We start from the raw sequence: 57,671 nt of genomic DNA, 5'->3' as shown, positions 1-57,671 counted from the left end.
CCGCACACTGTCGAATTTATCCAGGTTTTGCAGCGCTTCCAGCAGGTATTCGGCTTTCTTTTGGGTGATTTTCTGGGAGAAATTCACGTTGGTCCAGAACTTGGCCAGTATATCGTCGTGGGTCATGGGGTTGCGCTGCGGGTCGCCTTTCACGTCCGTCACGTTTTCCGTCAGTTTCCGGCCGTCTTTAAGCAGCAGAGTCATCCTGGCTTTTTCAAACTCCACGTCCGCGGCGTGTATCAACCTGATTTTCCTGATGAACTCCGGAATCTGCGGGTTGCGTATCGCTGTCTCGGTGAAGTGCTCCGGCTTGACCGCGCCGAATATGAGCGCCGTCGCCACCACGTATTCGTAGCTGAAAGCGGCGTTGCCGTGCGGGAATGTCCCTATTTTGAAGGGGTGCCCGCAAATATGGTCGATGCCCCCCTGGGCGAGCTCCAGGTGGACCGACTCTATGTCCTCGGCGATGAGGTTGTACTTGCGCTTGAGCGCCAGCGCCGCGTCGATGGCGGCATGGGGTATGCGGCAGCAGGGATAGGGCTTTATCGTGCTGTCGTAATAGTATTGCACGCCCAGGTCGGCGGTCAGCGCCTCCGGTTTCTGGCAGCCTTCGGTGAACATCTGGTAGTACCCGAATTTGCTCAATAGCGCGTCCTCCGGCCCGGTCCAGCCGGCTTTAGCGAGCTGCGCGGACAGGATGCCCGACCGCCCGGACAGCCCCTGCGGCAGCTTGAAGGCCATCGTGCCGTCCCAGATTATCTGAAAGGTGCCGCCCACCTGGTTGAGCACGATGCCCATGGCGTTTCTCAATTGCGTTTTATCCAGCTTGAGCAGCCTCCCGGCGATGGCCGCCGCCGCGAAGGCGTTGACCGTGCCGGTGCCGTCCCAGCCTAAAGAAAAGCCGAAGCCGGAAGCCGCCAGCAGGCGTGCCGCGATATCGTCCCCCACCAGCAATGCTTCAATCATTTCCTTGCCGGTGGCGTTCACCGCTTCCGCCATGGCCAGCGCCGTGGGTACGGTGGTGCCGCTGGTGTGCCCCGGGCAGCTCACGCCGTCCACCATCGGGCTTACCGGCTCGAAGTCGAACGAGCGCGCCATGGCGCAGTTGATTAGCGCCGCTTCCCCGGCCGGTACCCTGCCCCCGTGTACGAGTATGGTGGCTTCCTTTTTGCCGCCGTTTTCCAGCAGCAGCCCGGCCAGCTCTTGATTGCCGGTATCCGCGGCGCCGCCTATCAGGCAGCCCAGCGTGTCTATAATGCGGTACTTGGTGGCTTCCAGCAGGGCGGCATCGAAGCTTTCAAAGCGCGTGTCCAGCGCATTGGCCGCCATTCTTTCGATGGCGGTAGGTTCCCCGGTCGTGTTCATCTTAACACCTCCTGGTGCCGTTATTTGCCTAAAACCACCGGGCTTTTTCCGGGCGTGGCGAACTTTTTAACCGACGCCTCGTTCAGTTCCACGCCCAGGCCCGGGCCGTCCGGCGCGTACAGAAAGCCGTTTTCATACCGCGGGGGCTTTATCGCGAGGTCGTTCGGCAGCGGCGCGCTCACCGTGTCGTACACGTTGAAGAGGTTCAGCGGGCCGATTGCTTCCTGCTCTATCTTGCCCATCCAGGCCGTGGCCGCCAGGAAATGCGCTTCCGCCGCCGAGCCCAGCCCGGAGTTTATCATGCAGCCGCACATTACCGGCAGGTTGGCCGCCTGGGCTATCGCCACCCACTTTCTGGATTTCAGAATGCCGCCGGCCTTGGGCACTTTCAGGAATAGCCCGTCCGCGGCGTCCTTTTCTATTATTTTAATCAGGTCGTTCAGCTCGGCGGCGGACTCGTCCGGGAAGATAGGCACATCCACCTTGCGGCGCAGCCGCGCCAGGCCGTCTACGTCCCACCACGGCACCGGCTGCTCGGCCACGAAAATATCGTACTTGGCTATCCGCTTCAAGACGTACAGCGCCTGGTGGTACAGCCAGCCGCCGTTGGCGTCGATCATCACCTTTATTTTATTCCCCACCGCCTCCCTTAATGCGCCCACCATCTCGATGTCCTCGTCCGGCGTGCGGGCGCCTACCTTGAGCTTCAGTCCCTTGAAACCGGCTTTCACCAGCGCCTTGCCTTCTGCCCCCACCGCCTCCGCCGAGCCGGAGGACATCACGAAAGCCAGCGCTATCTTTTCGTTGGAGAGCCCGCCCAGCAGCTTGTAGACGGGTACGCCCAGCGCCTTGCCCATCAGGTCGTGCAAAGCGTAATCGACGACCGCTTTCGACTGGTTATTGGCGCGGGCGGCTTTGTCCATCTTCGCCACGATAGTCTCGATATTGAACGGGTCCTCCCCCAGCAGTATCTGCGGCCCGTAGATGTGCGTAATATTGTACAGGATGGAGTCCTGGCTTTCCCCCATGTACCACAGCGAGGTGTCCCCGGTCTCCGCTATCCCGGTGACGCCCTCATCCGTGTGTATTTTCAGTACCACGGCGTCCGCCTGCTTGGCCGGCCCGCCGGACATGACGATAGGCTTGGCGAAGGGGATGGAAACGGGAATGCATTCTATTCTGGTGATTTTCATAAAATATCCTCCGGTTGAACGTAATAATAATTAATATCGATTTTATTTAACACTTTACGCTGCCGTAAGTCAAACGGGGAATGTGCTATAATGGCGGGCTGTCCGCCGCCTTTACGAATAATACCGGCTTTACGCCAATCCATCGGCGCTCCCGGTTGGCTTTCCGTGAGACTAAAGTCATTTTGACGCACGGCATCCGCGGGCTATACTTTTAACATGAGCGGTAAATGTCCCGGCCAGGATATGCGCAACCTGCGGGCGGCGCTGTATAAATGCCCCGGCTGCGGCGCGGAGGTGGAGATGTTCTCCGACGAGCTGCGCATTAAGTGTAAAAAGTGCGGCGCGTACGTCTATAAAGAGCAGACGCCTTCCTGCATCGAGTGGTGCTCATCGGCGCGCCAGTGCCTCGGCGAGGAAAGGTGGCAGGCGCTGCGCGGCGGGCGCTAGACACCCTTACAAAGGAGAATTATGACTACAAAATCGGGTCAAACCCGGCCCAAAACGGATAAAAAAGTAATAGACAGCAGTGCCAGGTGCATTACCTGTAATAAGACCTGCAGCATGTCCGGCATGTGCATGAAACCCTGGCCGGAGTTCACGGCTAAACGCCGGGAGGAAGCTGCCGATGACCGCCCGGACGCTGCGTAAAATAGTAAAAATTGACGAGGATAAATGCAACGGCTGCGGCGCCTGCATTATCTCCTGCGCTGAGGGCGCCCTGAAAATAGTGGACGGCAAGGCGAAGCTGGTCAGCGAAAAATACTGCGACGGCCTGGGCAACTGCCTTAGCTGCCCGCAGGGCGCTATCACTATCGAGGAGAGACCGGCCGAAGAGTTTGACGGAACCGCGGTGGAAGAGCATTTGCAGACTGAACAAACGACGGCAAAACCGCCCCGCAACTGTCCCTCGGCTAATGTCAGTCAATTTACAGCACCGACTTCACTTAAGTCCGCGCCTGAGACTGCTGCCCGTGCCCCATCACGACTCCGCCACTGGCCGGTGCAGCTTACTCTCGTTAGCCCCACCGCCCCCTTCCTGAAAGATGCGGACGTGCTGCTGGCGGCGGACTGCGTGCCTTTTACCTATGCCGGTTTCCACCAGGACTTCCTGGGAGAAAACACCGCGCTCCTGGTGGCCTGCCCCAAGCTGGATAACTTCCCGGCGCACCAGGCCAAACTAACGGAAATACTCGAGCAGTCCGGCCTGAAAAGCCTGACCGTGGTTCATATGGAAGTACCCTGCTGCTCCGGGCTGGTACACCTGGCCAAGCAGGCCATTCTCGCCAGCGGCAACGTGTTGTCGTTCCGGGAAATTACCATCAGCATCCGCGGGGAGCGGAAGGCAGATAGCTGATATTACGCTGTCCAGAAACCATCCCGACACAAACCGGTATCCAGGTATCGAGGGTTTGTGCAATTTACGTCTAGATAGTTCAATACTGTCTGACTGGATTCCGTTTTGCAACGGAATGGTTAGTATTTTGCAGAGGCAAAGAATGGTGCTTGTATCCCAAATTATAAGGGACACGGGAAATAGCCTTTTTCCACGGCTAAACTGAGACTAGTTTCTTGCCCAGTTCGTAAGCGGCGGCCAGATGGTCAGGATGGTCCTTGATCTCCGCCTTTTTATCCACGCCCCGGATTAAAAGCTCTTCTTTATAGTCGGCGTTGATTGCCTGGAAAAAGTATTTAATCGTCAGTCTCGGCCCGTCGAAAAGCTTTTCCCCCCGCGTCGCCCCCACCCCGATGAACGCGCCTCTTTTCGTGGGTATAGCCAGGTTTTTCAGCACGTATTTCCGCGCCCACAGCGCCTGGCAGCGGCTGATAAGCGTTAAAAGCTGCGGGCTCACCGTGTAAAAAAATATGGGTGACGCCACGATGACGGCTTCCGCGTCCAGCAGCTTGCCGTATAAAGCGGTCATATCGTCGCGGAGCGGGCAGGTGCCGTCCTCCAGGCAGTGGTAGATTTCCTTACATGGCGTTATTTTCAGCCTGTCGGCGGCTATTTTTTCCGTCTCCGCCCCGCCGCTCGCCGCCCCCTTGAGGGCTTCATCCAGCAGCAGGTCGGTATTGCCGCCCATCCGCGGGCTGCCCATGATTCCCAGTACTTTCAAGATGTCCTCCGCTTAATGGGTATCGCACCACAGTTTGCCGTCCATGGCGAAGTTCTGCGGCTTCATTTCCACGATTTCTATATTGACCGCGGAAGACGGGCAGCCTATATTCTTCACAATGGCTTTGGTGACGTCTTCGGCCATGCCGCGTTTCTGCTCGGCCGTTCTGCCTTCGATGACTTTAATCGTTACCAGCGGCATTTCAGGTTCTCCTTATTGTGTATTGAGTTATTGCGGGTTGGCCGGAGGGGCTGGAGGGGCGGCCGGAGGATTTGCCGGAGGCGCGGCCGGCGGATTGGAAGAGCCCGTTGCGCCGGAGGCTATTTTCTCCGCGTAAACCCCGGCGATGGGCAGCTTGTACATCTTTCCCTGATACGCCTGGTACATCAGGAATACCCAGAGAATAAGAGCGAGTACTCCGATTATCCAACTGACAACCGGTACCCAGATAAAAATCAGGTCGACTACGGTTACGGCACCGAAGACGATAATCGACTGCACGGCATGGAATTTGACGAATTTCCTGTTAGGTTCCAGGATGAGGAACACTATCCCCGTTACCCATCCCAGCACATAGCATAAAAGCCCGGCCACATTTTCTTGAAGGCCCGTTCCCTGGGAATTCTGCTGCGACATAGCTATCTCCTCCGATGCCCCTTTTTTATTCAGAATATACCAGCGCCCGGACGCTGTCAAGAAAACATATAGCTGGGGGGAGACGGTGGGGCGGGGAGGAAGCTTGAGGGGTTACGTGATGCGCCGGATTTTCAGGACAAACGCCAGCAGGATGGCCAGCGTCAAAATGATTATCCCCAATAGCCCCCCCACGAAGTAAATCAGCCACATGGGCAGGTCGGCCAGCTGGAGGGTGGCGGCGGCGGGCGCCGGCGGCGGCGCGGTAGTTGGCGGGGGCGGGTTTTCCGGGACGGACAGGGCGAGTATGGCGTCATGGATGGCTGCTGGCGTGGGCTCCGGCTGGGGAGAGGCGGTCGGGGTAGGTATAGCGTTGGCATCCGGTACCGCGATAGTGGTGAATACCCCCACCGCGCTCCAGGCGCTGGCGGTGCCGGAGGCGGTCGCCCTCACTTTCCAGTAATAGGTTGTTTCCCCGTCGAGGCTGACATCGGACTGCCAGGCGTTGGCGGGCAGGGCATAATCGCCTATTTTCACGATGGCCGGGTGGCTGAAATCGGCGTCGGTGGCTACCAGCAGGTCGTAGGCTTCCGCGCCCACCACCGCCGTCCACTGGAAAACCGGCTTCAGGGGTACTTCTTTAGCCCCGACGGCCGGGGTCTCCGGATTAAGCGTGACGATTTCCGTATCCAGGCTGGTGGTGAATGATTGCTTTGCCGACCAGGGGCTGTGCACCGGGGAGCTAACGCGGACGCGCCAGTAATAGGTGGTGGCGGGCTCCAGGGCGGGTAAACGCGCGGTACCGGAGGATGTGGTGCCGCTAAAACCGGCGGGGAGCGCTGAAAAATCGCTATCGTCGCTGCACTGCCATTCGTAACCGGCGGCGCCGCCCATCGTCTGCCACTCCAGAGTCACGTTTTTCACGGCGTGGCCGGTCAGGCTGCCGGTGCTGGCGGCGGCGTTCGGCGGAGAGAACGGAATTACCGGCGAGAACAGCCTTTCGTCATACATCAACAGCTGGCAGTTGGCGGTGTCTATCGTCCACAAAAGGCGGTCGCTTTGCCACAGTCCGTAAAGCGCAGCGCCAGCGTCGAGCCCGTCGTTCATTGTCTCGAAGGCGGGGGAGGAAGATGAACGGGGACTGAGACAGCGTTCCACACCGCCGTTGATGTCGTCGTTGGCGGCGTAGAGTATGCCGTCGCCGGAGATTGATAGACGGCTGATGATGGCTCCGGCCGGCAGTACCGTGTCGATGCTCGTCCAGGCGGTGCTCTGCCCCACGGTAAAGCGGTAAATGCCCGAGCCGATGGCGTCACTGGCCGCGTAGACGGTGTGGTTGGCCGCAAAATCCGGGTCGAAAGCCACGGTTACCTTGCCGTCCAGCGGTGGCGCGGCGGCATAGAGGGGCAGCGGCTGAAATGAAGCCCCGCCGTCGGTGGAAAGGTACACCCCGCCGTTGGCATCGCCGACCAGCACCGTGCCGTCGGAGGCAAACTCCGGCGAAAGCGCCATCGAGTACGGATAGACCGCGCCTATCGGTGTTATCCGGGAGTAGAAAAACCCCCCGTTGTCCGTGCGGTAAATCACTCCGTGGACGCCATCATAGCTGCCCAGGAAAAACGTATTTTCATTTACTATCGCCCAGGCGTTTACCGGGAAAGTGGCGCCGGTGGCCGGGTCGTGCGTAAGCTGGTAACGGAAACTCTGTCCGTCGTCGTCGGATATCCAGATAGCTGTACCGCGGCTTGTCTCTCCCTGGAGCAACACGGTATGTCCGTCCACCCCGTATTGAGGGGGGAGGCTGACCAGGCTGAGCAGCTCAACGCCGGGATATGTGCCGGATAATATTCTTTCCCAGCTATTGCCGCCGTTACGGCTGCGCCAGAGGTCGCTCGTCACGTTGAAACTGATCATGAAGAGCGTGCTGTCACGGCCGTAATCCGGGGACGGCGCCAGGTCCACGATGGTGGAAATGATGGTATCTATAAAGCTCACCTGGTTCCAGGTGACGCCCAGGTCATCGCTGACGGATAATGCGCTGCCGGCGCCGCTGGTGGCGGCGTATATCCGGCCAGTGCTGCCGTAGTCCGGCGCGAAGAGCACTTCCGTAGCGCCGCCGCCGGTCGGTTCTTTAGCATTTATGGTCCATTTCAAGCCGCCGTCCGTGCTGGTGTACGTTTGGGAGCTGTCCGCGGCGCCGGCCGTTAAAAACGTGGCATCGGCGGACTTATACACCGCCAGGCCGGTGATATCCAGGTCACTTATACCATAAGCGCCGCCGGTATTGAGGTCGGTGGCCGGTGAAGCGCCGGGCGTATCGGCGTAGGCGATTTTATAGACGTCTCCCGCTCCGGTGCCGGTAGCAATGCCGATATAGACGGTGCGGCCGGCCGCAGTTGCCAGGGCATTAAAGTCGCCGGGAAAAGCTATTATCGCCCGCGTGGCCGCCACGGAGGTGGGGATGCCGGAGTTATCTTTGTCCAGCCTGGCGCGGCCGATATAGGTATTCCAGCCGGAGTTGCCTATTTTGTTCATCACGTAGGTGTCTGTCTCATCGGTCGCCACCACCGTCATATGCCGGTCGAGAGCATAGTTGGGGGAGAAAGCCGCGGCAAAAACATCGTAAGCGCCGATACCGCCGTCCACCCAGCCGGTATAAGGGTCGGTTTCGTCCAGGGTGTAAATCCCGCCGAACCCCCCGCCGTCCGCGTCCGCGGTACCCACGGCTACGATGTTGCCGTTCAGCCAGGTAACGCAGAGGCAGGTGATGGCTATATTTCCGCCGCCGGCCCCTCCGGGTGACGCCTGCATCTGGAGAAAAGTCCTGCCGCCGTCGGTGGAGCGGTACACCTGGGAAGACGTGGCGTAATAGACCGTGGCGGAGTCGCGGGGGGAAACCGCGATGCACGTTATCGCGTCCGTGACCTGTCCGGCAGACGACCATTTAAGGCCGCCGTCGGTCGATTTGTAAAGTGAATAGGGGAGTCCCTGACCGTAAGCGTAAAGCGTGCCGTCCGCCGCCGCCGTCAGGTGCTGCAGGTCGGAGCCGCTGGCCAGCACCCAGTTCCCTGCCGCCCCGCCCGCTGGCATATTTACCTTTTCCCACGCCTGTGTTGCCGCGGCGGCGGATATGTGCTGACCGGGGGAGACGGCGCTGTAGCCCAGCAGGAGGAGGATTAGGAGGAGGATAGAAAAAGAGGTCAGGTGGGCAATATGTTTATTCTGCGCATTTGCCACATGGCGAATTCTACTATTGAATCCCGCTAATGTCAATAGATTTCCTGATATTGGTTATTTGAACATGCCCGTCTTTGGAGTATATACTTTAATCTGGGATACATTAACCGGAAGGTAATTATGGCCAGAGATAACCATGAAATTGATGACGGTATAGGTTACGCCGGGTACCGGGAAGCCTTTGACATTATCGGGTCGAATGTAGCGCCGGGCAGGGTGGAACAGCTGCCGCTGACCTTAAGCGTGGGGAGGATAGCCGCCGCGGATATCATCGCGGCTATAAGCTATCCCACCGTTGATATCACGCTTAAAGACGGCTTCGCCGTTGTCTCTAAGGATGTGGACGAAGCTTCGGACCGCTGCCCGGTACGTTTGCGGGTAACCGGCTCGGTGTTCGCCGGGAGTAAACATGACGGCGCGGTAAAAAGCGGCACCGCCGTTAAGGTGTGTTCCGGCGCGCCGATACCGCGCGGCGCGGATGCCGTGGTCTCCGGCGAGTTTTGTGAAGAAGTCCCCCCGGATACGGTGCTGGTCAGGGCCGATGCCGGTAAAGGGCGCAATATACTTTTTGCCGGCGGGGAGGTAAAGGAAGGGAACACCATCGTCCGCCGCGGAGAGCGGCTTTTGCCCGGTTTCCTGGGGCTGGCGGCGGCGGCGGGCATCAATAAAGTCAGCGCTTATACCCGACCCCGCATCGCGGTGGTAGGGGTGGGGGATGAGGTCATCGCCCCCGGCGGAAATATCCAGGCCGGTCAGCTGTACGCCAGCAACCTGGTCACTATGGAAGCCTGGCTGACTTCTTTCGGGATTCCCTGCGCCGCTTCCGTGGTCCGGGACGATGCGGCCGCCATCAAGCAGGAGCTGTCAAAGCTTTTGCACCACTACGATGCTATTTTGACCAGCGGCGGGGCCTGGGGGAGTGAAAAAGACCTGGTCATCGGCTGTCTGGACAAGCTGGGCTGGCAGGAGCTTTTTCACCATGTGCGCATGGGGCCGGGCAAAGGTATCGCCTTCGGCCTCTGGGAGGGCACGCCCGTCTTTTGCCTCCCCGGCGGTCCGGCCAGCAATGAGATGGCCTTTTTACAGCTCGCCCTGCCCGGTATTCTACGCATGGCCGGGGATAACAGCCACCCGCTGCGGACGGTATCCGCCGAGCTTTTAGAGGATGTGCCGGGCCGTCACCCGGCCTGGACGGAATTTAAAGACGCGGTGCTTACCCGTGAAGATCCGGGCCGTTACCGCGTCCGTCTTTATAAAAACCGCAGCCGCTTGCAGGCCATCGCCAGCGCCAACAGCCTTATCTGCGTTCCGGAGGGCACGGACTCTCTGCACCGCGGGGAAATTGTGCCGGTGCAGGTCCTGGCGCCGCGGCTGGATGAAATCTAGGCTTTCTTTTCGTACGACCCCCTCTGATACGGCTTCCTCATAGCGGCACCTGATATATTCCGGTCTGTTCATTTCACCAAAAGAGAGAGCCCCGACTTATTAGGTCGGGGCTCTCGTCTTTATTTACAGGTTGTCCGTAACGCTAGACTAGACAGTCCGTCTGGTCCTGACGATAAGGACGATGACCGCGAGCACCAGCACCGCGCCGATGATGATGATAGCCCAGATGTACGAAGGATTGATCTGCTTCGTAATTTCAGTAGTGGTAGGAGTGGGCAAAATCACGGTAGGCGTGGGCAGGATGATCGTGTCGGGAGGATTCGGTTCAACCGTTACCGCCGGAGGCGGGGTGGTGGGAGCAGCCATGGTGGTGAACGCCTGAACTTCACTCCAGGAGGTGAAGGAGGTCGCGCTGATAGCCCTGACCTTCCAGTAGTAGGGAGTGCCGTAGTCCAGCGCGGTGGCCAGTTCGTAGGAGGTGTCAGTGCCCAGAGCATTGGCTCCGGTGGCATCGACTACGAGGTCGGTCATCGCATAGTCTTTGGCGAGCTGGAACTCGTACCCGGTAGCTCCGGTTACAATCTGCCACAGGAACACGGGTTTTACGGGGGCGTTGATGCCGCCGTTAGCCGTAACCTGAGCGACGATAACCGGGGAGTTCGGGGTAGGAGCGTCAACCAGCTGAGTCTGGAAGCTGTACATCTGTGACCACGGGCCCAGGACAGGAGCGATAACGCGGACCTGGTAGTAGATCATGGAACCGGCAGGTACGCCGGCCAGGACGAAGCCGTTAGTCGGGAACGGAACGAAAACTACGCCCGCGGCTCCGGTGCCCAGGAAGTCTTCCCTGGTGTTCCAGCGCAGTTCGTAGTTCAACGCGCCGGTGACCGGGGTGATGATGACTGAAGGAGCGGGAGCAAGCAGGACATCACCGACTGCCGGGGTTACGATGGCCGGGACTGCCGTGCTCAGGGTATCGGTGTAGGTAAGGATAGTGTTAGTAGCGGTATCGATGCTGTAAAGAATGTTGGAGCCGGCCGCGTAAGACAGGGTTGAAAGGGTGGAGAGAAGGGCAAGCCCGTCGTAAGAGGTAACCTGTTCATAGGTCGGTCCCAGCAATGCGCTACCGGTGGTCGGGGCCAGGATGCGGACAACGCCGCCGGCGGTCTCGTCTACGAGAGGCGTGACAGGATTATCCACAGCCGCGGGTTGCATATCCGTTGCATACAGTACGCCGTCAGGAGTGACCAGGATTTCACCGGCGAAAGTAGCGGGGATAATGGCCAGGTCTACCCAGCCCAGTGCGGGCGCGGAGTTATCCCAGCGCGCCACGGTGGCGGAGCCGACAATGGAATCAGCATAGACAACGCTGTTGGTGGCATAGCTGGCATCAAAGGCGACATTAACGGCGCCGGTAGCCAGGGCAGGGCCGCCTATGCCCAACCAGTTGATGCCGTCGGTGCTCAGGTAGGCAACACCGTTGGACATGCCGGCAAGCACGTCGCCGGAAGCGACGTCATACTTGAGTTGAACTGCGGAGCCGGTGGCGCCCGTCAGTGCCTGGGCTGTCCACCAGAAACCGTTGTTGCTGGTCTTGTAAACCGTGCCTACGGCGCAGCTCGCGGCATACATGGAGTAAGCATCGACGACCACGAGGTCATTGACGCCTACCGCGCTAAGAGCGGTATCAAACCAGTGCTGTGTCCAGGTAGCGCCGGAATCAGAAGACATTAGTAGATTAGGCGCGCCGGCAGTAGCGCCTTTCTCAAAGATGTACATGGTATGGTCGGTCGCGAAGGCCGGGGAAAGGCGTACGCCCGCCGGGTTGGCAGCGGTAGAGCCAACGAGAACTTCGATGCGTACCCAGGTGGCGCCGCCGTCAACGGTCTTCCAGAGGCTGTTGTTAGTGGCTGCTCTCTGGGTAACCATGTACCACTCGGTGGCGCTGGCAGCCTGGAAATCTACAACGGTGGTTATGGTGGTGTCGATGTAACCAACCTGCACGAAGTTAGCGCCGCTGTTCATGGAAACGTTGAAGGCGCTTTCAGCGCCGGTGGTTCCCACGTAAACGGTAGCTCCGTTAACCGCCACATAAGCGTTTAAGGCACCGGTGAGAACACCACCGGGGATCCAGGTGAGGATGGCCGCGGTCGGGGTGGTGGTGTACTTGAAGGTGGCTGTGGCAGTCGCACCGGCATAAAGGGCGCCGGAAGCGGTATTGCCGGAATAGGCCAGGTTGTTGATTGATACTTTGGGAGCAGCGTAGCCCAACGCAACAGGAGTAGTAGTAGTGCTGCCCGGGGTCAGATACACGCGATAAACATCATCGTTGGTAGCCGTGCCGCTGTTGGTGCTAAAGTACAGATACCGTGTCGCCGCATTGGCGGCATTGAAATCGGTAGGCAGAACCAGGGATGACGAAGCAATGTCGGTGCCGGCCAACCCCATATCGGTAGGTGCAACTGCAAGGGTAGCCGGGTAGTAGGAAGGCGCGTCCCAGTCATTCGTGAAGACTTTAACATGCACGAACGTGCCGGCGGCGGTCGAGCTGACCGCGATGATAGCCTGGTCAATCGGGAAGCTGGGGGAATAGGCTACCGAGGTGACGTCCTCGGAGAGCGGAATAGCTACTGTGCCCACGGGAGACCAGGTGTAGGTGGGGGAGCCTATCCAGCTATAAACGCCATAAGCGGGATAGGTAGCGGAAGTGGTATGAGCCAGACCGACGATAATTCCGCCAACGCCCGCGTTAAACGTCGGGTCGAGGGCAATGGATGTGCCAATTACGCCAGCGACGGCGGTAACCGGTGTGCCGAGCGCCCCGAAGAGAGAACCGCTATTGGTGGACTGGAATACACGAACGTTGGTGGCGTTGTTGACCACGGCATAAACATAATGATCGGTAGCATATGCCGGGGAAATCGCCAGGGCGGTGATCGTGTCACCGGCAATCAGGCCGGTGGTAGCGGGGACCCAGGTGCGTCCGCCGTTTACTGACTTGAGGATGATGTCCGGGTTCGCCAGCTGATCGACGATAAAGATATCGCCGTTCGAGGCGACTTTGATGATGCTGACATCAGTGGTGCCAGCGAGGGTTACCTGGTTAGGATTGACAATGGCATTGTCCGGCATAACGCCGGCGGCGCCCCATGCCAGAGTAGCTGCATTCGCTGCAGGGATAGTCCCTCCAACGAACAGCGTGGAGAGCAGAATGACTATTAAGCCCACTCCCCAGAATTTTTTAATTGTTTTTTTCATCGACTTTTAATTTTCTCCTTAGTGATTTGCTTTCAGTTATCCTGAATATGTTATATCCCTGCATACAGGCATGCCAAGCTTTTTTATTGTTTGCAGAGATACCTTAGCTTAAAAGCAGAAATCAGAGCATTCCGGCTCTAAGCCCCTGGCGGGACATCGTCATCGCATCACCTCCCTTCAAAGCACACATGCGCGTACCTCTTTCAAGGTACACATCATATTTACTATAACACAAATTAACATTTTGTCAACCCCCGTACGGGGCAATTAACATAATTATGCGCTATCCGGCGAATAGTTAAATCCGCATCAAAGGACTCAAACAACGTCTCACCTTATATAACGGCATTTACAGCAACAGGTTAGCAGGAAAATGTTAAACAATTATTTTTTGGGTGGGGAAAAGGGGCGGTCTATGAATCCTGCCCGGCTATCAGCCGCCCGGGCAAATCTTTAGCGGTGACGCTCTCCTGCCGCGCGTCCGCCATGTGCCGCAGCGTCACCGTCCCCGCCTTTACCTCGTCCTCCCCGATGATGGCCGCGTAAAGCGCCCCCAGGGCGTTGGCCTGACGCAATTGCGCCTTGAGGCTTTTACCGCCCGCCGCCGTCACCGCGCTGACGCCCCGCCGCCGCAGCTCCGCCGTAAGCTTTAACGCCTCATCCCGGGCCGGGTCGCCCAGGCAGGCGATGAATATCTGCAAAGGAGCAGGGGAGGGTACGCTGATGTTTTGCTTTTTCAGGTTAAGGATAATCCGCTCGATGCCGGTGGCAAACCCGATCGCCGGGGTGGGATTGCCCCCCAGCTCCTCGATAAGCCCGTCATACCTTCCGCCGCCGCCTATCGTGCTCTGGCCGCCCTCGTCCTGCGGCTGCACCTCGAAGACGGTGCGGGTGTAGTAGTCCAGCCCCCGCACCAGCCGGTGGTTGATATTAAAAGGGATGTCCAGCAGCCCCAGGTATTTTTGCAGTTTGCCAAAATGGTCGGCGCAGGCGGGGCAAAGCTTATCGTTGCTGCGCGGGGCGTTTTCCGCGATGCCCTGGCAGGACTCCTGTTTGCAGTCGAGCAGACGCAGCGGGTTTTTATCCAGCCGGTTCTTGCAGTCGTTGCACAGCCTGTCATTGTACTGCCGGTAGTAGTCTTTAAGCGATTCGAGGTACTGCGGGCGGCATTCCTTGCAGCCGATGCTGTTAAGCTGGAGGGAGATGTTCTCCAGCCCCAGCCTTTTATAAAACCGCCACGCCATGTCGATAACTTCGGCGTCGATGGCCGGGTCATCCTCGCCTATCGCCTCGCACCCGAACTGGTGGTGCTCGCGCAGCCGCCCGGCCTGCGGCCTGTCATAGCGGAAGATGGGGCAGATGTAGTAAAGCTTTACCGGACGGGGCAGGTTGGCCAGGCCGTGCTGGACATAGGCCCGGCATACCGGCGCCGTCCCTTCCGGACGGAGGGTCATGCTTTTCCCGCCTTTATCGTCGAAGGTGTACATCTCCTTATCCACGATGTCCGTTCCTTCGCCCACGCTTCTCGTAAAAAGCGCGGTATCTTCAAAGGTGGGGGTATCGATGCGCTGGTACCCGTAAAGCCGGGTAATATCCTGGATGGCTTTTTCCACGTAGCGCCAGTAAGCCTGCTCTTCCGGCAGGATATCGGCGGTGCCCCGCGCTGACTGGTATGATTTATCCGTCATTTTTAGTAGCTCTCTTTTTCCCATCTGTCATTCCCGGTTCAAGCCTGAGAATGATGTTATTTATTATAACTTTTCTTGGCGCCGGAGTACAGTATCGGCCAAAGACAGGGAATACACCGCCGGGACCTTTCTCTATAAACGGTTAAGTAGTAAGATATTCAGGACTGACGGAGTCGGCACTAAAAGGAGGGCACCGGGCTATGGCTGAAAGTAAATATGATAAATATTTTGTGAAAGAGCCCATTGTTACCCGGGGCGGGTTTTTCCCGGTGGTGGTGGCCAACGGCGCTAAAGAATTCGAGGGGGCGGAGTTTTCTTTAAGGGTGCACTATATCACCGGGCCGGGTGTGTTGGTCAAAGAACCCCACTCCCACGACTTCGAGCAGTTCTATTTCTTCTTCGGGGCGGACTTGGCTAACATCAAAGAGTTCCGGGCGGAGGTGGAGTTTTCCCTGGGGGAGGAGGTGGAAAAGCACCTTATTACCGTCCCCACCACCGTCCATGTCCCCGCCGGGATGGTACACGGCCCCATGGACTTTAAAAAGGTGTTAAAGCCCATCATCTTTATAGACGCCCTGCTTTCCGCCCAGTATGCCACCAGATAGCTTCCCCGCCCGCCTCTCCCCTTTTACACTCCGTACCTTTTGGGATATACTGGAAAGATATCCCTTTCAATATATAAATAGAGGTAAGTTAATCTCGGAAAAAGGGTACGGAGCGGCGGTTGATGGAATTTGCCAGGCTTCTGGAAAAAGCTAAAGAATATCTTCCGGCGGAAAAATTGCCCCTGCTGGAAGAAGCCTATAAATTTGCCTCGGAGAAGCACCAGGGGCAGGTGCGGCTTTCCGGCGGGCCCTTCATGGAGCACCCCCTCCAGACCGCTTATATTCTGGCGGAGCTTCAATTAGATGCCAGCGCCCTGGCGGCGGCGCTGCTGCATGATATTCCGGAGGACACCGGCCTGCCTATGGCGGATATAGAGGCCAAGTTCGGCCCGGAAGTGGCCCGGCTGGTTGACGGCGTTACCAAGCTGGGTAAAGTATCGCTTTCCACCACCGGGACGGCGGCCAGCGCCACCCAGGCGGAAAACCTGCGCAAAATGCTGGTGGCTATGGCCGAGGACCTGCGGGTGGTCTTTATCAAGCTGGCGGACCGCCTCCACAACATGCGTACCATGGATGCCCTGCCCAAGGACCGGCAGCTTAAAAACGCCCAGGAGACGCTGGACATTTTCGCCCCCCTGGCGCACCGCCTGGGAATTTGGGAGCTTAAGTGGCAGCTGGAAGACCTTTCCTTCCGCTATCTCCAGCCGCAGGACTACCAGCGCATCGCCCGGCTGGTTGATTTACGCCGGACGGAGCGGGAAAAGTTCATCGCCCGGGCTATCGAGCTTTTAAAGGAAGAGTTTGCCAGGCACGGTCTGGCGGCGGATATATCCGGTCGACCCAAGCATATTTACAGCATCTACCAGAAAATAGAAAAGTATGAGGCCCTGGGCAAGCATTTCGACGATATATATGACCTGCTCGCGGTGCGGGTTATCGTGGAGAGCAATCCGGAGTGTTACAGCGCTATGGGTATTATCCACAATCTCTGGCATCCCCTCCCCGATACTTTTGACGATTATATTTCCAATCCCAAGCCCAACGGCTACCAGGCCCTGCATACCGCGGTGATGTGTCTCGGCACTACCCCGCTGGAAATCCAGATACGCACCCGGGAGATGCACCACGTGGCGGAATACGGCGTGGCCTCTCACTGGCGCTATAAAAAAGGCGACACGAAGGATGTGAAGTTCGAGGACCGGGTAGCCTGGCTGCGCCAGCTTATCGAATGGCACCGGGAGCTGAGCGGCGCCGAGGAGTTCCTGGAATCCGTCAAGACGGATATTTTCATCGACCAGGTTTTTGTCTATACCCCCAAGGGGGAAATCAAGGACCTGCCGCGCGGCGCCACCCCGCTGGACTTTGCCTTCCGCCTGCACACGGACCTGGGCAACCGCTGCGTGGGCGCTAAAATAAACGGCAAGCTGGTGCCCCTGAGCTATCAGCTAAAAAACGGCGATGTGGTGGAAATCGTCTCCGCCAAGGCCGCCCGCGGCCCGAGCCTTGACTGGCTTAATCCCAACCTGGGGTTTGTCCATACTTCTCACGCCCGCACCAAGATAAGGCAGTGGTTCAATAAAAGGGAAAAGACGGAAAGCATCGAGCGCGGCCGGCAGATACTGGATAAAGAGCTCCGCCGCCTCGGCATCCAGACGGAGCGCCAGGCCCTGGCCGCTCTCTTTAATTACTCCAACCTGGATGATTTTATGGCGGCGGTGGGCAACGGCAATATCTCCTCCCACCAGATTGTCCTGAAACTGGCCGCGCAGGAGGAAAAAGCCAAGCAGGTGGCGGAACCTGTCGCCATCCCCAAAACCGCCCCCTCGGCCGTGCAGGTGCTGGGCGTGGGCGACCTTATGACCAGCCTGGCCCAGTGCTGCCACCCCGTCCCCGGCGATAAGATTATCGGCTACATCACCCGGAACAGCGGGGTCACCGTCCACCGCGAGGACTGCCCCAATGTTGTTAATGAAGATGAAAAAGAGCGGCTGATTCCGGTAGAATGGGGTCAGACGGATTTGCTTTACCCGGTGAAAATCCAGGTGGACGCCTGGGACCGGGTGGGCCTGATGCGGGACATCAGCACCGTCCTGGCGGAGGAGAGGGTCAACATCGCCTCGATGAACCTGGCCAACAGCATCGGGCAGCGGGTGACCATCTTTTTAACCCTGGAGACCAAGGGTCTGGCGCATTTAAGCCAGATTATGAAAAAGATAGACGGCGTTAAGGGTGTGGTGAATATCGGCCGCATCGGTGATGAGCCGTCGAAGCAGAATATCGCCGATTCCCCGGCTTCCGTGAGGAAGCCCGAGGATGTCGGCTCGAGTAAAAATTAAGTGGAGGTAACTCTTGGGAAGTAAATCGGCACAGAAGGCAGCACGGGCTGCCGGCAGAAGACAGGAACGCAGCAAAGCCATCCGCAGCCAGGTGAAAACGGATATCGCCAAAGCGGAAAAACTCATCGCCGAAGGCAATATGGATACGGCCAAACAAGCGGTAGCCAAAGCCGTCAGCGCTCTGGATAAAGCGGCGGAGAAAAAAGTGCTGCCCGGCAACAACTCGTCGCGGCGCAAGTCCAGGCTGCTGAAAAAACTGAATATAGCCGGCACGCAGCCTAAAGTAAAAGCGACCCCGGAAAAAGCTGCCTGATAAACTGAATAGCCTGACGGAGACGTACCGGCGCTTTATTGAGGCGCCCGGTGCGTCCGTCTACTTATAGGAAAGTTCCGTTGAGACCGCTCGTGGTGAGGTTACAATTTGCCCCTGGATTGGTGAATGATAACCATGCCCCTCGACAAGCTCGGGGTGAGCGGTATTAATATTTGTGCTAATGCCGCTCGTGGTGAGATTATAGCTTGGCCCCCGGAGTTTACCACGAGCGGTTTATCTGTTTCGTTTAGTCTGAGGAAGGGATGGGTTTGGCTTCCTGCGGTTTCATCTCTGCACCGCAGCAGGTAAGCTCGCCCGCGCCGGCTTTAGTGCAAAGTGCTTCCGTGCCGCATTTGGCACAGCGGTATCTTTTTCCCAGTTGGCTTGCCATTGTTCGTACCTCCTGCAAAAGGGGTTTTACTGTTTGATTTCCATGGGCTGGCCGCAGCAGGTGATGGTGCCGACGCCCCCCTTGGTGATAATCATCTCGGCGCCGCACTTGGTGCAGCGATATCTCTTGCCTACAGTATTTGCCATGTTTATCACCTCTTTTTCCAGATTGTCCTTACTAATTATAAGCCTGAATCCGGATTATTGTCAAAGCTGGAGAGAAAAAACGTTGAGTCCCTGGCACAAAATGGGTTAATGATTGATATTGTCAACCGGCGGTGTTACAATTTTGATACGTAAAGTCTATGTTTTCTCTGGAGGTTAAGCATAAAACGTCTGGAGTTCACCGCTCACGCGGAAAGAATGCTGGTTGAACGGGATATCCAGAAAAAGTGGGTTGCCGAGGTAGTTGCCAATCCGTTAAAGCAGGAGCGCCGTACCGACGGCACAATCCACTACCTGGGTCAGGTTCCAGCGCGCCAGGGACGCGTAATGCGAGTGATAGCCCGCCGGGAAAAGGAAGCTTTGCGCGTTATTACGACTTTCTTTGACCGGAGAGAAAAGAGGGGAATATGAGAATAAAAATAGACGAGGAAAATGATGCCCTGTATTTTCGTCTGGATGAGAGTCCTGTAATTGAGTCCGAAGAAATCCAGCCGGGCATAATCCTGGATTATGATAGTAAAGGTCAAGCTGTAGGAATAGAGATTTTGGGCGTTAAAAAACGTATCCCGGCCGGTGAACTTAAGAAACTACAATTTGAAACGGTATAAGGTAAAAATAAGGATTTCCTTCATAACCCTGGATTATCCTCGCGGACTTTACCCCCCGGCTCGGCCTCCCGATCTCTATTTGGGAAAGGAGCTCAAATGCCGGAGTTTGCTCAAATCCCCGCCCCCTGACCCCAAGTGACTTATGGCTTTGCGCTTTATGCTTCCCACTCCATCTCCCCCATCTCGAACACCGGCCCGTCCTGGCACACCTGCTTCAATCCTTTTTTCGTCTTAATAGTGCAGCCGTAGCACACGCCCGTCCCGCAGCCCATCATTATTTCTAAAGAAAGCTGCACGTTTTTATTTTTCAGCTCCGGTATCTTCGCCATCGTCCGGTACATCGGCATTGGGCCGCAGGCAAATACCTGGTCGACGCCTTTGAGGTAATGGGGGATGAGTTGGGTGGCCAGCCCCTTGAACCCCTCGGAGCCGTCCTCCGTGGCGTTGAGGCACTGGAAGCTGGCGGGCAGCATCCCTTTGTTGTAGGCGCTTTGCGGGGGATTCAGCGGCACCAGACAGTCCGCCGACCTCGCCCCGGTAATGACCGTTACCTTTTTCCCCTCCCCGGCGGCGGCCTCCGCCAGGAAACGCAGCGGCGCTATGCCCATGCCCCCCGCCACCAGCAGCAGGTTCCGGGAACGTGGGTCTACCGTATAGCCATTGCCCAGCGGCCCGAAGATATCCAGCGTATCTCCTTTTTTAAGCTGTGACAGCCATAAAGTGCCTTTACCCGCCACCTGTACCAGCAGCGCTATTTCTCCGCCCCCCGCCGTGTGGAGGGAAATGGGGCGGGGCAGTATCGTCTCTTTACCGCAGCGCACCATCACGAACTGCCCCGGCCTGGCCTCTTCAGCGATTTCCGGGGCGGCGAGCCGGAACAGGTATATCTGCGGCAGCGTTTCCAGGGCGGATAGAATTTTGGCTTTAAGCTGTATCATGAAAATTTTAATGTATCCCTCTCCAACTCTCCCTTTTTCCCATTTCCTATGTTGTCATTCTGGCGCAGCCGTGTCCCGTATGGCAATCGGGGGCCAGAATCCATTGTTACTTTCTAAATGTTGCTCGTTCATTGCTGGATTCCAGCCTTCGCTGGAATGACAACTTTAATTAAACCTTATTGTAACATGATACCAGTCTAATGGCTTGTCCCTCTTTCCTAAAGAGGGATTAAGGGAGTTTTTTACCGCCCCTTTTCCCCTCCCTGCCCAGTTTCCCACCTTCATAAGAGCCTGCCCCGTACTGCGGGACCAAGGGAGAATTACGCCCCCGCCTTCTTATTCCTGTAGTCCGGCAAAGGCTGTACCGTAAACGTCTGCGCCGCCGGTGATATGGCTTCCGTGGCCGCCCTCAGGGTGTCCAGTGAGGTAAAGCAGGGGATGCGTTTTTCCGCGGCGGCGCGGCGGATGTAAAAACCGTCCCGGAAAGGCGCATGCCCCCCGGTGGTGGTATTGACTACCCCGCTGACGGTGCCGTCGTTAATGATGTCGATGATATTGGGGTGCCCCTCGTCCAGTTTCTTGCTGGTCATTTTCACCGGCATCCCGGCGGCCTGTATCATGGCGGCGGTGCCCTCGGTGGCGTAAAATTTGTTTCCCGCCGCCGCCAGCTGCCGGATGATGGGCAGCGCTTCCGCCTTGTCGCGGTCGGCTATGCTGAAGAGGATGCCGCTCTGCGGCAGTATCGCCAGGCCGGATGCCTGCACGGCTTTAGCCAGGGCCGCTTCGAAGGTATAGTCGATGCCCATGACTTCGCCGGTGGACTTCATTTCCGGGCCGAGGTGGGTATCCACGCCGGCCAGCTTGGACATGGAAAAGACCGGGGCTTTCACCGCCACCAGGTTTTTCACCGGCCACAGCCCGCTGCTGTAGCCCTGCTCTTTCAGGCTCTTGCCCAGCATCACGCGGGTGGCCACTTTGACCATGGGCACGCCGGTGACCTTGGAGATGAAAGGCACGGTGCGGCTGGCCCGCGGGTTGACCTCGATGATGTACACGGACGATTCCTTGCCGTCCTTGCCCGGCATGATGACGAACTGGATATTCATGAGGCCTATTATTTTCAGTCCCAGCCCGATGCGCACCGCATAGCTTACCATGGTGCTTATTTCTTTCTTGGTCAGGTTGACGCCGGGGTACACCGCCATGGAGTCGCCGCTGTGCACGCCGGCGCGCTCGATGTGCTCCATCATGCCGGGTATGAGTACCGTCTCGCCGTCGCCGATGGCGTCCACCTCCGCCTCTTTCCCCTGGAGGTATTTATCTATCAGTACCGGGTGGCCGGTGTCCAGCTCCATGGCCAGTCCCATATAGCGTACCAGCTCCGTGGCGTTGTAAACGATTTCCATGGCCCGCCCGCCCAGGACGTAGCTGGGGCGCACCAGCACCGGGTAGCCGATAATCTCCGCCACCTTGAGCCCCTCGTCCAGGGAGGTGACCCCGGCGCCCGGTGGCTGGGGGATGGCGAGTTCTTCCAGAAAATGCTCGAAGCGTTTGCGGTCGCTGGCCAGGTCTATGGCGTCCGCGCTGGAGCCGATAATGGGCATGCCGGCGCGGGAGAGGGGCTGCGAAAGGTTGACGGCCGTCTGCCCGCCGAACTGCACGATGCAGGGCGGCGGCGTGGTATAGCTGGCATGGCGGTTGTTGCCGCTCTCGTTTTCTAAAATGTCCCTTACGCTTTCCTCGTCCAGGGCTTCGAAGTAAAGCCTGTCCGAGGTATCGAAGTCGGTGGATACCGTCTCCGGATTGGAGTTTATCATAATGCTTTTATAGCCGGCCTCCTGGAGCGCCCGGGCGGAATGTACCGAGCAGTAGTCGAACTCGATGCCCTGCCCGATGCGTATCGGCCCGCTGCCGATGACCACCGCTTTATTGACGTCCTCCGCCAGCGCCTCGTTTTCCTGCTCGTAGGTGGAGTAGAAGTAGGGGGTGGCGGCGTCGAACTCGGCGGCGCAGGTGTCCACCATTTTATAGACCGGGCGGATATGCCAGGTGTTGCGCAGCTGCCTTACCTGCTCCGTGAGCTTATCGCCCAGTGTGCCTATCTGCTCGTCGGAAAACCCGAGGCGCTTGGCCTGCCACATCAGCTCCGGCGTTAAATCTTCCGCCAGCAGGGTCTTTTCCGTGTTGACGATGTTTTGCAGCTTGTCCAGGAACCAGCGGTCTATTTTGGTGTAGTCCGCTATTTCCTGCGGGGTGATGCCCCGCCTTAAGGCTGCCATGATGCCCCACAGCCGCAGGTCGTTGGCGGGCACGAGCGGGTAGGTCTTGACGTCCTGGCCGCGCTCCCACTTGGGGTCTTCCCAGAGGAGGCTCTTTTTGCCGAACTCCAGGGAGCGGACGGCTTTTTGCAGCGCCGCCTCGAAGGTGCGGTCAATGGCCATGACCTCCCCGGTGGCTTTCATCTGCGTCCCGATAACGCGGTCGCCGGTGGCGAACTTGTCGAAGGGCCAGCGCGGTATTTTCACCACGCAGTAGTCTAAAGCAGGCTCGAACGACGCCATGGTCTTGCCGGTGACGGCGTTCTGTATCTGGTCCAGCGTCTTGCCGGCGGCAATCTTGGCGGCCACCCGCGCGATGGGATAGCCGGTGGCTTTGGAAGCCAGGGCGGAGCTGCGGCTGACCCTCGGGTTGACTTCTATGACATAATACTTTTCGCTTTTGGGGTCCAGGGCGAGCTGCACGTTGCAGCCGCCTTCTATCTTTAAGGCGCGGATGATGTTCAGACTGGCGCTCCGCAGCATCTGGTACTCGTTATCGGTCAAAGTCTGGCTGGGCGCCACCACGATGCTGTCCCCGGTGTGCACCCCCATCGGGTCGAAGTTCTCCATGTTGCACACGGTGATGCAGTTATCGGCGGCGTCCCGCATGACCTCGTACTCTATTTCCTTCCAGCCCCCCACCCACTGCTCCAGCAGTATTTGATGGATGGGACTGGACTGCAGCCCCACCGCCGCTTTCTCGTCCAGCTCTTTAGCGGTATAGGCCACCCCGCCCCCCGTCCCCCCCAGCGTGAAGGAAGGGCGGATAATCAGCGGCAGACCCAGCTCCTTGCCGGCTTTCCGGGCTTCCGCCAGGGTGTTGACGCTGGCGCTTTCCAGCATCGGCTCCCCGATGCTCTCCATCAATTTCTTGAACAGCTCGCGGTTGGACGCCTGGCGGATGGTATTTATGGGGGTGCCCAGGCTGCGCACGTTGTATTTTTCCAGCACGCCCGCCTCGGCCAGCTCATGGGCTAAAGTGAGGCCGGTCTGCCCGCCCAGGGTGGGTAAAAGCCCGTCCGGTCGCTCTTTTTCGATAATGCGGGTGATTACCTCCACGGTCAGCGGCTCGATATATACCACATCGGCGATGTCCTCATCGGTCATGATGGTGGCGGGGTTGGAGTTCACCAGCACGGAGATAACGCCCTCCTCCCGCATGGCTTTGCACGCCTGCGTGCCGGCGTAGTCGAACTCCGCCGCCTGCCCGATGATGATGGGCCCGCTGCCGATGATTAATACTTTAGAAGGTTTATAGGTCAAGATGCGACTCCTTTACGTTGTTGTCATTCTGACGGGGGTCAGAATCCACCCCTTATCCCCACCTGGATTCCAGCTTTCGCTGGAATGACAAGTTTGTTGCCCGATGATTATAGTCCCACTCCCAATTATTAAGACTTTAGAAGGTTTATAGGTCAAGACGCGACTCCTTATTCATTGTTGTCATTCTGACGAAGGTCAGAATCCACCCCTTATCCCCGCCCCGCCATGTTCATGTTTCGTTCAATCCAAAAGGTTATGGCGTTATTCCCTTTCTCCGTCTCCCACTTTGAAAAAGTCCCGATTCACCCTGTTCATGCGGGATTCCGCATGAGGGACGAATCGGAAGGGGATTAAGGGGGATTTCTGCCAGGTTTTTCCACAACCTTGCTATTTCTCCTCCCCCTTTCCCCGACTCCCACTTTTTAAAAGGGAGATTTTTTTCTCCCACCTATTTCACCCGGGTAAAGTACCGGGTCAGTATGTCCCCGGTCAGCGTCAGGTCAGTCTTGGTCACAGTGTACTCCCAGGTGCCCTTGGCGAACAGCGCCTGAAGCAGTCCCGTCACGCCGGAGACGTTGACCTTGACAACGGTATCGCTCAAGACCTCGTAAGTGCCGGTAATCAGCTTGTCGTTGATATCCACAACCAGGTTACCGTCCTTCGTAAACTCGATATAGTTACTGGCATCATCATTGGACTGCCATTTACCCACGAGAGAAGGCTTACTGCTGCCGCAACCCGCCACCGCCAGGATTACCAGCGCCGCCAGGCATACAACGCATACCAGCTTCCAGATTGTATTCATTTTTTTCCTTTCCTATTCTCCCTTAACGCTTTTCTTCTTCTCCCGACCCTTCACCTTCGCCTCGTAAAGCCCCATTATCAGCTCCCGCATCTTTTCTTCCACGTCCGCGTCCGCCGCCGCGCCGTTCATCAGCTGTTCCAGCTGCGGCTCGATGGTTGCCATCTCCTGGGAGTCGATGGTGGGCAGCTCGCAGGACTTCTCCAGCGCCACTTTCAGCAGCCAGGCCCTTTTTTCCTGTTTCTCCCAGTATTCTTTCTCCTTGGTCCTCTTGTTCAGCACCGCCAGCAGCGCGATGACCAGTATCGCCAGGAGTATGCACGCGATAGTCAAGTAAACCATGAGTTACCTCAACTTTCTTATGGCCGGCTTTGCTCCGGCCTTCTTCTCTTTTCGCTCTTTCCCCGTTTAGAGTTTAGGGTTTGGTGCTCAGGACTTTCCTTGTTTGATGTTCTCCACGAACTGCCGGAACAGGTAAACGTTGTCAAGAGGCCCGGGCGATGCCTCGGAATGGTACTGCACGGCGAAGATGGGCAACTCTTTATGCCGCAGGCCTTCCACCGTGCCGTCGTTCAGGTTGATATGCGTTACCTCCAGGTCTTGGCCGATGGTGGAGGGGTCGGCGGCGTAGCCGTGGTTCTGGGCGGTGATGTGGATGCGCCCGCTGGCCAGGTCTCTGACCGGGTGGTTGCCGCCGCGGTGCCCGAACTTCAGCTTGAAGTGCTTCCCGCCGAAGGCCCGGTTAATCATCTGGTTGCCCAGGCAGATGCCCATCATCGGCTTCTTACCGATGAGCTTTTTCACCGTGTTCATCAGGTAGTCCAGCTTGTCCGGGTCGCCGGGGCCGGGGGAAAGCAGTATGCCGTCCGGCTCAAGGGCGAGGATTTCTTCCGCCGACGCCGTGCAGGGGACTACCGTGCTGCGGCAGCCGTGATGCGCCAGCAGTCTTAAAATGTTGTATTTCAGCCCGCAGTCCAGGGCGACCACATGATAGGGCAGGTCGTTGCCGTTATCGCCCCACCCGTAGGGCTTTTCCGTGGTCACCTCCCGGACGAAGTCGATGTCCCCGTAGTCGGGCGCGTTCCGGATGGCCGCTAAAGCCTCGGCCGGCGTTTTGGTGGACGTTATCATGCCCATCATCACCCCCGCCGAGCGTAGCCGCCGCGTGATGGCGCGGGTATCCAGTCCCCATATCCCCGGTATGCCGCCCGCCGCCAGGTAAGCGTGGACGGTATTATTATTAAGGTAATGACTGGGTAAATCGCACTTTTCCCGCACCGCGAAGCCCCGCACCTGGATGCGTCTTGACTCCCCGTCTTCCGCGTTGGTGCCATAGTTCCCGATGAGCGGGTAGGTGGGCATTAAAATCTGGCCGGCGTAGGACGGGTCCGTGAGCATTTCCTGGTAGCCCGCCATGCTGGTGTTAAAGACCGCCTCGCCGACTGCGTCCGTCGCCGCCCCGAAGGAGTACCCCTCGTAGGTAGAGCCGTCCGCCAGGACTAGTATTGCCGGTTTAGCCATGATTTACTCTCGTTTCTATCCTTTTTCCGTTAGTTCCCATTCTCTCTCCCCTCCGTGGGAGAGAGTTAGAGTGAGCAGGTAATGTTTCGTTTCATCCCCACCCTTTTTCAGCTATTCTTCTGTAAAGTCCGGTAATCATATACCTGTTCCTCAAATCCGATGTGCTTCCAGAACGCTATCGCCGCCGGGTTGCTGTCCAGCACGAACACCCGGTATTTATTTATGACCTGCTCCTTCAGCCCGTTGATGCACCTGTCTACCAGCTCTCTGGCGATGCCCTGTTTCCGGTATTCCTCTTTCACCGCCAGGTGGTGGATATAGCCCCTCCGGCCATCATGACTGCATTTGACTGTGCCTATGATTTCATCTCCGTTTAATACCACGTAGTTGGTGTCCGGATTTCTTTTTAAGTAAACCGCCATGCTTTCATAGCTGTCATCATCGCTGAGCCAGACGCCGGGCATATCCTTCCAGAACTCCAGCAAATCCGCGTGCCTGTCCAGTTTCATCAGCTCCACTTTATACTTCAAATCTCTCCCTGATGCGTAAAGACTCGTCCAGGTAAACCGGGTTGCCCATGTAAATAGTCCCCATGACCTTGCCCTTCAGCGTCCGCCCCGCCAGGGGCGTATTCTTGCCTTTAGACGCGAACTGGTCCGTGTCCACCGTCCACTCCTTGTGCAGGTCGAAGATGCAGATGTCCGCCGGCGCGCCGGTCTCCAGCGTGCCCAGCTTCTGGTAGCCCAGGACGTGCGCCGGCCCCATGGTCAGCGCCGCTATCATGTTGTTCAGGGTCAGCTCGCTCTGGAAAATCAGGCCGCACAGCGCCCCCAGCGCCGTTTCCAGTCCGCTGATGCCGAAGGCCGCCTGGCTGAAAACGCAGGCTTTATCCGCCTTGGTATGCGGGGCGTGGTCTGTCGCCACGATGTCTATCACACCGTCGTTCAAGGCCCGCAGCAGGGCTATCGTATCCCGCTTGGTGCGCAGGGGAGGGTTAACCTTGGCCAGGGAGCCGTACTTTAAAACGTCTTCCTCGGTCAGGGTGAGGTGGTGGGGTGTGACCTCGGCGGTAACGTGGATGCCCTCTTCCTTGGCGTTGCGGATTAAATCCGCCGATGTTTCCGTGCTCACGTGGGCGATGTGGATATGTCCGCCGGTCTCTTTGGCCAGCTCGATGTCCCGCTTGACGATAAGCTCCTCCGCGGAAGCCGGTATGCCGCGCAGCCCCATCTCCAGCGATACCACCCCCTCGTTGACCTGTCCGCCCTCGGTGAGGGATATGTTTTCACAGTGGTCGATGATAGGCCGCTGGAAGTCGCGGCTGTACTCCAGCGCCCGGCGCAGGATTTCTTTATTGCTCACCGGGGAGCCGTCATCGCTGAAAGCCACCGCGCCGTTCATCTCCATTTCACTAAAGTCCGCCAGGTCTTCGCCTTTGCGTCCCAATGTCACGCAGCCGATGGGGAAAACCCGCACGATGCCCTCCCGCGCCGCGATAGTCCGCACGTAGTTGAGCATGTCGGCGCTGTCCAGCGGGGGAGTGGTGTTGGGCATGCAGCACAGGGTGGTAAAGCCGCCCCGCGCCGCCGCCGCCGTCCCCGTGGCTATAGTTTCCTTAGCCTCCCCGCCCGGCTGCCGCAGGTGACAGTGTAAATCTATGAAGCCGGGGCAGACAATCAGGCCCCCCGCGTCCAGCACGTAATAGTCCTCCTGCGGCGGGTTGCCCTCCCCCAGCCAGGCTATTTTCCCCTCCTTCACCAGGACATTAGCGGTCTTGTCAATATCCTGGGCCGGGTCTATTACCCGCCCTTCCCGGATGAGTAGTGAGTCTGCCATTGTTCCGTTACTCCGTTTATCAAAATTAGTCTTTTGCCGCTCATGGTGAGCCTGCCTGCCCTTCATAGCTTCAGCGTAGGAGGGTCGAACCATAGCGGGATATTACCTCACCCTTCGACGAGCTCAGGGTGAGCGGTGTTTTTAATGTCTTACCGGTTCCCTCCCGCAAAGTGACTCGGCTTGAAGCCGTAGGACTGCGCTTCCTCCTCGGAGGCGAAGACAATCAGGTTCTCCGGGCGGATATCCTTGGCCCAGTGGCTGTCCGCGCTGTGGTACTTCTTCATCTCCTGGGTGTGCTCGTGCCAGTCCGTGCTGGCCACGTACTTGGGCTCGAAGCCGTGCTCGCAGTAAACGCAGCGCAGCGTCAGCGGCCGTTTGCTCACTATTTTGTACTGCGGCTTGAGGTACTTGGTCTCCGTCGACTGTATGGATACACACCTTGGGTTGGGGCATACCGGCGCCGGCTCCTGGCGGTAGAGGGGATAGGGTACCGGCGGCGGCGTTTCCACCTCCGGCACGGCCAGTTCCTTAACGCCCAGCAGGGCGGCCAGCAGCGCCATGCGCACCGGCACGCCGCGGGCGGCCTGCTTGAAGTACATGCTCCGCTCGTCCCCGTCGATATCGTAAGCCAGCTCGTCCACCCGGGGCAGCGGATGCATCACCAAAGTCTTGCGGAACGCCTTGCCTTCCAGCAGTTTTTTGTTCACCACCGGGTATTTGTGTTTGAGGTCCTCCCCCTGTTCCGTGGCCGTGAATCTTTCCTTTTGGGGTCGGGTAACGTACAGGGCGTCCACGCCGCCCTTGAGCTCCACCTGGACGCTGATATCCGGCATCATCGCCAGCTGGTGCGGGCTGTTGGGGGTGGTGTAAATAGCGTCGATGGGGAAGAGGTTTTCGCTGTTTTGCCGCGCGGATTCCTCCAGCCTTTCTACCTCCCCGCCGTATTCCGTCACCAGTTTTTCGATTACATGGCGCGGCACTTCCAGGCCGGGGGTGGGGCAAAAGAGTATGTCCGCCCCGAACCGCGCCAGCGCGAAAATCAGGGAGTGGGTGGTGCGCCCGTATTTCAAATCGCCCCAGAGGGCTATTTTCAGTCCTTTGATGTTCTGCCTTTCCTTGATGATGGTGTAAAGGTCGAGCAGCGTCTGGGTGGGGTGCTGGTGCCCGCCGTCCCCGGCGTTGATGACCGGTATGCCGGCGTAGTCCGCCACCACTTTAGCCGCCCCTTCCCAGGGGTGCCGTATGACGATGATATCCGCGTAGCTGCCTACTATCCTGGCCGTATCGGAGATGCTTTCCCCCTTGGCCAGGGAGCTGGCGCCCACGTCGGACGCGGTGATAACCGAGCCGCCCAGCCGGTGCATCGCCGCCTCGAAGGAGAGGCGGGTGCGGGTGCTCGGCTCGAAGAACAGCGAGGCCATGACTTTGCCGCGGCAGAGTCCGTACTGGTCTTTCATGTTGGCGGACATTTCACTGGCCAGGGAGAAAAGGGACAGGATTTCCCCGTTGGAGAGGTCATCTATGGTCACCAGGCTTCTGTTGGCCAGTGTCATGGCGTCTCCTCCTTTCCGGTACTATCGGGACTCGAGCTTTTCCGTCTGGGCTATGCCCGCTTTGCCGTTGGGCAGGCTGACGATAGCCACCTCGTCCCGGCCGTCGGTTTCCGTCAGGCGCACCTGGATGTCTTCGTGGCGGGCGCTGGGTATGTTCTTGCCTACGTAGTCCGCCCGGATGGGCATTTCCCGGTGCCCCCGGTCGATAAGTACCGCCAGCTGTATGGAGCGCGGCCGTCCCAGGTCTATCAGCGCGTCCATGGCGGCGCGGATGCTGCGCCCGGTGTAGAGCACGTCATCCACCAGTATGACCGACTTTCCGTTGATATCGGACGGTATGTCCGTATGCTTTAGGGAGGTGCCGGCTTCTGATGGTGACAGGTCGTCGCGGTAGAGGCTGAAGTCCAGCGACCCCATATTCAGGCTGGACTTCTCGTACATCTCGATGTTCTGTGCCAGCCGCCGCGCTAAAGGAACGCCCCGCGTATGCAGCCCCACCAGCAAAAGGTTTTCCACTACCGTGTTGCGCTCGATAATCTCGTGGGCTATCCGGGCGAGGGTGCGGCGGATGTCCTCCGCGTTCATGACAATTTTTTCAGGCATAAAAAAACCTCTTGCATTTACTCGCCCGCCGAAGCTTCAGCGTAGGCGGGGGCTAGCAAGAGGTGCGGATGTACAGGTACTCGTTTGACTCCCCTTGCCGGCCTCGCGGGACTGGCTTAAAGGTTCTCGGTTGGACTCCTTTGGTACTTTTGAAATATTATACCAGAAATACTAAAAAGTGGCAAGGGTGTGTAAGCGTCCATAACATATTGGACTTTTGCAGGGGAGAAGAAAACTATTGATAATGAAAATATACAATAAAAAAGTTGATTTTTCCCCTGAATAGTTGTTTATTAAGGTATGCCGCAAGACAAAAAGCTGCCCCGCATTAGAGGGAAACAACTGATTAAGCTGGCGCGGGCAGACGGCTGGATTATCAAACGGCGCGCCACGCACGGGGTGGCTTTAGCTAAAAAATTCAGCGACCGCTTCAGGGTAACGGTCATCCCGGACACGCGAGCGGAATTAGATGAGGGGATACTGGCGGCTATTATCGGGCCTAAGCAAATGGGGATAGGTAAACAGGGCTTGTTGGCATTAATTGAAAAATATGGATTGTAACCTAGGCGGCGGTTAGTTCCGGCACGGCCTGCACCAGCGGTTCCACGAATATATCTTTATTAAGCGGCAGGCACACGGTAATATCTTCCTGCGGTTTATCTTGATGCACTTGGATATCATGCTCTTTAAAGAAACGCTCGCGCTCCCCCACGTCATCCAACGTATTCAGATGCAGCAGCACGGCCTCTTTTATCCGCTGGTCGGCCTCCGGCAGTGAACGCCCGAAGGTAGCCGTGCCCAGTTCCTCGCACAAAGCCGTCCAGCGCTTTCCCTGCTTGTGGAATTTCAGTGTCAGGACCACATACCCTCTTGTTTTCACCAGTACCTCCCGCCGGATTGCCTCTTTTTTTATTCTATCATGTAGTGCGTATGCGGATAAAGGTGTACCATAATTGATACTATAAGCGTGGATGGATTGTCAAGCATTCTCTCAACTGTAGCTATCTCAGTATTTTAACTATTCCTAACAACGCATCCTTTTTGTTTTTCCTGTCCCTGAACTTATATAAATATTTCTCAAGTCGAGGAGAAACGCCCGGTGCTTTCGGATTTGTTAGTTTCGCTAGTTCTAATTTATTAGTGTCGTAAAATACCAGTAAATCTATACGCACCGGATAACCTCTGTCCTGCGGCGCGTTCTCATAAAAATCGTATATCGTATCCCCGAAAAGGGTGGGGTAAGTGTCCGTAGGCTCTATCACTATTCTGGAGTTTTTTATTTCAAAAGAACCGGCCTGGATATCATAGTCATAAACGGAGAACTGGTCGTGGCAGACGCCTTTCCTGTCCGGGTCGTATTTATCCGTGCCGGTTTCCATAATGATTGCAGCCAGCTTGTCCAGCGTCAGATTGGGGTGATCATCCATACCAATGGCACGGTAAATATATTTACGGTCGCTAAAGCTCCGTTCTATCGCCGCGTCCACTTTCCGCCCGATTGTCACATAATCGGGCTTTTTTTCAACCGTATATTCCGGCACGGTCACGGTTATCACCTTGACGCTCATTTAGAAACAATATAAGTTAACCGTGCCGGTTCGTCAATATAGCAATCTTTTTCCCCCTCCCTTGCTTCCCACCCCGTAATCCACTATAATTTTCTTTGGCACAGGGGTGTAGCTCAGTTGGTAGAGCAGCGGTCTCCAAAACCGCCGGTCGTGGGTTCGAGCCCTGCCACCCCTGCCAGTATTTTTTCTTTTGCCGAGGTGGTGGAATCTGGTAGACACGCCATCTTGAGGGGGTGGTGAGCGTAAGCTCGTCGGGGTTCAAATCCCCGCCTCGGCACCACTTTTTTCCCCCGCCCTTTATCCCGTCCCCCTTTATTGTTGAATGAATCGGTATAGTAATCTATACTAAAGATTGTAATGGCGGAACAAGCAAGACTAATTGATATCTATATCATGGGCAAGTACTACCAGGTGCCGGAAGGGCTTACCATCCTCACCGCCCTGGAGTACAGCGGCTACCGGGCCATACGCGGCTGCGGCTGCCGCGCCGGTTTCTGCGGCGCCTGCGCCACCATCTATAATTTCCGTAACGACCCCCAGCTGCGGTATGACCTCGCCTGCCAGAAGACCGTGGAACCGGACATGTGCCTGGTGCAGATTCCCTACTTCCCGGCGGTCAAGGCCGTCTATGACCTGGAGAAAATCCCCGCTGACGGCGATAATGTCAAAGCCCTCTACCCGGATATCGTCAAATGCTACGGGTGCAATACCTGCACCAAGACCTGCCCCCAGGAGCTGGAGGTGATGTGGTGGATGACGGACGCTTTAAGGGGGGATATTAAAGCCGTGGCGGACAAATCGTTCGATTGCCTGATGTGCGGCCTCTGCGCGGCGCGCTGTCCCCAGGGGCTTACCCCGTATTACGTCGCCCTTTTATGCCGCCGTCTCAACGGCCGATATCTAACCCCGCCCGCCGCCCACGTGGCCGGCCGCGTCGCGGAAATAGCCTCCGGTAAATATGATGCTGAAATAACGGCGCTGAAAACCGCCGGTGAACAAGAGCTCCGCCGCCGCTACAACGAGCGGGACATCGAGCCGGCGCTGGAGCAGTCCCGGGAATAGTATGTAAGATGTACCCAGCTTACCTTGAAGAAAACATCCATATCGTCGAGGACACACGCGTCCGGCGGCTCATTGAGAACCGGCCGCCCCTTGACGAGTCGGATAAAAAAGCCCTGCTGCGCAAGTACCACCCGGACAATATCAAGTCCAGCATGCGCAAGCTCAAGGTAGGCGTTAACCAGGGCGATAGCGCCCCCGTGGAGCTGGCCGACCTCCTGGAAGGCAACAGCCGCATCGACCCCAAGAAATTCGACCCTTCCAGCCCCAATTACAATGTGGACGTGCTGGTCATCGGCTGCGGCGGGGCGGGCGCCTCGGCGGCCCTGTTGGCCCACGAAGCCGGCGCCAGGGTCCTGGTCACCACCAAGCTGCGCCTCGGCGACGCCAATACCGTCGGCGCGCAGGCGGGCACTCAGGCCGCGGACAGGCCTGAAGATTCCCCCGCCATCCATTACCTGGACACTATGGGCGGCGGCCATTTTGAAAATATCCCGGACTTGGTGGAAGTGCTGGTGAAAGACGCCCCGGACGCTATCCGGTGGCTGGAAAAGCTGGGGGTGAACTGGGACAAAGCGCCGGATGGTTCCATGCACGAGCTTTCCGGCGGCGGCACCTCCCGGCGGCGCCTGCACTCCGCGCGTGATTACACCGGACTGGAAGAAATGCGCGTCCTGCGCGATGAAATCAGGAATAAAAAAATCAACTATCTGGAATATACCGCCGCCGTGGAGCTGATTCTGGACGATAAAGGCCAGATAGCCGGCGCCATCCTGCTCAACATGGAAACGGAAGAGCTGATTGTCGCCCGAGCCAGGGCGGTCATCCTGGCTACCGGCGGCAGCGGCCGCCTGCATATTCAGGACTTCCCCACCACCAACCACTACGGCGCTACCGCGGACGGGCTGGTGCTGGCTTACCGCGCCGGCGCCGGGCTTATTTTTATCGACTCCATGCAGTATCATCCCACCGGGGCGGTCTATCCCCTCCAGATTCTGGGGCAGCTCGTTACGGAAAAGGTCAGGACGCTGGGCGCCCAGCTGGTGAACAGCCGCGGCGAGCAGTTTATCATGCCCCTGGAGCCGCGTGATGTCGTCACCTCGGCCATTATCCGGGAGTGCCGGGAGCGGCAGCGCTGTATGAAGACCCCCAACGGCGATTCCGGCGTCTGGCTTGATTCCCCGATGATTGATGTTATCCGTGGCCCCGGCACCATCGCCCGCGAGCTCCCCGCCATGGTGCGCCAGTTCCGCCGCTTTAATATCGATATTACCCGCGAGCCTATCCTGGTCTATCCCACCCTGCATTACCAGAACGGCGGCATTAAGATAGATACGGAAGGGGCCACCAATGTGCCCGGACTCTTTGCCGCCGGCGAATGCAGCGGCGGGGTGCACGGCCGCAACCGCCTTATCGGCAACTCTACTTTGGAGCTGTTCGTCTTTGGCCGGCGAGCCGGCCTGGCCGCCGCCAGGTACGCTAAAGAGGTGAAAAGGGGCAGCCCCACCCTGGAGCACGTCCGCCGCTGGCAGGAAGAGCTTCAGCAGGCCGGCATCCGTGACCAGCGCCCCGTTTCCCCGCGTCTGCTGCCGGACTACACCCGGCGTACCGGCGGCTATACCAGCGCCGTGTTCCAGCCGTAGATTTATTTTCCCGGTGTAAGGGGGAAGTGCCATGCCGCTGCCCGTCCAGAGAGATATTAAAGAAATAGAAACCATACTGAATGAAGTCCTCAACACCCGCTGTCCCCCGGTGGGCCGCTGCCGCCTGCTTTCCAGCGGCTTCGGCACCGCTCACTCGCTCAATATCGCAGAAGCCATCGCCGGCCACAAGGAGTGCCTGGGCTGCGGCAACTGCGTGGATATCTGCCCCATGCTCTCCCGCGAGCCCGGACGCCGTGACAGGACCCATCAGCGCACTTCCATGGCGCTGGAAAGCATCGTCGGGGAGGACTGTGATTTGTGTGATGCCTGTATCCTCGCCTGCCCCCAGGTGGATACGACCATTAAGAATTACGTGGTCAATCACCGTTTGGTGGAGGTAATGTCCCGCCTGGAGCAGCGCATCAATGATGACAATGAGCCGGACATAGATTTATTTCTGGAAGAAGCCCTTGATAGTTAATGATATAATTGTCATTCCAGTGAAAGCTGGAATCCAGGGGTTGGGGGTGAAAGGGGATTATAAAAACCCCCTTAATCCCCCTTTACAAAAGGGGGAAAGAACGGTTAACAATTAAGATTAATGGTTCGCACGAGCAGCCTCTCCCTTTCGTAAAGTCGCAGATTCCGTGTGAGGGACGAATCGGAAGGGGACCAGAGGGGGTTTTTACAACCAATCATGGACTTCGAACTATCTGAAGAACTGAAAATGATACAGTCCCTCGCCCGGGACTTCGTGGAAGGGCAGCTCAAGCCTTTGGAAAGAGACCTGCTCGGCCGGGCGGCGGACCTTGCTGACGCCCGCGCTTACCTCCCGCCGGAACAGGAAGCCGCGCTGGTGAAAATGGCGCGGGAGCTGGGTCTCTGGGGCGTGGGCGTCCCGGAGGAGCTGGGCGGCGCCGGGCTGAGCGCTTTAGGCGTCTGCCTGGTGGAGGAAGAGCTGGCTAAAACTATCGTTCCCTTCCATTTCGGTGATATTACCCCCGTTCTTTTCGATTGTTCCCCGGAGCAGCGGGAAAAATATTTAACCCCCGCCCTCGCCGGTGAGATACACCCCTGCCTTGCCTTGGTGGAAGAAGGCGTTGCCGACCCCTCCCGCCTGACGGCGCGGGCGGTAAAAAGTGACGGGCACTATATCTTGAATGGCACCAAGCTCTCCTACTCCCGCCGCTATGACCGCTGCTTTGCCGTGGTCTTTGCCGCCGCGGAAAAAGGCATCACTTGCTTTATGGTGGAAAAAGACACTCCCGGCTTTAGTATCGGCGCTGTAGAAGAACGCTCCGGCTGGCTTTCGCAGCTAAAAGCGCCCCTGGCTTTGACTTTTCAGGACTGCCGCGTGCCGGAGTCCGACCGCCTCGGCGCGGAGGGACAGGCCTTTCACCTGGGTAAAAAATGGCTGCCGCCGCGCCGCATCGTCCGGGGCGCACGCTGTGTGGGTATTGCCTCCCGCCTCCTGGAAGAATCTTCCGTCCGCGCCCAGTCCACGGAAACGTTTGGTCAGTCCATTCAGGGCCGGCCCGGCGTTCAGGCGGCGCTGGCGGAAATCGCCGTGAATATCCACGCCGCCCGTTTGATGGTCTATGACGCCGCCGCCAAAGCTGACGCCGGCCAATCTATATTCAGGGAAGCCGCCATGGTGCGGCTGTTCACCACCCGCCTGGTGCGCGCCGCCGCTGACCAGGCGGCGCATATTTTTAACGGCCCGCCCTATATCGACGGACTGTCCGTGGAAAGGCTGTGCCGCCGCGCGCTGGATATCGGTCTGTCGGAAATAGCGCTGGACCGGCAGCGCCATATCGTCGCCGCGGACGTTCTCAAAGGATTGAAGGTCTAGCCGGCTTGGCCGGAGATAGGACACACTTGATATGAACGATTACGACTATATTGTGGTGGGGAGCGGTATCGGGGGTCTCTATACGGCTTTGCTGGCCCGCCAGCAGGGCACCGTCCTGGTCATTACCAAGGGCAGCATTGACGATTGTAATACCCGGTATGCCCAGGGGGGCATCGCCGCCGCTATTGGTAAGGACGATACGCCGGAACTGCACATTCAGGATACCCTTAACGCCGGCTGCGGCCTGTCCGATGAAGAAGCGGTGAATATCCTGGTGCGGGAGGCCCCGGCGCGCATCGCCGACCTCGTTGAGTACCGCGTGCCGTTCGATACTTTGGACGGGGAGATAGCCCTGACCATGGAGGCGGCGCACAGCATTCCCCGCATCCTCCATGCCGGCGGGGACGCCACCGGCGAGCACATTGAGGTGGCGCTGAGCCGCAAGGTACGGGACTCCCAGATTCAGGTGCTGGAAAACTTCCTCGCCACGGAGATACTGGTGGAGAAGGGCAAAGTAACCGGCATCCTGGCGCTGGACTGCCGCACCGGTACCTATGAGGAGTTCCGGTGCCGGTTTCTGATTCTGGCTACCGGCGGGGCCGGCCAGCTCTTTAAATATAATACCAATTCGGGCATCGCTACCGGGGACGGCGTCGCTCTGGCCTTTAACGCCGGCGCCGAGATTGCGGACATGGAGTTTTTCCAGTTCCACCCCACCGCCCTCCGCATGCCCGGCGTGCCTCCTTTCCTTATCTCGGAGGCGGTCCGCGGCGAAGGCGGCGTCCTGCGCAACGCGGAAGGCTACCGCTTTATGCCGGACTACCATGAAAAGGCGGATTTGGCGCCCCGGGACGTGGTCGCCCGCAGCATCGTCAGCGAGATGAAAAAGACCCGCGCCGACCGCGTTTTCCTGGATGTGACCCAGCTGCCCGCCCATACCATCACCACCCGCTTTCCCCATATTTACCGTTTTTGTCTCGACCGCGGCCTGGATATCACCCGCAACCAGGTGCCCGTTGCCCCCGCCGCCCACTATATGATTGGCGGCATACGCACCAATACCTGGGGGGAGACCAATATCTCCGGGCTCTTCGCCACCGGCGAGGCGGCCTGCACCGGCGTCCATGGCGCTAACCGCCTGGCCTCCAACTCCCTGCTGGAAGCCATCGTGTTCAGCCGCCGTATCATCGAGCGTACCCGGAATAAGGGCAAAGATAAGACCTCTGATTTGGCCAGGGTCAAGGACATACATACTCAGCTCGGCGAGCGTCCCGCGCCCAAAGGGCTGCCCGCCGCCAGCCTGGCGGTGTTGCAGCAGCTGCACTGGGATAAAGTGGGCATCGTCCGGGATAAGGAAGGGCTTAACCAGGCGGCCGGTATCCTGGCGGCCTGGCAGCGCGCTTTGCCCCGCCCCACCGACCAGCCATCCTACGAGCTGGGTAACCTGATACTGACGGGCCGGCTATTGACGGAGGCCGCCTGCATCCGCGAGGAAAGCCGCGGCGCCCATTTCCGCTCGGACTTCCCCCGCAGCGAGCCCCGCTGGCAGTGCCATATCGTCTGGCGGAAATAGTGCCTCTTAACCATCCCGGGTTTCCCCGGGGACTGGAATCAGGGGTGGAAAGAAGAGTGGCTTGCTACTTAATAAATTCTTCCCTCTCCCTGTAAACGGGGAGAGGGATAAGAGGGAGAGGGGTTCGTCTTAACCCCCGGGAGGGCTCGCCCTATCTCCGGGACGGGAATTATTATCGTTTAATCGTTAGCGGAGCAATACTTGCGGAGCCCGGGATATAAAACCGGGTTTTTTATTTTACAATTCCTTAATAATCGGAGGTGTATAATGGAAGAGGCAATTTACTCTTGCCCGCCGCCGTGCCCGCCATTTGATAATTGACCGCCTGATGCATTATAAATATAAGGCAGCGTTATTTTCGTTTTAAGAGGTGATATCTTGGCCAGTAAAAATAAAGCAGAAAAGCACCCGCGTGAGATGACCCACCGCGCGCTTTCCCACCACAAGAAACAGGTGCGGCGGCAGCGCTTTATATTGTTCGGGGGGATAGCGGTTCTCCTGGCGGTGGCTTTGATTATCATGGCGGGCTGGTACGCGGGTGAATACGTGCCCATGCACAAAACGGTGCTCCAGGTGCATGACACCAAGTTCAGTACCGGCTATTTTATCGATAGGCTGGAGCTCGGCCTGCGCACTAATACGGACTCCACCAAAACCGTCGACGATATTACCTCCAGCGTTATCGACCAGATTATACAGGCGGAGCTGGCCAAGCAATCGGCCGCGGCGCTCGGCGTGACCGTCAGCGATAATGCCGTGGAAGAGCTGCTTAACAGCGTCGGTTTCCCCCTGAATAAAGCCAACCGGGATGCCGCCTACGCCCAGCTGGTCACGCAAAAGATGATCACCGACTATTTTGATACGCTCGTGCCGGTGTCCGATAATCAGGTGGACCTGAAAGCTATTATGGTGGAGGACTACGCCACCGGGCTTACCGTGCGTGAGAAGATGATGAACGGCGATAACATCACCGCGCTGGCGGAAGAGTACGCCCAGGGTTATTTTTCCACCACCTATAAGGGGGATTTCGGTTTCCACAGCCTTCCTTATTTCCAGAACCAGCAGATACCGTCCGTCCCGGTGGACTATGCCTTCGGCGATGGCATCACCGCCGGCACGGTGAGCCAGCCCCTCACGGATAACACTTCCTACAAACAGATGGGCTATTGGGTGATTAAGATAAACGACCGTCCCACGGACGTCAGCGCTAACGTCTCCGCCATTTTCTGCACGGATAAGGTTGTCGCGGCCTCCGTCAGGGATAAGCTGGCGGCCGGTGATAATGTGACCGCGCTGGCTGAGGAGTTCTCCCAGTATGCCAAGGTCCCCAACGGCGCTATCGGCATCGTCAATGCCAGTGATAATGTCTCCGGCAGCGCCACTTTTGTCAGCCAGGAGTTTTACGACTACGTTTTCAACGCGGATACGCCGGTAGGGGAGTGGAGCGGTCCCGTCCTGGATACTACTAACTGGACGCAGGGCGCTTACTGGGTGGTACTGGTGGCGGACCGGCAGGACAACAGCGCCTTAAGCGATGATGACCGCCAGTCCCTGGTGGATGCGGCCTATTACGAATGGTCATCCGGACTCATGGCGGAGTCCGCCGCTGATGTATTTAATAACTTTACCACTGATTTAAAGGCTTGGGCGGTGGATAAAGCGGTCAGTAAAGTGCAGTAGCGATAAGGGAACGTATATGAAAAAGAAGAGTATCGGCATCGGGCTGCTGGGGCTGGGGGTGGTTTCCGGGCAGGTAGCCAAAGTCCTGACGGAAAAGGCGGACGCGCTGGCGGAAAAGGTGGGCTGCCCCCTCGTTTTGCGCAAAATCAAGGTATTGCCCCAGGACTTGACCCGCCCGCAGGCGAAGAAAATGCCCGCGGCGCTTTTCACCACCGACGACGATGAGTTTTTCAACGCGCCCGATATTGATATCGTCATCGAGGCCATCGGCGGCGAAAAACCGGCGCTGGACTACGTCCAAAGGGCGATAACCGGCGGCAAACACGTGGTCACCTCCAATAAAGAGCTGATTGCCAAGCATGGCATTGACCTGCTGGCGCTGGCGCATAAGCACGGCGTCGGCCTGCTTTTTGAGGCCAGCGTGGGCGGCGGCATCCCGCTTATCGCCCCCTTTAAACACGACCTTGTAGCTAACCGGATAAACGCCATTTACGCCATCATCAACGGCACCACTAACTATATTCTGACCATGATGGCTCAAGAGGGCATGGACTTTGCCGCCGCGCTGAAGCGGGCGCAGAAGCTCGGCTACGCGGAAGCCAACCCGGAAAATGACATCGAGGGGATTGACGCCAACTATAAGCTGGCGATACTGGCCTCCCTGGCTTTCCAGACCCGGGTGCGCCCGGAGGACATTTACCGCGAGGGCATTTCCCGCCTTGATTCGCGGGACTTCCGTTACGCTAAAGAGTTGAATTTTGCCATCAAGCTGCTGGCCATCGCCAAGCAGAGCGGGGACGCTATAGAGGTGCGGGTCCACCCGGTCTTTATCCCGCAGGACTCCTTCCTGGCCAAGGTGGACGGGGTCTATAACGCCGTCCACGTGGAGGGGGACCTGGTGGGCAAAGTGCTTTTCCTGGGGCAGGGGGCGGGCGCGCTGCCTACCAGCAGCGCCGTGGTGGCGGACGTGGTGTCCTCGGCGCGCAAGATTGTCCTGGGCATCGGCAGCCTGTCTACCTGGAAAGAGGTTTCCGGCAAGGTTATCCGCCCCATGAACGATATTGAAACGCAGTATTACGTGCGGCTGGCCGCCAAGGACCGTCCCGGCGTGCTGGCGCAGATTGCCACCGTCTTCGGCAAGAACAAGATAAGCATACTCTCCGCCATCCAGCCGGAGGTGGACGAAAAGACCCGCACCGCGGAAATCGTTATTATGACCCACCCCGCCCGGGAGAAAGCTATGCAGAAAGGACTGCGGGAGCTGGCCGGGCTGGACTCGGTGAAAAAAATCAGCAACTTCATCCGCGTTGAGGATATAGAAGGGGGGTAACCAAAAACCCCCTTAATCCCCCTTTACGAAAGGGGACACAGCGGTCAGTAATAATTATGCTTAAGGAAAGTGATTTCGTCTCCCTTTACTAAAGGGAGAGTGAGAGGGTTTTTGAAAACTAATATGAAAAAAGGCGTTCTGTTCCAGTATAAAAAATACCTCCCCGTAACCAAAAAAACACCGCTGTTTTCTATCGGTGAAGGTGATACGCCCTTAGTCAGGTGTGATAAGCTGGCGGAAAAATACGGCTGCAAAGAGCTTTATTTCAAACTGGAAGGCTGCCACCCCACCGGCTCTTTCAAGGACCGCGGCATGGTGATGGCGGTAGCCAAGGCGGTGGAGGAAGGCAGCAAGGCCATCATCTGCGCCTCCACCGGCAATACCAGCGCTTCCGCGGCGGCTTACGCCGCTTACTGCGGGCTGCAGTGTATCATTGTCATTCCCGGCGGCAAGATAGCTATGGGCAAGCTGGCGCAGGCCATCGTTTACGGCGCCAGGATCATCTCCATAGAGGGCAACTTTGACAGGGCGCTGGAAATCGTGCGCAGCCTCAGCGAGCGGAACCCCGTCACCCTGGTGAACTCCCTTAACCCCTACCGCATCGAGGGGCAGAAGACCGCCGCTTTTGAGATTATCGACGTCCTCGGCGATGCCCCGGACTACCTTTTCCTGCCGGTGGGCAACGCCGGCAACATCACGGCCTACTGGAAAGGCTTTAAGGAATATTACGAAATCGGCAAAGCCACCCGAAAGCCCAAGATGTACGGCTTCCAGGCGGAGGGCGCCGCGCCCATCGTCCGCGGCCACGCTATCGAGAAGCCGGAGACCATCGCCACTGCCATCCGCATCGGCAACCCCGCCAGCTGGGAAAAAGCCGTCGCCGCCCGGGATGAGTCCGGCGGCATTATCGATATGGTCAGCGACGATGAGATTCTGGCCGCCCAGCGCATCATGACCTCACAGGCCGGGGTGTTCGGGGAACCGGCTTCGGCGGCGCCGCTGGCCGGGCTGATAAAGCTGACCGGGCAGGGCCGGAAGTTCACGGACAAGGTAATCGTCTGCGTGGTCACCGGCAACGGCCTCAAGGACACGGAAGCCGCTCTGAAAAAAGCCCCGTCCATCCTGGAGCTCCCGGCGGACATCAAGGCGGTGGAAAAAGCCCTGGGCTGGGGCTAGGCTTTGTCATTGCGGGGAACGCAGTAACGAAGCAATCTCTCTGTTGTCACTCTGGCTAAGCCGAATGGGTGAGGGTGAAACGTTACCCTCTTGAAATATCCCCTTATCTCAAGCTTTTCCGGTATAATGGATGGGAGACTATTTAAGGGGATACCAAAAGGAGACGGAATATGTATGACGCGGCCAGGATTAATGCAGCGGTAAAAGAAATCATCGAATGTATCGGCGCCGACCCCTCCAGCGAGGGCATGCGGGATACCCCCCAGCGCGTGGCGGAAATGTACGCCGAACTTTTCCAGGGAATCGATAAAAACCCCGGGGCCGACCTTAAAGTAGGCTTTGAGCTGGGGCACCGGGAAATGGTGGTCGTTAAAGACATACCGTTCTACTCCATGTGCGAGCACCACCTGCTGCCGTTTTTCGGGGTGGTGCACGTGGGCTATATCCCCAATAAAGAAGGGCGTATCGTGGGCATCAGCAAGATTGCCCGCGTGGTGGAGACCATCGCCCGCCGCCCCCAGGTGCAGGAGCGTATTACCACGGAAATCGCGGATACCGTTTTTAACGGGCTGAATGCCACCGGCACCGGCGTGGTGGTACAGGCGGAGCATATGTGCATGATTATGCGGGGCATCAAGAAACCCGGCAGCAACGTCATCACCTCCGCTTTGCGCGGGACCTTCAAGACGCAGGCCACCTCCCGCGCCGAGTTCTTCTCCCTGATTCAGATGAAGTAGCGGGCGGGTAAGCCGCCAAAGATTCAGCCGGACGTAACTTCGTTCCGGGCAAAACACCTGGTCTTAAGGTGGCACTGCCGCCTCCCCTTTTCCCCCGGATACGCCGCCGGTTTCGTTGGAATTTCTAACATTATTTCATACCGCATTTCTAACCATTTGTGCTGTTTTTTACCTTGACATTCTTCCCTGCCGGGGCGAAAATGATATTAACAAAAATACAATAGTCCCTTTTGGAGGCTGTGAAGCGCCAGCTGTAATTGGTCACCTGGCTGGCGGGGAGCTAATGGTGAAACCGACCTTTCAATGGTCGGTTTTGGTGTATATAAGGGATAAAAAATTCTATCCGGCAGGTAAATATTATGCAGCAGCCAAAAGACCGTCGTGACAATATAGAGATTGTGGCGGATATCCTCCGGCTTTTACGCCTGGGGTACGCCAGCAAGTTTGAAATCCAGCACACTTCCCGCATCACCAACGAGCAGGCCTTAAACTACCTGGAGCAGTTAATACGCGTCGGCGCCCTGGAAAACGCCGAGGAAAAAATGGGCTTGCCGAGCTTCCGCATTACCAAGAAAGGCCTTGCCCTCCTGAGCAAAATAGAAAGCCTGCGGGAAATGCTGCCCCTTACGGATGTGGTGGATGTTCTGCACCAGTCTAAGATTGTGGAAATGAACATCGGGCAGGTGCTGTTTACGCGGGGGGTCAGGGAAATGACCGGCCGGGACAAACAGTTCACCGACTTCGTGCAGGTGAGCCTGGAGCGCTATCGCAAAGGGGACTGGGGAGAGATGAGTGATGATGAAAAGCGCCTAAATGATATAAGCGAGGAAGTCGGACGCCTTATTCTGGCTACCTATGAATCTAGAAATTTCCCGGAAATCTGGATTACCACCAGCCCGGACAGGTCCTACTCCACTGTCTTGTTCCCGGAAGAATATTCCTCCGCCGAGCCCCTTGAACCCTACGAGTTGGGAAAACGCGCTCAAACTGCGGATTCCTAACCCCGACTAAATATCCAGCCTGGCATATTTGGCGTGCGCCTGGATAAACGCTTTCCGCGGCGGCACCTCGCCCCCCATCAGCATCTGGAATGTCTCGTCCGCTTTGGCGGCGTCCAGTATGCTTACTTCCAGCAAGGTGCGGTTGGCGGGGTTCATCGTGGTCTCCCAGAGCTGCTCCGCCGTCATCTCACCCAGACCCTTATAGCGCTGGAGGGAAACACCTGATTTGTCAGATAACTTTTCCAGTATTTGAGCGAGTTTGTTCCACGGAACGTCGACACCTAGTTCTTTTTCATTCTTTTTAACGTAATATAACTTGCCCTCGACATATTGCTCAACTTTGGGATAAAGTAAATAGCATTTTTTAAGTATAGGGTCTTCTAGTAATTTCCTGTTGAGTTTTGTTTTCTCGGGAAGCTGTATGTAATATTCATTATTAGCCGGGTCATCACACATTTCATAAGGTATTTTGGATTCATGAAACCATTTAGCTACTACCGGCATTATTTCACCGTCATTTTTACTGAAATCAATTTGAACAGAATGCCCCTTTTTGATTAATATTTCTCCAATTCCCCTCGGTAATCCGGCCTTCTCGAGTAGAGACAAACCATTATCATATTCCTTTAAAGAATCGAGGAATTCAATTATTTGCTCACCCTTTAGCTTGATAGAATCGTCTTTGGAGAACACCGTGACGTTCTCAAAAGCAAGCTTGGAGTAGTACTTATTAAGCGCTTCTTCATTATATATCCACTCGCCAGTCTTCCCTTTCGTGGCACGGTACAAGGGCGGCTGCGCTATATACAGGTGCTTGGCGTTGATGAGCTTGGTCATGTGCCGGAAAAAGAACGTCAGCAGCAGCGTGCGGATATGGGAGCCGTCCACGTCGGCATCGGACATCAGGATGACTTTATGATAGCGTATTCTCTCCGTGGAGAAGTCCTCGTCGATGCCCGCCCCGATGGCGGTAATCATCGTGCGTATTTCCTCGTTGGCCAGCATCTTGTCCGGCGCGGCTTTTTCCACGTTGAGGATTTTACCGCGTAAGGGCAAAATAGCCTGGAAACGGCGGTTGCGCCCCTGCTTGGCGGAGCCTCCGGCGGAGGGGCCCTCTACCAGGAACAGCTCGCACTGGGCGGGGTCTCTCTCGGAGCAGTCGGCCAGCAGGCCGGGCAGCGTGCCGGAGTCCAGCCCGCTTTTTCTTATGATAAGGTCGCGCGCTTTGCGGGCGGCTTCCCGGGCGCGGGCGGAGGTCACGCATTTCTCGATTATTTTCTTGGCCTCGTCCGGGTGTTCCTCCATGTAGAGCGCCAGCCCTTCGTTGACGGCGCTTTCCACCTGGCTCTTGATTTCGATGTTGCCCAGCTTGCCCTTGGTCTGTCCCTCGAACTGCGGCTCGGCCAGCTTGACGCTGACGATGGCGGTCAGCCCTTCGCGTACGTCCTCGCCGGTCAGGTTGGGGTCGTCTTCCTTGATTATCTTGGCTTTGTGCGCGTAGTCGTTCAGGACGCGCGTCAGGGCGGAGCGGAAGCCGGTAAGATGGGTGCCGCCGTCGATGGTGTTGACGCAGTTGGCGAAGCTTAAGGCCGACTCGCTGAAGCCGTCGTTGTATTGCAGGGCTACCTCGATGGTAGTGGTGCCTATGGACTTGGTGACGTAAATGGGCAGCGCGTGCCTTACCACGCGGTTGCGGTTGAGGTGCCGCACGAAACTGGCCACGCCTCCCTCGAAGTAGAAGGTCTTCTCATTATCGTTGATTTCGTCGTAGATGGATATCTGCACGCCCTTGTTGAGGTAGGCCATCTCCCGCAGGCGCTCGCATATCGTCTCGAAGTCGTAAGTCGTCTCGGTGAATATCTGTTTGTCCGCCAGGAAGGTGGTGGTGGTGCCGGTGCCTTCCGCCTGGCCGATTACCGCTACCGGCGCAACCGGCACGCCGCGTTTGTATTCCTGGTGGTGTACCTTGCCGTCCCTTTTCACGTCCACGATAACCCATTCGGAAAGGGCGTTGACTACCGATGCCCCCACCCCGTGCAGGCCGCCGGAAACGGTGTAGGACTTGCCGCCGAACTTGGCGCCGGCGTGGAGCACGGTCATGACGGTCTCCAGCGCCGATACTTTGGTGGTGGGGTGGATATCCACCGGGATGCCGCGCCCGTTGTCCTCAACGCTGACCGCGCCGTCCTTTTTCAGGGTGACTACTATATGGTCGCAGCTTCCGGCCATGGCTTCGTCGATGCTGTTGTAGGCTATTTCATAAAGCAGGTGGTGCAGGCCGCGCTGGTCCGTGCTGCCGATGTACATGCCCGGGCGCCGCCTTACCGCCTCCCTGCCTCCCAGTACCTGGATGTCTTCGGCGGAGTAGGCGGCCGCTTTGGGTTTTTTCTCTTTAATCGGTTCGGTAGCTTCCGGCATCGATGTCCTCTTTCGCCTGGTGATATCTGATAAGCGCCAGAACTTATGTTCTTTTTAATTCGGGTAATACAGCCACATTTATTATAGCATTTTTCAGACACGGGGTAAAGCTGAAAGGACTGGTCGCAATAGAGAAAACCGTACTAAAGCAAGCTGTAATCCACCCCTTTTCCCCCACTGTTAACTGTTAACTACTAACTTCCAATTACTCATCCTCCCTCTCCTTGCCAGCGGGGAGAGGGATAAGAGAGAGTGGGGTAAGTCAACCTCCCTTTCCCTCCAAATTACCAACTACTTATCTCCCCCTCACTCCCCGCTCGGCGGCCGCGTATTCGGCGGCGGCGGGTTCTTCATCCCCAGCCGGAACAGCTCCCCGGTGTCCTTGCGTTTCCAGTTCACGGATATCCGCTGCTGGGTGGGGTGGAGCATGGTGATGGCGCCGGGCCGTGGGCATTCCTCGACACAGCCGCCGCAGTACCAGCACTCCTCCGGATAGACCACTATCGGCTGCTGCTTCTTTTCCGGGTTGGGCATCATCACGTCCGTGGGGCAAACATCGACGCATCTGTTGCACCCGGTGCAGAATTCCGGGTTGAACGCCACCGCCTTGTTCGGGGTGGGCGGGTTGGGTACCATATAGGCTTTATCAGACATCTTCGTATCTCCCTTAAAGAGTAAATATCCTGCTTACTTCACGCCGTGCTTCCGGTAGTTCTCCTCGTAGCTGGCGGCGTAGGGCGCTTTCAGGTGGAAGTCCAGCGCCAGCTCCCTGACCTTTACCGCGTCTTTCTCCTGGCGGATGGGCAGCAGCTTGTTCCACTCCGGCGGGTCCATCTGCGGGTAGTCGATACGGTGGAAATCGAGCACGGAGTTGGAGGCTTTCCGCGCCAGCGACGATTTTATTACCAGTTCTCCCACGGAGACGAGGGCGTGGCATTCGAGCAGCCTGCCCAGCTCATGCGGGTTGGAAGCGTAAGCGGAGGCCAGCTCGGTGGTCTTTAGCTCGTTGAGCAGCCTCAGCCCCAGGTTCAGGGTCATCTCGTTCTTGTGTTTGCCGCAGTAGTCCCGCATGATGCGGGCGACGGCGGCGTTGATTTCCTTCCAACCGTTGCCTTCTTTGGACTGCCGGGTGGCGCGGTAGGCCGCTTCGCGCTGGGCTTCGACCTGTTGTTTATCCGCCGTTGGCTCGGCGGCCGTTCTGGCGTAGGCGGCGGCGCGCTTGCCGGCGTAGCGGCCGGTGGTGTGCGATTCCCCGTGGCAGCCTCCCCCGTAGATGGTGCTCCCCGCCCCGATATACAGCCCCTCGAGGTTCGTCATCAGGTTCCAGTCGGTCAAAAAGCCCCCGCCGCTCAGGCTGCGCACTGTTGACGGCGTGTTGGGGCCGCCCGCCCAGTAGCAGGCGTTGAAATACCCCTCCACCGGCATCACCGGCGCCTGGAAGAGGTCCTTGTCCGGGTCGAACCCGGCCTTGGTCATGGTATCGTAAATGGGGATGCGGGTCTTGCCTTCGTTCCCCACCATCATCCCGAAGATGCAGCGCCGCTCTTCCGGGGACAGCCGGGTGAAATCGGCGTACAGCGGCAGCTTGAACTCGCCGTTGCGTATCCTGTCCACGATGTTCGGCGGTATGTCGTTGAGGCGGAACTCCCGGTTGGTGCGGGATATCCCAATGCCTATGCCCAGTTGGAACTGCTGTCCTTCCTGCGGGTAGAAACGGTCGTGCCAGGTCTTGAGCTCCCGCCCGAACACGTCCACCCAGGGCAGCTCTTTGCCTTCGGCGTCCACTATCGGCGTGCCGTGATAGGTGTTGCTGGCGTTGCCCATGCTGTACGGCGCGTAACCGAAGCCGATAAGCCCCCCCGGCGCGCTCCCTTCCATGCACACGAACTCCGCCCCCGCGTTCCATCCCAGCGCCTGCCCCACCCCCGCCGAGTTCATGTCCGCCATCGTGCCGGACGCCGTGGTCTCCGGGTCGAAAACGAACAATCGTCCCGCCCCGCCCGTGGCGATGACCGTGGCTTTGGCCTTGAATACGTAAAACTCGCCGGTGTGCGTGTTGACCGCAGTGGCCCCCGTCACCCTCATCCCCTGTTTCCCCGCGGCGGTCAAAAGCGCGGTGGGCATCAGCCGGTTTTGTATGTTGATATCGAGTCGCTTCGCCTCGGCGTACATCTTGGGCTTGATATTGTACGCCCAGACGCGGATGATATGCTTGTTTTTATAGTCGTACCCGAACATCAGCTTCGTCTCTTCGTCCCGGAAGTCGGCGCCCTTGAACTCGTCCTTGATGTCCCGTATCTGGACGCCCATCTTTTCCACTTCCAGCAGGGTGTCCCAGCTTTCTTTGGTAATGATGTAGCGCACGTGCCCGCCCGTCCAGCCCAGCATGCTATCGTAGCAGGCGTCCGTGTACATCTGCGGCGTGACCTTGGAGCAGGGGTTGGTCACCGCGCCGTGCCAGTGGTCTACGCCCGCCCCGCCCGACCCGCTCCGCTTGGCATGTCCCCTCTCCAGCACCGCCACTTTAGCGCCCGTCTTGGCGGCGTTGATGGCGGCCTGCAGCCCCGCCACCCCTCCCCCTATCACCAGCACGTCCGCCGTGATTTCATTCACCTTGCCGTAGTTCACCGGGTAAGGCCATTCCGGCACTTTACCCGTCTGCTGCACGTATTCATGCCAGGTGCTCATAATCTGTCCTCCTGCGGTTATTTATATGGGAAAATATTTTGCGTTCGACCCGTTCCCCCGGAATGTAGTCTTTTTGAGGGTTTCTTGTCAAATAAATTCAGGGTATCGCCTTTTAAGGTTTACTCACTTTTCAGGGGTATCGGCGTCCCCCTTTGAAAAAGTCCCGATTCACCCTGTTCATGCGGGATTCCGTATGAGGAACGAATCGGAAGGGCATAAGAGGGGGATTTTAGTCACCCCCTTTCCCCCTGACCTGCCCCCATTCAAATTACCAACTACAAATTGCCAGCTGCTTATCGCTCCCTCTCTGCCGGCGGAGAGGGAACCGGAGGGTAAGGTCCCGTCTTTTTCCTTCCCCAATCCCTCCCCCCGCTGTAAACTATTAACTATAAACTGTGAACTCTCCCTTTCCCCTCCGTTTGACACCCCTTCTCCCCGCCCTCTATAATGCCCCTGATACCTGTAATACCCCCGCAGCAGGAGTTCGGAAAAATGGATAAGCAGCCGCCCGCCTTGACCCCGGAAGAAAAACGCCAGCAGAGGTTTGACCGCTGGCTCAACCCGCCGCACGTTAAGTTCCACAGCGCCGCGGCGGAAAAAGCCTATAAAGAGCGCGTCACCCGCTTTATCAAGGTCATCAGGCTGGAGGAGCCGGACCGCGTCCCGGTGATGCTCCCGGCGGGCTCTTTCCCGCTATATAACGCCGGCATGACCCTCAAAGACGCCATGTATGATAACCGCCGCGCCACTGAGGCCTACCGCCGCTTCTTTCAGGAATATGAATCGGACACCTTTTCCGGCGGTATGACGCCCTCCGGCCGTTCGCTGGAGATTGCGCAGGGACTGACGATGAAGTGGCCCGGCCACGGCCTGCCGGACGACGCCTGGATGCAGCAGTTCGTGGAAGGGGAGTACATGAAGGCGGACGAGTACGACTATTTTATCAGCGATTTGTCGGATTTCTGTTTCCGCCGCTATCTGCCCCGCACTATCGGCGCGCTGGCGCCGCTGGCTAAATTCCAGCCTTTGTCCCACCTGCTCGGCTTTTCCACCAATTTCCTGGCCCCGGCCGCCCTGCCGGAGGTGCGGGATATGTACCAGGCCATTATCGACTATGGGAAAGAGACGGCGGATTGGAGCAGACCGGCGATGGAGTTCAGCCGGGAGGCCCTGGCCGCGGGCTATCCGGCCCTGGCCGGCGGCATGAGCCATGCCCCGTTCGATATCCTCGGCGACACCCTGCGGGGCACGAAGGGCATCGTCATGGATATGTACCGCCAACCGGAGAAGGTCCTCGCCGCTATGGAAAAGCTGGTGCCGGTCCTGATTGACACCGGCGTGGCGGCGGCCGATGCTTCCGGCGGGGTGATGGTCATGTTCCCCCTGCACAAAGGCGACGACACCTTTATGTCCGATGAGCAGTACCGGACCTTCTATTGGCCCGCCTTCCGGAAGGTAATCCTGGGCATTATCGAGGCGGGGCTGGTGCCCTACCTCTTCGCGGAAGGGAAGTACACTAACCGGCTCAGCATTATCCGGGACCTGCCCCCCGGCAAGGTGGTCTGGCTTTTCGACCAGACGGACATGTTCCAGGCTAAGGAAATACTGGGCGGCAGGGCCTGCATCGCCGGGAACGTCCCCGCCTCCCTGCTCATGACCAGCACCGCCGCGGCGGTCAAGGAATACTGCCGCAAGCTTATTGAGGTCTGCGGTAAAGGCGGCGGCTTTATCCTCACCGGCGGCGCCTCTATAGACAAAGGCAAAGGGGAAAACCTCAAAGCCATGTGGCAGGCTGGACAGGAATACGGAGTCTATAAAAAGATGTAGGGGCGGGTTCCCAACCCGTCCCCCCTTATCCCCCCGCTCATGGTGAGCCCGCCTGCCCTTCATAGCTTCAGCGTAGGAGGGTCGAACCATACCCTTCCCGTCTCCCACTTTGAAAAAGGGGGATTTTCCTTATCCCCTCCGTCATTCCCGCTCATCCTGAGCCTGTCGAAGGAGAAAACGGGAATCCAGCGTACATCCCCCAACTACTCCTCTCTCCTCCCTATTCCCTAATCTCTAATCCCTAAACTTAACATAAAACAACAAGCAAATCCCTGAAGCTGCTTACGTACGGAAAATCCAGCAACAATCAAAAAAACAATTGGTGGAAAATGCCCCGCTAGCTCTCTACTGCCTCCGCCTCACCAGCAGCCCGGTGATGACGAACCCGGCCACGCACCACGCCCCGGTAATGGCGAACGCCCTCGCCATGTTTATCGGCAGGTCGGTCAGCGTGCCGCGCATCAGGTCGGCCATGTACTGGATGGGCAGTACCTGGTGCACCGCCTGCAGCCAGCCGGGCAGCCTTTCCGCCGGGAAGCTCACCGGGGAGAACAGCATCACCACGAAGATGAGTATCTGGGTAATCACGTTCACCATCATCGGCTTGGGCACGGCGAAAGCCATGGAATATCCCACGAAGGTGCCGCACATGGATATCAGCAGTACCGCGGGAATGATGAGCGGGCTGATATTCAGGCCGAAATCGAAGCGCATTGCCCCGAGCGCCACCGCCAGGGCGATGCCCGGCAGCGTGCTGCCGAACATGTTGGTGGCATCCGCCGCGATGTGCGCCATGCGGGGCACCGGCAGCGACCATATATAGTCGAAGTTCCCCTCGGTGCGCCCCTGGGCGATTATCTGGGGCACCATTACCATGCCCACCGTGAGCAGTATTATCGTCGGGGCGCCGGTGGTCACGTACTTGGCGATTTCCGGCGTGATTTCCGGGTAGAAAAAGCTGATGCCGTAGATGAAGCCGGCGGCAATCCCTATCTGCACCGCCAGGTTAAGGGACAGCCAGGGCCGGTTGCTTAAAAAGACCCACTTCAGCATCAGTCCGTAGCTTCTAATCCATCTCGTCATCGTCAGGCTTCCTTCCCGTGGCGGTCGTTGCCGTTAGGATTTTTTACCAGCCTCACGTAAACATCTTCCAGGGTGGCCGGACCGAGTGAAAACTCCTCGATGTCCCCGCTCTCCTTGAGGCCGCGCGCCCAGGCTATGGCCGCCGGGATATCCTCCGGCTGCACCTGTCCCAGTACGCGCCGGTTGATGACCAGCGGTTGCTTTAAGTATTCCGGCAGGGACGGCTCCGCGGCTTTGGGCTCCAGCGTCAGTTCCAGCCGCATGGCGTCCCCCTCGCTCTCTTTCAGGCTGCCCGGCGTGCCCATCCCCTTGATGACCCCCTGGTCCACTATCGCCAGGCGGTCCACCACCCGCTCCGCCTCCAGGATGTTATGGGTGACCAGCAGCACCGCGGCGCCCTGTTTGGCCAGCTCCTGCACTTCCTGCCAGATAGCCCGCCGCCGCAGCGGGTCGACATCGTTGGTCGGCTCGTCCAGGATAACGATTCTCCCCGGCACCACCGCCGCCATGCAGAAGGCCACCAGGCGGCGCACGCCGCCGGATATCGTCAGCCCCAGCGTTTTCTGCCACTCGCCCAGCTCCAGCTTCTCGATAAGCTCCAGGGCGCGTTGGTGGACATCCGCTTTCTTGCCGCCCCTTATCCGCCCCACCAGTTCGATTGCCTGTAATGCCGCCAGCCCGGAAATAGGCGCCTGTACCTGCGCCTGGAAGGAGCAGGCCTGCCGCGCGTAATCGGGATTGGCTATCACGTCCACCCCGGAGATGGTGATGGTGCCAGAGGTAGGCACCGCCAGCCCGATAATCTGGTTGACCAGGGTGGTCTTGCCCGCCCCGTTCGGGCCTAAAAGCCCGAAGACCTCGCCCTCGCTCACGGCCAGGCTGATGTTGTCATTGGCCTTGACCCTGTTCTTGCCTTTGTAGATTTTGGTAAGGTTTTTTATTTCCAGCAGCATTTTCGTCTCGCTTGTCCGCTATTGATATCTAACTTTACCGCCGCCCGCCCCCGGGCGACAATATACGCCGGGCTAGTACCCGCCTGGCCGTTTGGGGGGTTTGTTGACGCATTTTTCTTGTGATATACTCCAGTCAGGGGAGTGTGTAACCGGAGTCTTGCCTCTACCCCCCGGATGAAGGGGCAGCAGTGGACGCTAGTATTGATGGAGCCAGGCACCTTGCCGAAAAAATCGTTCGGAACGTAGAGAAGGTCATGATCGGCAAGACGGAAGCGGTGCGGCTGGCGGTGATAGCCCTGGTCAGTCAGGGGCATTTGCTTATTGAAGATGCCCCCGGCGTCGGTAAGACCATGCTCGCCCGCAGTCTGGCCAGGTCCATCAACTGCACCTTCAAGCGCATCCAGTTCACCCCGGACATGCTGCCCGGCGATATTACCGGCGTCACGGTTTTTAACCAGAAAGTCGGTGATTTCGAATACCACCCCGGGCCTATCGTCGCTCAGGTCGTCCTGGCGGACGAAATCAACCGCGCCACCCCCAAGGTGCAGTCCGCCCTGCTGGAAGCTATGGAAGAGCGCCAGATTTCCGTGGACGGCGTCACCCATAAATTGCCCTCCCCTTTTCACGTCCTCGCCACCCAGAACCCCCTGGAGTACGAGGGCACTTTCCCCCTGCCGGAAGGCCAGCTGGACCGGTTTCTGCTGCGCATCAACATCGGCTATCCGTCACCGGCGGAAGAGGTGGCTATTATAGAAAACCAGCAGCTCGTGCATCCTATCGAGCAAATCGGGCACGTGGTTGACGCGGCTGATGTTTTGCTGCTCCAGGACACGGTCAAGAAAATCTACGTGGACGGTCTGGTCAAGCAGTACATCGTGACGCTGGTGGAAGCCACCCGCCATCACCCATCCATCTACCTCGGCGCTTCGCCGCGCGGCTCGCTGGCGCTTTTCCGCTCCGCCCAGGCCAGGGCGCTTTTGTCCGGTCGCGATTACGTCCTCCCGGATGATATCAAAGCCCTCGCCGTGCCCGCTCTGGCCCACCGCGCCCTCCTCTCCTCTACGGGACAATCGCAGGGGGCGGACAGCCGCGCCTTTATCAACGAGATTCTTGAGACTATCCCCGTGCCCGGCGCCCTCCCCGACCGCAAGAAAGCTGCGTAAATATAAAGTAACCTTCAACTGGTCCGCGGGATGCAAAGATATGAAAATTCGCTGGTTCCTTATCGTTGTATTGTTGCTCTCCTTCTTCCTCATGCTGGCCTTCGGCTACACTATGCTTTGGCGACTCTTTATTTTCCTGGTCGTCGTGCTTTTCCTGAGCTATTTTTGGCTGCGCCTTAACGCCCGCAACATTGACGGCCGGGTGGAAAACATGCCTAAGTACTGCCGGGTAGGGGAGCAGTTCGAGGAAGAGTTGACCTTCGTCAACCGGGGCCGCATACCCATCGCGTCTATTGAGGCGTGGCAGGACACGGATATGCCGGGCGGGCAGGGTATGGCGGAATTTCACCTGGCGGCGCGGGGGTTATACACCTGGCGCATTAAGGTGTCCTGCACCCGGCGCGGGGAATATACCCTGGGGAACATTGACGCCCGCGTCCGCGACCCCCTCGGGTTTTTCTCTATCAATCAGTACTTCGGGTTGGGGCAGTATATCATCGTTTTCCCGGATACGGTGGAGGTGCCTTATTTCCAGGCGCTGCCGCACCATGAGCCGGGGGCCAACCCGCGCCGCTGGTTTGCCGCCCAGACCAGCCCCAACGCCTCCCGGGTGCGCGAGTACGCCAGCGGCGATAGCCTGCGCTATATCCACTGGCCGACCACGGCCCATACCGGCAGCCTCATGGTCAAGGAGTTCGACCCCGACCGCACCAATTACGTCTATAAAGACATCTGGATTATCCTGGACATGGCCCGGTCCGCCCAGTTCGGAGAGGGCGCCGAGTCCACCACCGAGTACGCCGTGACCATCGCCGCCTCGCTGGCCAAGAAATACCTGGAGAGCGGCAAAAAGGTGGGGCTTTTAGCCTCCGGCGACCGCTCTTATCTCTATCTGCCGGATACCGGCGAGGAGCAAATGGAGAACGTGATGCGCGCTCTGGCCCTGGTCAAGCCCGGCGGCGAGGTGCCGGTGGACGCCTTGCTCACTGCCCAGGAAGAGCGTTTTGATAGCGGTTCCGCCGTTATTGTCATTACCGCGTCCGATATTAAGAGAATGGGGACGCCGCTGCGCCGCATCGTCAAGCGCGGCACCACCGTTACCGCCATCCTCCTCGATGCCGCCAGCTTCGGCGGCAAGGTGAGCGCGGTGGAAAATGCCCGCGGTTTGGTCACCGGCGGCGTGCACGCCTATATCGTCCGGCGCGGTGCTGATATTTCCCGGGCGCTGGACAGCCGTTTCATCGCTTCGCCGCTACAAAGCACGGGGGTTAAAGACCACAGTGAAAGATAACTTGAGAAAACCGGCCGCCCGGCCGGACCGGCTGAAGAAAGCGTTAACGCCGGAGGCGCCCCCCGCCCCTGTTCCCCGGGAAGGTAACTGGCGCACCTGGCTGAACATCGCCCTGCTTTTCCTGACGCTGGAGGTGGCGGTCTTTTCCGTCGAGCGGGCGCAGTGGCTGACGCCCCAGCCGGCTTTCACGCTGGTCCTTTTCCTGGCCATGCTGTTCGTCTGGCTGCTGGTTTTTGCCAGGGCTGCCGGTTGGCTCATCCATATCCTTGCGCCGGTCGTCGGCGTCCTGGTGGCTGTCTGGCAGGCGCTGAATTGTTTGCCCGGCGCGCACAGTTTCCATCACCTGTTTACTGTTTTAAAGTCCTGGTGGCAGCCGTCCGCCGCCCTGCTCCCGGGAGAGGAAAACGTCGTCTTCGCTCTGGTCATTGCCTTGCTGGTCTGGCTTATCGGCTATCTGGGTATATGGTTCCTTCTGCGCCGGCATAACGCCTGGGTGGCCGTAACTCTGGGTGCGGTGGTCATCATCGTCAATTTAAGCAACCTTTCCGCCGTCAATTACTACTATTTCCCGGCTTTCTTCGTGGCGGCCGTTTTACTGGTTATCCAGACGCGCATCGCCGGGCAATTCGTTAAGTCCGGGCGCGGCTCCGGCTATACCGCTAAAAGCCTGCTGTACCTGGTCGTTCCGCTGGTCTGCATCGTCGTCCTGGCGTCTTCGCTGGCCTGGCTTACGCCGCAGGCGCGGGCTTCCGGACTGCAAAACCTGATGTCCTCCGCCCTCGGCTGGAAACAGGATATGAGGGAGTCCCGTCTCAATATCTTCAACGCCGTGCCCGCCAAGCAGGCTTTCAGTACCTCCAGCCTGTTAACCGAGCTGACTTTTGAGAAGGGATGGAACCAGGGCAACATTATCCATTTCATCGTGCATTCCAACCGGCCCTCTTACTGGCCGATGGATATCTATGATACTTATACCTCTACCGGATGGGTTAACAGCCCCACCACCGGGCAGCCCCTGGACGCTAAAGTGCCCCGGGAGAATACCGCTTCCGTTAGCCAGGAGGACTTGATGCGGTACGAGGTTACCATGAACATCAGCGGCGATGTGGTGCTCGTAGCCGGCAACCTTGTTTCTTCCGATTCTCCGGTGGTGCTGCACGAGGCCGCCGGTAATGAGGTGATGGAGGTTACCACCCAGCGTATCCTGGGCATCGGTGAAAGCTATTCCGTGCAGTCGGTGCTGGTCAATCCCACCGCCGACCAGCTTTCCGGCGCCGGGGATGATTACCCCGGGTATATCAGGGATTATTACCTCCAGCTGCCGCCGGACTATTCAGAAGCGGTCAGGCTTTTGAGTGAAAATATCACCGCCGGCGCGGCGACGCCCTATGCTAAAGTGCTGGCTGTCGTCGATTATCTTGCCGGTTTCCCCTACGAAGCGATTATCGACGCCCCGCCGGAGGGAACGGACGGCGTTTCCTACTTCCTGTTCACGGAAAAACGCGGATTTTGTCTCTATTTCGCCTCGGCGATGGCGGTAATGCTCCGCACTATAGATGTCCCCGCCCGCCTGGTGGTGGGTTATCTGCCCGGTGAGCCCGGCGATGAAAGGGGCACCTACATCCTGCGGGACTGGCATTATCACGCCTGGGCGCAGGTCTATTTCCCCGGCTACGGCTGGGTAAACTTTGAGGCTACGCCCGGCGGCGGCGGCGGCAGCGGGAGCCAGATATCCGTCGAGACCCCGCTGGTGTCCATCCCCGCTATCCGGGAGCTGCCGCAGTGGAATGCCTGGAATTACCTTGCCCCCCCGCCCGAAAATATCCCCGCCCCCCCGCCGCCGGCTGCCCCGGCGCAGGCGGAGTCCCGTCATTCCTGGGGGGTGCTGCCCTTCGCGGATGAACTGGGGCGCGCTTTAGCCGTTATCGTCCTCGTCATTATCGGCGCGGCGGTGGTCATCGCCTTGCTCCTTTTGTCCCGGCGCGCCTTTTTCCGCCGGTTGTGGTATGTGGAGCGCCGGTCCCTGGCTTATCACACCTATGCCAAGCTCTGCCGCCTGGCCGCCATGGCCGGGATATACCCCCGCCCCCAGCAGACCCCCCTGGAGTTCGCCGCCGCCCTGCAGCAGGCGCTGCCGGAAGAAGCGGACGCTATCGACGGCCTGGTCCGGGCTTACCAGGAAAACCGCTACGGCCGCCGGGAGGGGAAACCGGGGCTTTATGAAGAAGCGCTGCTGCTCAAGTCCCGCCACCTCGTCTATGATAAACTGCTGCGGCTGACCGGCAAGCGGAGCTGGAGATTCAAACTGTTTTCCCCGGGGGCGGAGTAGGGGATAGTTTCATAGTGTCCAGGACATTCAACAGTGGCTTTTACCCTTGTTTTGACCTTTCCCCCGTAAATAATGCCATTGGCTCTTAGAGTTCTCTGCTAGAATATAGCGAACGGGAGGACTCGAAATGCAGCGCAAGAAGTACACTGAAGAGCAGATTATCCAGGTGCTAAAA

Annotated in this window: 50 protein-coding genes, 2 tRNA genes and 1 riboswitch (1 of these 53 running past the window's edge); of the genes, 25 read left to right on the top strand and 27 right to left on the bottom strand. The window is 58.0% G+C overall.

Annotated features, from left to right (window positions below; translation table 11 throughout):
• The 3 genes in view from WC370_04520 to WC370_04510 are tightly spaced (at most 20 nt apart) and all read right to left on the bottom strand, a layout consistent with a single transcriptional unit that may run on beyond the window.
• On the bottom strand, positions 1–1,365 hold the 5' portion of the coding sequence (locus tag WC370_04520) for an MmgE/PrpD family protein (protein ID MFA5308736.1). The gene continues 27 nt to the left of window position 1, outside the view; 1,365 of the gene's 1,392 nt are visible here — the first part of the coding sequence; its start codon is at positions 1,363–1,365; its stop codon lies beyond the left edge, outside the window.
• Positions 1,366–1,385: 20 nt separating this feature from the next.
• Positions 1,386–2,558 carry a mandelate racemase/muconate lactonizing enzyme family protein gene (locus WC370_04515; protein ID MFA5308735.1) on the bottom strand — a complete coding sequence of 391 codons (1,173 nt, stop codon included), beginning with the start codon at positions 2,556–2,558 and terminating at the stop codon, positions 1,386–1,388.
• Positions 2,555–2,701 carry a hypothetical protein gene (locus tag WC370_04510; protein ID MFA5308734.1) on the bottom strand — a complete coding sequence of 49 codons (147 nt, stop codon included), beginning with the start codon at positions 2,699–2,701 and terminating at the stop codon, positions 2,555–2,557. The genes WC370_04515 and WC370_04510 overlap by 4 nt, the downstream gene beginning before the upstream one ends.
• 73 nt (positions 2,702–2,774) lie before the next feature.
• Between WC370_04510 and WC370_04505 the strand changes: the two genes are divergently transcribed.
• Genes WC370_04505 through WC370_04495 form a run of 3 tightly spaced genes read left to right on the top strand, consistent with a single transcriptional unit; the run spans position 2,775 to position 3,912 of the window.
• Positions 2,775–3,005, top strand: a complete 231-nt coding sequence (locus tag WC370_04505) for a hypothetical protein (protein ID MFA5308733.1) — start codon at positions 2,775–2,777, stop codon at positions 3,003–3,005.
• A gap of 21 nt (positions 3,006–3,026) precedes the next feature.
• Positions 3,027–3,206, top strand: a complete 180-nt coding sequence (locus WC370_04500) for a hypothetical protein (protein MFA5308732.1) — start codon at positions 3,027–3,029, stop codon at positions 3,204–3,206.
• Positions 3,184–3,912 (top strand): 4Fe-4S binding protein, encoded by a 729-nt coding sequence (locus WC370_04495; GenBank protein ID MFA5308731.1) that lies wholly within the window; start codon positions 3,184–3,186, stop codon positions 3,910–3,912. Before WC370_04500 ends, WC370_04495 begins: the two co-directional genes overlap by 23 nt.
• A gap of 196 nt (positions 3,913–4,108) precedes the next feature.
• Here the strand turns inward: WC370_04495 and WC370_04490 are convergent, their stop codons facing one another.
• The 4 genes from WC370_04490 to WC370_04475 form a co-directional block, all read right to left on the bottom strand.
• The gene (locus tag WC370_04490) at positions 4,109–4,672 is read right to left on the bottom strand and encodes a flavodoxin family protein (GenBank protein MFA5308730.1); all 564 of its coding nucleotides are present in this window, start codon (positions 4,670–4,672) and stop codon (positions 4,109–4,111) included.
• 12 nt (positions 4,673–4,684) lie between these two features.
• Complete coding sequence (locus WC370_04485) at positions 4,685–4,873, bottom strand: 2-hydroxymuconate tautomerase (GenBank protein ID MFA5308729.1); 189 nt, start codon at positions 4,871–4,873, stop codon at positions 4,685–4,687.
• A 27-nt stretch (positions 4,874–4,900) separates the two neighbouring features.
• Positions 4,901–5,308, bottom strand: coding sequence for a hypothetical protein (locus WC370_04480; protein MFA5308728.1), 408 nt, complete (start codon positions 5,306–5,308; stop codon positions 4,901–4,903).
• A gap of 111 nt (positions 5,309–5,419) precedes the next feature.
• Positions 5,420–8,542, bottom strand: a complete 3,123-nt coding sequence (locus WC370_04475; protein MFA5308727.1) for a hypothetical protein — start codon at positions 8,540–8,542, stop codon at positions 5,420–5,422.
• A 120-nt stretch (positions 8,543–8,662) separates the two neighbouring features.
• On the opposite strand from WC370_04475, the gene glp reads away from it, so the two are divergent.
• Entirely contained in the window at positions 8,663–9,928 is a 1,266-nt protein-coding gene (glp, locus tag WC370_04470) for a gephyrin-like molybdotransferase Glp (GenBank protein MFA5308726.1), read from the top strand.
• A gap of 147 nt (positions 9,929–10,075) precedes the next feature.
• Here the strand turns inward: glp and WC370_04465 are convergent, their stop codons facing one another.
• Both WC370_04465 and hisS read right to left on the bottom strand, forming a co-directional pair.
• A complete protein-coding gene (locus tag WC370_04465) occupies positions 10,076–12,568 on the bottom strand; it encodes a YCF48-related protein (protein MFA5308725.1) in 2,493 nt (830 codons plus the stop codon).
• A gap of 1,031 nt (positions 12,569–13,599) precedes the next feature.
• Positions 13,600–14,874: a histidine--tRNA ligase gene (gene hisS / locus WC370_04460; GenBank protein MFA5308724.1), complete on the bottom strand. Its 1,275-nt coding sequence runs from the start codon at positions 14,872–14,874 to the stop codon at positions 13,600–13,602.
• 200 nt (positions 14,875–15,074) lie between these two features.
• Here hisS and WC370_04455 point away from each other — a divergent pair, with 200 nt between their 5' ends.
• From WC370_04455 to rpsT, 3 genes are all read left to right on the top strand, one after another.
• Positions 15,075–15,479 carry a hypothetical protein gene (locus tag WC370_04455; GenBank protein MFA5308723.1) on the top strand — a complete coding sequence of 135 codons (405 nt, stop codon included), beginning with the start codon at positions 15,075–15,077 and terminating at the stop codon, positions 15,477–15,479.
• 122 nt (positions 15,480–15,601) lie between these two features.
• On the top strand, positions 15,602–17,815 hold the full coding sequence (locus WC370_04450) for a bifunctional (p)ppGpp synthetase/guanosine-3',5'-bis(diphosphate) 3'-pyrophosphohydrolase (GenBank protein MFA5308722.1): 2,214 nt from the start codon (positions 15,602–15,604) through the stop codon (positions 17,813–17,815).
• Positions 17,816–17,828: 13 nt separating this feature from the next.
• Entirely contained in the window at positions 17,829–18,128 is a 300-nt protein-coding gene (rpsT, locus tag WC370_04445; GenBank protein ID MFA5308721.1) for a 30S ribosomal protein S20, read from the top strand.
• Between the two features lie 247 nt (positions 18,129–18,375).
• Here the strand turns inward: rpsT and WC370_04440 are convergent, their stop codons facing one another.
• Positions 18,376–18,519, bottom strand: a complete 144-nt coding sequence (locus tag WC370_04440) for a hypothetical protein (protein ID MFA5308720.1) — start codon at positions 18,517–18,519, stop codon at positions 18,376–18,378.
• Positions 18,520–18,545: 26 nt separating this feature from the next.
• Positions 18,546–18,665, bottom strand: coding sequence for a desulfoferrodoxin (locus tag WC370_04435; GenBank protein ID MFA5308719.1), 120 nt, complete (start codon positions 18,663–18,665; stop codon positions 18,546–18,548).
• A 425-nt stretch (positions 18,666–19,090) separates the two neighbouring features.
• Between WC370_04435 and WC370_04430 the strand changes: the two genes are divergently transcribed.
• The gene (locus WC370_04430; GenBank protein ID MFA5308718.1) at positions 19,091–19,291 is read left to right on the top strand and encodes a DUF2283 domain-containing protein; all 201 of its coding nucleotides are present in this window, start codon (positions 19,091–19,093) and stop codon (positions 19,289–19,291) included.
• Positions 19,292–19,446: 155 nt separating this feature from the next.
• Here the strand turns inward: WC370_04430 and WC370_04425 are convergent, their stop codons facing one another.
• The 9 genes from WC370_04425 to pyrR form a co-directional block, all read right to left on the bottom strand.
• Positions 19,447–20,229 carry a dihydroorotate dehydrogenase electron transfer subunit gene (locus WC370_04425; GenBank protein ID MFA5308717.1) on the bottom strand — a complete coding sequence of 261 codons (783 nt, stop codon included), beginning with the start codon at positions 20,227–20,229 and terminating at the stop codon, positions 19,447–19,449.
• A 320-nt stretch (positions 20,230–20,549) separates the two neighbouring features.
• Entirely contained in the window at positions 20,550–23,810 is a 3,261-nt protein-coding gene (gene carB, locus WC370_04420; GenBank protein MFA5308716.1) for a carbamoyl-phosphate synthase large subunit, read from the bottom strand.
• A gap of 448 nt (positions 23,811–24,258) precedes the next feature.
• The gene (locus WC370_04415) at positions 24,259–24,615 is read right to left on the bottom strand and encodes a hypothetical protein (protein ID MFA5308715.1); all 357 of its coding nucleotides are present in this window, start codon (positions 24,613–24,615) and stop codon (positions 24,259–24,261) included.
• A gap of 12 nt (positions 24,616–24,627) precedes the next feature.
• A complete protein-coding gene (locus WC370_04410) occupies positions 24,628–24,954 on the bottom strand; it encodes a hypothetical protein (protein ID MFA5308714.1) in 327 nt (108 codons plus the stop codon).
• Positions 24,955–25,041: 87 nt separating this feature from the next.
• A complete protein-coding gene (gene carA, locus WC370_04405) occupies positions 25,042–26,133 on the bottom strand; it encodes a glutamine-hydrolyzing carbamoyl-phosphate synthase small subunit (protein ID MFA5308713.1) in 1,092 nt (363 codons plus the stop codon).
• Positions 26,134–26,240: 107 nt separating this feature from the next.
• Positions 26,241–26,663: a GNAT family N-acetyltransferase gene (locus tag WC370_04400; GenBank protein MFA5308712.1), complete on the bottom strand. Its 423-nt coding sequence runs from the start codon at positions 26,661–26,663 to the stop codon at positions 26,241–26,243.
• Complete coding sequence (locus WC370_04395) at positions 26,653–27,969, bottom strand: dihydroorotase (protein ID MFA5308711.1); 1,317 nt, start codon at positions 27,967–27,969, stop codon at positions 26,653–26,655. Before WC370_04395 ends, WC370_04400 begins: the two co-directional genes overlap by 11 nt.
• A gap of 149 nt (positions 27,970–28,118) precedes the next feature.
• Positions 28,119–29,522, bottom strand: coding sequence for an aspartate carbamoyltransferase (gene pyrB / locus WC370_04390; GenBank protein ID MFA5308710.1), 1,404 nt, complete (start codon positions 29,520–29,522; stop codon positions 28,119–28,121).
• 21 nt (positions 29,523–29,543) lie between these two features.
• The gene (pyrR, locus tag WC370_04385; protein ID MFA5308709.1) at positions 29,544–30,125 is read right to left on the bottom strand and encodes a bifunctional pyr operon transcriptional regulator/uracil phosphoribosyltransferase PyrR; all 582 of its coding nucleotides are present in this window, start codon (positions 30,123–30,125) and stop codon (positions 29,544–29,546) included.
• Between the two features lie 300 nt (positions 30,126–30,425).
• Between pyrR and WC370_04380 the strand changes: the two genes are divergently transcribed.
• Positions 30,426–30,686, top strand: coding sequence for a hypothetical protein (locus tag WC370_04380; GenBank protein MFA5308708.1), 261 nt, complete (start codon positions 30,426–30,428; stop codon positions 30,684–30,686).
• 1 nt (position 30,687) lies between these two features.
• Here the strand turns inward: WC370_04380 and WC370_04375 are convergent, their stop codons facing one another.
• Together WC370_04375 and WC370_04370 are read right to left on the bottom strand one after the other, a co-directional pair.
• Entirely contained in the window at positions 30,688–31,005 is a 318-nt protein-coding gene (locus tag WC370_04375; protein MFA5308707.1) for a hypothetical protein, read from the bottom strand.
• A gap of 121 nt (positions 31,006–31,126) precedes the next feature.
• Entirely contained in the window at positions 31,127–31,681 is a 555-nt protein-coding gene (locus tag WC370_04370) for a hypothetical protein (protein ID MFA5308706.1), read from the bottom strand.
• Between the two features lie 114 nt (positions 31,682–31,795).
• Here WC370_04370 and WC370_04365 point away from each other — a divergent pair.
• The 12 genes from WC370_04365 to WC370_04310 all read left to right on the top strand — a co-directional run bounded on the left by WC370_04365 (position 31,796) and on the right by WC370_04310 (position 43,744).
• A tRNA-Trp gene (locus tag WC370_04365) sits at positions 31,796–31,871 on the top strand.
• A 14-nt stretch (positions 31,872–31,885) separates the two neighbouring features.
• Positions 31,886–31,973, top strand: a tRNA-Leu gene (locus WC370_04360).
• 77 nt (positions 31,974–32,050) lie between these two features.
• Positions 32,051–32,755: a 4Fe-4S dicluster domain-containing protein gene (locus WC370_04355; GenBank protein ID MFA5308705.1), complete on the top strand. Its 705-nt coding sequence runs from the start codon at positions 32,051–32,053 to the stop codon at positions 32,753–32,755.
• 8 nt (positions 32,756–32,763) lie between these two features.
• Positions 32,764–34,395, top strand: coding sequence for an FAD-binding protein (locus WC370_04350; protein ID MFA5308704.1), 1,632 nt, complete (start codon positions 32,764–32,766; stop codon positions 34,393–34,395).
• Between the two features lie 31 nt (positions 34,396–34,426).
• The gene (locus WC370_04345; GenBank protein MFA5308703.1) at positions 34,427–34,876 is read left to right on the top strand and encodes a 4Fe-4S dicluster domain-containing protein; all 450 of its coding nucleotides are present in this window, start codon (positions 34,427–34,429) and stop codon (positions 34,874–34,876) included.
• Between the two features lie 216 nt (positions 34,877–35,092).
• A complete protein-coding gene (locus WC370_04340; GenBank protein ID MFA5308702.1) occupies positions 35,093–36,247 on the top strand; it encodes an acyl-CoA dehydrogenase family protein in 1,155 nt (384 codons plus the stop codon).
• 31 nt (positions 36,248–36,278) lie between these two features.
• Positions 36,279–37,820 (top strand): L-aspartate oxidase, encoded by a 1,542-nt coding sequence (gene nadB / locus WC370_04335; GenBank protein ID MFA5308701.1) that lies wholly within the window; start codon positions 36,279–36,281, stop codon positions 37,818–37,820.
• A 378-nt stretch (positions 37,821–38,198) separates the two neighbouring features.
• Entirely contained in the window at positions 38,199–39,500 is a 1,302-nt protein-coding gene (locus WC370_04330; GenBank protein ID MFA5308700.1) for a SurA N-terminal domain-containing protein, read from the top strand.
• A 16-nt stretch (positions 39,501–39,516) separates the two neighbouring features.
• Positions 39,517–40,830, top strand: coding sequence for a homoserine dehydrogenase (locus tag WC370_04325; protein MFA5308699.1), 1,314 nt, complete (start codon positions 39,517–39,519; stop codon positions 40,828–40,830).
• A gap of 123 nt (positions 40,831–40,953) precedes the next feature.
• Entirely contained in the window at positions 40,954–42,006 is a 1,053-nt protein-coding gene (thrC, locus tag WC370_04320) for a threonine synthase (GenBank protein MFA5308698.1), read from the top strand.
• A 170-nt stretch (positions 42,007–42,176) separates the two neighbouring features.
• Positions 42,177–42,743 carry a GTP cyclohydrolase I FolE gene (gene folE / locus WC370_04315; protein ID MFA5308697.1) on the top strand — a complete coding sequence of 189 codons (567 nt, stop codon included), beginning with the start codon at positions 42,177–42,179 and terminating at the stop codon, positions 42,741–42,743.
• Between the two features lie 226 nt (positions 42,744–42,969).
• A riboswitch (cyclic di-GMP riboswitch) is annotated at positions 42,970–43,050 on the top strand.
• Between the two features lie 52 nt (positions 43,051–43,102).
• The gene (locus WC370_04310) at positions 43,103–43,744 is read left to right on the top strand and encodes a winged helix-turn-helix domain-containing protein (protein MFA5308696.1); all 642 of its coding nucleotides are present in this window, start codon (positions 43,103–43,105) and stop codon (positions 43,742–43,744) included.
• Positions 43,745–43,750: 6 nt separating this feature from the next.
• Here WC370_04310 and gyrB read toward each other — a convergent pair whose 3' ends face one another.
• The 3 genes from gyrB to WC370_04295 all read right to left on the bottom strand — a co-directional run bounded on the left by gyrB (position 43,751) and on the right by WC370_04295 (position 48,850).
• Positions 43,751–46,162, bottom strand: coding sequence for a DNA topoisomerase (ATP-hydrolyzing) subunit B (gene gyrB / locus WC370_04305; GenBank protein ID MFA5308695.1), 2,412 nt, complete (start codon positions 46,160–46,162; stop codon positions 43,751–43,753).
• A gap of 306 nt (positions 46,163–46,468) precedes the next feature.
• Positions 46,469–46,816: a ferredoxin family protein gene (locus WC370_04300; protein MFA5308694.1), complete on the bottom strand. Its 348-nt coding sequence runs from the start codon at positions 46,814–46,816 to the stop codon at positions 46,469–46,471.
• A 33-nt stretch (positions 46,817–46,849) separates the two neighbouring features.
• The gene (locus WC370_04295) at positions 46,850–48,850 is read right to left on the bottom strand and encodes an FAD-dependent oxidoreductase (protein ID MFA5308693.1); all 2,001 of its coding nucleotides are present in this window, start codon (positions 48,848–48,850) and stop codon (positions 46,850–46,852) included.
• 492 nt (positions 48,851–49,342) lie between these two features.
• Between WC370_04295 and WC370_04290 the strand changes: the two genes are divergently transcribed.
• Positions 49,343–50,677: a uroporphyrinogen decarboxylase family protein gene (locus WC370_04290; GenBank protein ID MFA5308692.1), complete on the top strand. Its 1,335-nt coding sequence runs from the start codon at positions 49,343–49,345 to the stop codon at positions 50,675–50,677.
• A 345-nt stretch (positions 50,678–51,022) separates the two neighbouring features.
• On the opposite strand, the gene WC370_04285 is transcribed toward WC370_04290, so the two are convergent.
• Both WC370_04285 and WC370_04280 read right to left on the bottom strand, forming a co-directional pair.
• Positions 51,023–51,760, bottom strand: a complete 738-nt coding sequence (locus WC370_04285) for an ABC transporter permease (protein ID MFA5308691.1) — start codon at positions 51,758–51,760, stop codon at positions 51,023–51,025.
• 2 nt (positions 51,761–51,762) lie between these two features.
• Complete coding sequence (locus WC370_04280) at positions 51,763–52,713, bottom strand: ABC transporter ATP-binding protein (protein MFA5308690.1); 951 nt, start codon at positions 52,711–52,713, stop codon at positions 51,763–51,765.
• A 188-nt stretch (positions 52,714–52,901) separates the two neighbouring features.
• On the opposite strand from WC370_04280, the gene WC370_04275 reads away from it, so the two are divergent.
• From WC370_04275 to WC370_04265, 3 genes are read left to right on the top strand one after another with little or no spacing between them, the layout of a single operon-like run.
• Positions 52,902–53,876, top strand: a complete 975-nt coding sequence (locus WC370_04275) for a MoxR family ATPase (GenBank protein ID MFA5308689.1) — start codon at positions 52,902–52,904, stop codon at positions 53,874–53,876.
• 40 nt (positions 53,877–53,916) lie between these two features.
• On the top strand, positions 53,917–55,167 hold the full coding sequence (locus WC370_04270) for a DUF58 domain-containing protein (protein ID MFA5308688.1): 1,251 nt from the start codon (positions 53,917–53,919) through the stop codon (positions 55,165–55,167).
• A complete protein-coding gene (locus WC370_04265; protein ID MFA5308687.1) occupies positions 55,157–57,496 on the top strand; it encodes a transglutaminase domain-containing protein in 2,340 nt (779 codons plus the stop codon). Before WC370_04270 ends, WC370_04265 begins: the two co-directional genes overlap by 11 nt.
• The last annotated feature ends 175 nt before the right edge of the window (positions 57,497–57,671 follow it).

This window comes from Dehalococcoidales bacterium (assembly GCA_041652735.1).
Classification (GTDB): domain Bacteria; phylum Chloroflexota; class Dehalococcoidia; order Dehalococcoidales; family RBG-16-60-22; genus RBG-13-51-18.
Note: the sequence above shows the minus strand (reverse complement) of the source record. Positions and strands in the feature narration are given on the sequence as shown.

Bases quoted from the DNA above. Each gene is read 5' to 3' on its own strand.
- WC370_04505 (MFA5308733.1), top strand. From the start codon at position 2,775: ATGAGCGGTAAATGTCCCGGCCAGGATATGCGCAACCTGCGGGCGGCG.
- WC370_04295 (MFA5308693.1), bottom strand. From the start codon at position 48,850: ATGAGCACCTGGCATGAATACGTGCAGCAGACGGGTAAAGTGCCGGAA.
- WC370_04410 (MFA5308714.1), bottom strand. From the start codon at position 24,954: ATGGTTTACTTGACTATCGCGTGCATACTCCTGGCGATACTGGTCATC.
- WC370_04495 (MFA5308731.1), top strand. From the start codon at position 3,184: ATGACCGCCCGGACGCTGCGTAAAATAGTAAAAATTGACGAGGATAAA.
- WC370_04300 (MFA5308694.1), bottom strand. From the start codon at position 46,816: ATGTCTGATAAAGCCTATATGGTACCCAACCCGCCCACCCCGAACAAG.
- WC370_04350 (MFA5308704.1), top strand. From the start codon at position 32,764: ATGTACCCAGCTTACCTTGAAGAAAACATCCATATCGTCGAGGACACA.
- WC370_04480 (MFA5308728.1), bottom strand. From the start codon at position 5,308: ATGTCGCAGCAGAATTCCCAGGGAACGGGCCTTCAAGAAAATGTGGCC.
- WC370_04515 (MFA5308735.1), bottom strand. From the start codon at position 2,558: ATGAAAATCACCAGAATAGAATGCATTCCCGTTTCCATCCCCTTCGCC.
- WC370_04380 (MFA5308708.1), top strand. From the start codon at position 30,426: ATGCCGCAAGACAAAAAGCTGCCCCGCATTAGAGGGAAACAACTGATT.
- WC370_04280 (MFA5308690.1), bottom strand. From the start codon at position 52,713: ATGCTGCTGGAAATAAAAAACCTTACCAAAATCTACAAAGGCAAGAAC.
- thrC (MFA5308698.1), top strand. From the start codon at position 40,954: ATGAAAAAAGGCGTTCTGTTCCAGTATAAAAAATACCTCCCCGTAACC.
- folE (MFA5308697.1), top strand. From the start codon at position 42,177: ATGTATGACGCGGCCAGGATTAATGCAGCGGTAAAAGAAATCATCGAA.
- WC370_04510 (MFA5308734.1), bottom strand. From the start codon at position 2,701: ATGGATTGGCGTAAAGCCGGTATTATTCGTAAAGGCGGCGGACAGCCC.
- WC370_04340 (MFA5308702.1), top strand. From the start codon at position 35,093: ATGGACTTCGAACTATCTGAAGAACTGAAAATGATACAGTCCCTCGCC.
- carA (MFA5308713.1), bottom strand. From the start codon at position 26,133: ATGGCTAAACCGGCAATACTAGTCCTGGCGGACGGCTCTACCTACGAG.
- WC370_04415 (MFA5308715.1), bottom strand. From the start codon at position 24,615: ATGAATACAATCTGGAAGCTGGTATGCGTTGTATGCCTGGCGGCGCTG.
- WC370_04425 (MFA5308717.1), bottom strand. From the start codon at position 20,229: ATGATACAGCTTAAAGCCAAAATTCTATCCGCCCTGGAAACGCTGCCG.
- WC370_04325 (MFA5308699.1), top strand. From the start codon at position 39,517: ATGAAAAAGAAGAGTATCGGCATCGGGCTGCTGGGGCTGGGGGTGGTT.
- gyrB (MFA5308695.1), bottom strand. From the start codon at position 46,162: ATGCCGGAAGCTACCGAACCGATTAAAGAGAAAAAACCCAAAGCGGCC.
- WC370_04430 (MFA5308718.1), top strand. From the start codon at position 19,091: ATGAGAATAAAAATAGACGAGGAAAATGATGCCCTGTATTTTCGTCTG.
- glp (MFA5308726.1), top strand. From the start codon at position 8,663: ATGGCCAGAGATAACCATGAAATTGATGACGGTATAGGTTACGCCGGG.
- pyrR (MFA5308709.1), bottom strand. From the start codon at position 30,125: ATGCCTGAAAAAATTGTCATGAACGCGGAGGACATCCGCCGCACCCTC.
- WC370_04355 (MFA5308705.1), top strand. From the start codon at position 32,051: ATGGCGGAACAAGCAAGACTAATTGATATCTATATCATGGGCAAGTAC.
- WC370_04395 (MFA5308711.1), bottom strand. From the start codon at position 27,969: ATGGCAGACTCACTACTCATCCGGGAAGGGCGGGTAATAGACCCGGCC.
- WC370_04455 (MFA5308723.1), top strand. From the start codon at position 15,075: ATGGCTGAAAGTAAATATGATAAATATTTTGTGAAAGAGCCCATTGTT.
- WC370_04285 (MFA5308691.1), bottom strand. From the start codon at position 51,760: ATGACGAGATGGATTAGAAGCTACGGACTGATGCTGAAGTGGGTCTTT.
- WC370_04345 (MFA5308703.1), top strand. From the start codon at position 34,427: ATGCCGCTGCCCGTCCAGAGAGATATTAAAGAAATAGAAACCATACTG.
- nadB (MFA5308701.1), top strand. From the start codon at position 36,279: ATGAACGATTACGACTATATTGTGGTGGGGAGCGGTATCGGGGGTCTC.
- hisS (MFA5308724.1), bottom strand. From the start codon at position 14,874: ATGACGGATAAATCATACCAGTCAGCGCGGGGCACCGCCGATATCCTG.
- WC370_04270 (MFA5308688.1), top strand. From the start codon at position 53,917: ATGAAAATTCGCTGGTTCCTTATCGTTGTATTGTTGCTCTCCTTCTTC.
- WC370_04500 (MFA5308732.1), top strand. From the start codon at position 3,027: ATGACTACAAAATCGGGTCAAACCCGGCCCAAAACGGATAAAAAAGTA.
- WC370_04310 (MFA5308696.1), top strand. From the start codon at position 43,103: ATGCAGCAGCCAAAAGACCGTCGTGACAATATAGAGATTGTGGCGGAT.
- WC370_04440 (MFA5308720.1), bottom strand. From the start codon at position 18,519: ATGGCAAGCCAACTGGGAAAAAGATACCGCTGTGCCAAATGCGGCACG.
- WC370_04485 (MFA5308729.1), bottom strand. From the start codon at position 4,873: ATGCCGCTGGTAACGATTAAAGTCATCGAAGGCAGAACGGCCGAGCAG.
- pyrB (MFA5308710.1), bottom strand. From the start codon at position 29,522: ATGACACTGGCCAACAGAAGCCTGGTGACCATAGATGACCTCTCCAAC.
- WC370_04435 (MFA5308719.1), bottom strand. From the start codon at position 18,665: ATGGCAAATACTGTAGGCAAGAGATATCGCTGCACCAAGTGCGGCGCC.
- WC370_04450 (MFA5308722.1), top strand. From the start codon at position 15,602: ATGGAATTTGCCAGGCTTCTGGAAAAAGCTAAAGAATATCTTCCGGCG.
- WC370_04290 (MFA5308692.1), top strand. From the start codon at position 49,343: ATGGATAAGCAGCCGCCCGCCTTGACCCCGGAAGAAAAACGCCAGCAG.